This is a genomic window from Vogesella urethralis (assembly GCF_007644045.2).
Lineage (GTDB): Bacteria > Pseudomonadota > Gammaproteobacteria > Burkholderiales > Chromobacteriaceae > Vogesella > Vogesella urethralis.
Window position 1 is genome coordinate 56,799 of the sequence record NZ_VMDW02000075.1, and the last position, 56,809, is coordinate 113,607.

The window sequence follows — 56,809 nt, forward strand, 5'->3', positions numbered from 1 at the left end:
GCATGTGGTGCGGGTGACAGTGCCGACAGATCTGCCGGAAGCGTACGCTGAAGCCATCCGCCAGCGCTTTTATGCGGCCAGCTTTACCCCGGCGCGCAAGGCGGGGCAGCCGGTGGCGAGTGTGAAGCAGATAGCGCTGGATACCGAAGACTTGTGAAACGATCGTTTCATGGTAAATTGACGCCAGCCAGATGGATATGGCGGCTAACAACACATGAACTGATGTTGCGAAGCAACACCACAGAATCGAAAAGGAAAAACAATGTCCGATCTGAAAACCCTGTTCGAGCAAGCGCAGAAAGACGTGACCAGCCTGGCCGAGCGCCCGGACAACCAGACCTTGCTGCAACTTTATGCCCTGTATAAACAGGCAACTGACGGCGATGTGCAGGGCGAACGCCCTGGTATGATGGATTTCATCAACCGCGCCAAGTATGACGCCTGGGCCAAGTTGCAAGGCCAGTCTGCCGACGAGGCAATGCAAGGCTACGTTGATGTTGTCAAGCAGTTGATGGCCTGAAGCGAATTTAACAAATTCTTAGCAGGATGACGGCTGACTTTTTCGTTGTTACGCTTCATAATGCAAAAGGTTGATCTAGACAACCGATTGCATTTTATTTTTGGGAGCCCAAATGATGAAGAAAACCCTGATGACTGCCCTGATGCTGGCTGTTGTTTCTAGCGCCGCTCTGGCGCAAGGTGCTGGTGCTGGTGCTGGTACTGGTACTGGTGCTGGTACTGGTGCCGCTGGTGCTGGTGCTGGTGCTGGTGCTGGTGCTGGTGCCGCTGGTGCCGCTGGTGCCGCTGGTGCAGTTGGTGGCATTGCTGGTATTTCTGCTGCCGGCCTTGCTACTGCTGCTGCGGTTGCTGTCGGTATCGGTGCAACATCCTCCAGCAATGCCGCTGCAACACACCACGCTACCACCAATCATTAATCGGTACGCGTCGCAAAAGCTGCCTCGATTATCGAGGTAGCTTTTTTTGTGTCCTCCTCCCGGAAGTTCTATGCGCCTCAGTCCCATCGCGTTCGCCGTGTTTTGTGTGTTGCAACCCGCATTTGCCGCCTCGTCGATGACGGGGCAGGCCGGCATACTCAATATGCCCGATGGCAGGGTGGAAGAGGATGGTACCTTTGCCTTGGGTTATACTTTTGATCGGCCTTACAGTACGCTGTGGACTAATCTGACGGTATTACCGTTCTTGCAGATGAATGGTCGCTTTGTCGCCATTCGTGGCACCCCGGGCTTTGACAATGCCAAGCTGGCGGCGTCTTATGGTAGTTACAAAGACAAAGTCATCGACCTCAAGCTGCGCCTGCTGCAGGAAGGTCAGTACTTGCCCGAGGTATCATTCGGCAAGACGGATTTGTTGGGTACACAGTTGTTCGATGGACAGTACATTGCGGCCTCCAAACGTTTGGGGCCGGTGGACGCCACGCTGGGCTACGGTTCCGGCAAGATTCAAGGGCTCTTTGGCGGCATTAACTGGCGTTTGCCCTACGATGATGGTGCTTGGTCATTACTGGCCGAGTACGATGCCAATAATTACAAAAGCCACTTTCGCGCCGCCGAAACATTTGCGGGCCAGCGTGAGGCTGGCCCCGTAGTTGGCCTGTCGTACCGCTTTGGTTGGTTGACTACCACGTTGGCAAGAAGCAAGAGCCACAGCAGCATCAGCACCAATTTCTCTGCACCATTCCAGCAAAAAGAATTCATTCCCAAGTTTCTTGAGCCGGCCCCGTACAGCGCCTTGCGCGAACGACCTACTGCTCAAGCTTGGCGTGACAGTCCAACGCACCGCCAGGAACTGGTGGCTGCCTTGCACAAGCAGGATTACCGTGGCGTCAAGGTGGCTTACCACAATGGCGTTTTCACTCTGGCGCTCAGCAATACTCGCATTGCAGACCAGGGGCGTGCTGTTGGCCGTGCTGTTCGCACAGCAATGTATTTCGCCCCCTTGGAAACCCGCGTCATCAAAATCCGGCTCAATCGTGAAGATATTGCCATCGCTGATTACGAATTCTTCAATGTAGCCGTGCTGAATGACTATCTGAATGGAAAAGCCAGCCGCCAGCAATTGAGGGATGTGACGCTGGTGAGCCATGCAGCACCCACTATGGCAACCGATGATTTTGATGCCGTTTCGGCAGATCTGGAGCAGGGCATCGATGTGGCTGTGGTGTCGAATGAAGACGGCAATACCTACCAGCTAAAGGGCCGGGATGCCCAGTTCAACAGCTTCGGCATCGCACCTAAGCTTTCCATGTTTTTCAATGACCCGTCCGGGGCGTTTCGCTACGAAATTTTCGCCTTGGCCAGTGGCAGCTGGCGGCCGGCCAATGGCAATTACTTTGACGCTGGGTTCAAGCAGAAGCTGGTAGAGGATGTCAGCAAGGTAGAAAACCCGTCCAATAGCTTGCTACCTCATGTGCGGACCGATATCGCCGAATACAAGCGCGTCAATACCCCAAAGCTCAATCAGCTTTCCTATACCTATGTCATGCAGCCGGCGGAGCGCACTTATGCCAAGCTGTCAGTAGGTTTGTTTGAGGAAATGTACCGAGGCGTTGCCGGGCAATTGGTTTATTTTGCGCCAGGCTCGCGTTGGATCGGTGAACTGTCGACCGAGGCGGTTGAGCAGCGCGACTTCAAGGGCTGGTTCGGCAAGCGCGATTACAAGACAGTGACTGGCCTCGCTTCCTTGCATTACAAACTGCCAGAAGGCATCACGGCGACTGCGCGCGCCGGCCGCTTCCTGGCCAAGGATAGTGGCGTGCGCTTCGAGTTCAAGCGTCGTTTCAAGAGTGGTATTGAGGCTGGTGCCTGGTATACCATCACCGATGGCAAGGATACGACCTCGCCAGGTACCCCTTCCAGTCCTTACCATGATAAAGGGGTTTTTCTGAGTATCCCGCTCAATACCCTGACGCCGACCGATACCCAGTCGGTTGGTCACTACTCGCTGTCCCCCTGGACGCGGGATGTGGGGCAGCAGGTTGGCGTGCCACACGACTTGGTCAGAATGCTGGAAGAATCGGAGCGCCAGTTGTCGCTTGGCGACGGCTTGGGGGAATTTGGTGATCGTCGCGAAGCGGATTCACCAGATGTACTACCAGATCCCGTATGGTGGCCCAGCGCCTCGGGTGTCAAGCTCCGGGTAGGTGGTGCTGCGGCCAACTTGCCGGACATCGGTAGCGCGGCAGTTGCATCGAGCGTAGGTATTGCTGCAGTAGGGTTGGCCGCAACGAGAGACAAGAGCATCCAGCAGCAGTTTGGCAAGCGCCAAGGCAATGCGGTGGTCAAGGCCTGGGATAAGGTTGGTAAATGGGCGCCGCTGGCCGCGGTGGGCGCTGCCGGTGTGGGCATGACCCTTGCGGATGATCCAGTGCTGGTGAATACCAGCATCATCAGTTTACAATCGGCAGGGTTAGCCGCCGGTTTATCGATAGCGACCAAGAAGCTGGTTGACCGTGCGCGCCCCGAAGACAGTGGCGGTAAAACATGGGCTACTGCAAACAAACAGTCTGCCAGCTTCCCGTCGAATCACAGTGCCGTCACCATGGCTGTACTGACGCCTTATGCTGAGGAGTATCAGTTGCCTTGGCTTTATGTTGCGGGCGGGCTGGCGAATGCCGGTCGGGTGGCTGGTAACAAGCACTGGATGTCCGATGTAGTGGCCGGTAGTTTGCTCGGTTATGCAGTCGGGTATCAGTTATGGAAAGGGCAGCGGGATGCGGTCCTGATGCCGACAGCCAGCGCGGATGGAAAGTCCCTGGCGTTGACTTTGCACAAACAGTATTGACAATCTGACTATTCAGCCTTTGGTAGCGGTGATGAGTAAAAATAAAATCAAATTGATGGTTGCCGGCATGATGGTGCTGCCATTCGCGGCTAATGCGGCAGATACTGCAGCGCCTGAGGCCAGCGTTGCGGGTATGTCTAGCGCCCCTGTGATTGCCAGCGGCAAGCGCGATGGCATGACGGTGACTCAGGTGGTTTCCACTGCCCGTGTCGATACGCCGGCTCCGGCGTTTGCGCAGTATGTCGCCGATACACTGGGTGAAAGGCTGCCGCTTTACGGGTCTTCTTTCTTTAGCCAGTCGCCTGCTACCTTTGCCCCCATTCAGAATCAAAACGTACCAGACGACTACGCAATCGGACCTGGGGATGAGATCCAGATTCGTGGTTGGGGCATGGTCGATATCGACCTCGTCAGCAAAGTAGATCGCAGCGGTGCGATTTATATCCCGCGCGTCGGTAATGTTGGCGTGGCAGGGGTCAAGTTCAAGGACTTGCAAGCCCACCTGAAAAAGTCCATTGGCAAAATCTTTACCAATTTCGAACTCACCGCTTCGCTTTCCCAGACGCGTGCCATTCAGGTATACGTCACGGGCTTTGCCCGCCAGCCCGGCAGTTATCAGATCAGTGCCATGAGTACACTGGTGAACGCACTGTTTGCCGTTGGCGGCCCTTCTGCTGAGGGTTCTGTGCGTCGTGTCGAGGTAAAGCGCAATGGCAAGACCATCGCTACGTTTGACTTGTACGCCTTCCTGAATGAAGGTAGCAAGCCGTCCGATGTCCAGTTGCAAGACGGTGATGTCATCCATATCCCCGCTATGGGCAATTTGGTCGCCTTGACCGGTCTGGTCAAACAGCCAGCCATTTACGAAGCCCTGCCGAAAGAGTCGCTTGCGGCATTGTTGAAGAGAACCGGCGGTGTGCAAGCGGTTGCCGAGCAAGTAGAGTTGCAGCTTGAAGTTGTCGATAAAGGCTGGCTCCGTCAAGAACAGAGCGGCAAGAAGCACGCCGGCTACGATGACCTGCTGCGTGCAGTGGCGGCAACTTCGCCGCGTCAGGGCGGGATTTACCGTATCAGCAGCCCGGACGCCGTGGCACTGCGGGCTAATGCATCGCAGTATTACGTTAAGGTGGATGGCGAAGTTGTGAACCCTGGGGTGTACAAGCTGCAGCGGGGCGAGACCTTGCGCGACTTGATGGCCAGGATTGGTGGTGTTGGTGAGGATGCCTATTTGTTCGGGTTGGTACTTAGCCGCTCTTCCATTCGTGAGCAGCAACAGAAGGCATTGAATGAGGCGGTAGATCGTTTCGAGAAAGAAGCCGAAGCGGCGGCGTCGAACAAGCTTGCTACGACCAGTGTGTCGGATAATATGCAAGCGATTCAGGCAGAGCTGGAGCGTAACCGCAAGCGTGCGCAGAATATGCGCAAGGTACAGGCGGTTGGGCGTGTGGCTCTCGAGTTTTCCGATTACAAGGTGAAGCTGAAAGATCTTCCTGATCTGCCTTTGGAGAATGGAGACGCCATTTATGTGCCACGTCAGCCGGGCACTATCAATGTCTTTGGTTCTGTCAATAACGCCACCGCCTTCATGTTCAAACCGAATCGTCGGGTAACCGATTACCTGCAGCTGGCTGGTGGGTTGACTCGGTTGGCTGACGAGAAGGAGTTGTACGTATTGCGAGCGGACGGTACGGCGATCAGTCGCGCCAGTGCGGGCTGGTTCACGTCGGTCAATAGCTACCGCCTGTTTCCTGGTGATAGTGTGATCGTGCCAGAGGCTATTGAACGTGATATTTCCACCACTCAGAGCCTGAAAGAATGGACCACCATCCTGTACCAGTTTGGACTGGGTGCGGCGGGCCTGAAAGTGCTGAAGGACTGATTGATACAAGCCGATGCAAGATAAAAACATGAATGACAAAACTCCGTCGGATTCCATGATGCGTGACGAGATTGACTTGGGCCAACTGATCAATGAACTGTGGCGGGGTAGGCGCACAGTATTGTTATCAACAGCGGTGTGCGGTGCTGCGGCGCTGGCCATCGCCTTGTTGATGCCCCCCGTTTTTACTGCGCGCAGCAGCGTGATGCCGCCGCAGCAGCAGTCTTCTGGCTTAGCAGCAGCATTGGGCTCTCTGGGTGCGCTGGCTGGTGTTGGTGGTAGCAGCGCCCTGAAGAATCCTAACGACTTGTATGTCGGCATTCTGAAAAGCCAGAATGTGTCCGATAGTCTGATCAAACGGTTCGACCTCAAGGCGCGTTATGAAGTAGAGACCATCATTGAGGCGCGAATGGCACTGGAAAAAGTTGCCAATATCCAGTCCGCAAAGTCTGGGTTGATCGAGATTGCTGTCGAGGACAAAGACCCCGTATTTGCTGCAAAGCTTGCTAATGCCTATGTTGACGAGATGAAACGGGTCAATCAGAGTTTGGCGGTGACAGATGCGGCCAAGCGGCGTTTCTTTTTCCAGCGGCAGCTGAAGGATGTGCGGGCAGATCTTGTTTCGGCTGAGAGCCGATTGGAGCAATTGCAAAAAAACACAGGCTTGATTCTGCCTGAAGGCCAAGTGTCTGGTGTAATCAAGGCCACGGCCGACCTTAAGGCCCGTATTGCGGCGAAAGAAGTGCAGCTTGCCACCATGCGCAGCTTTGCCACCGACAAGAACCCGGATTTCATCCGTACCCAAGAAGAGTTGACTGCACTCAAGGCGCAGCTACAGCAGTTCTCGTCAGCTGGCCACGATGAGGCCGGTTTGTTGCCTGGTGCTGCCAGATTACCCGAGAAAGGGCTAGCCTATATCCGTGCCTTGCGTGAGGTAAAGTATCAGGAGGCCTTGCTTGAAGTGATGGCCAAACAGTACGAATTGGCCAGAATGGAAGAGGCCCGTGATAGTTCACTTATTCAGGTGCTAGATGTGGCCACGCCGCCGGATCGCAAGAGTGGTCCCAAGAGAGCCATGATTACCATGCTCGGTGCTCTGCTGGGTGCAATGGTTGGTGCGGCATACCTTTTATTTAAAACGTGGCGTCGCGGCGCTCTGAACTGATGTGGTCGCATCGTTTTCTGGTTTTTCAAGTGTCAGGTCCGGGAAGTAACCTTTAGATGTCTTTGTATATCCTGTTGACGGCTTTGTTCGTCTCACTTTTGACTGCGGCGCTGATTATTCGCTTTCAGCATCTGCACGCCCATCTGTCCATGGATCATGATCTGGATGGGGTGCAGAAATTCCATGCTACGCCAACGCCTCGTGTGGGGGGGGTGCCGATTCTGGCGGGTTTGCTTGCTGCTTTTGCAGTCTGGCAGTGGGTAGGCACTGATGGATTGGAAGTGTGGCTACTACTGCTGGCGGGGGTGCCGGTTTTTCTGGCAGGTCTGATCGAAGACCTGACCAAAAAAGTGTCGCCTTTGGTGCGCCTGCTGGCTGCTTTTGTGTCTGCGGCAGTGGCTGCCTGGTTGCTGCATGCTTTGCTTGACCGTTTGGGCCTGCCGCTACTGGATGACTGGTTGCGTCAGATTTTACTATTACAGTTGCTGGTAACCGTTTTTGCTGTTGGTGGTGTGTGTCACTCGGTCAATATCATCGATGGCTATAATGGCCTGATGGCCGGAGTCGGCGTGCTGGCTTGTGCGGCATTTGCCTATGTGTCCTATCAGTTGAACGACCAGTTCCTGTTCGTGGTGTCGGTCTCGCTGGCGGGTGCCTTGTTGGGCTTTATGTTCTGGAATTTCCCGCGTGGTCTGATTTTCGCAGGTGATGCGGGAGCCTATCTTGTCGGCTTCTTGTTGGCTGAGCTGGCTGTACTGCTGGTAGCACGCCATCATGGTGTAGTGTCGCCTTGGTTCCCGTTGCTGGTGCTGATTTACCCGATTTTCGAGACGGTATTCACCATTCTGCGCCGCAAGCAACGAAAAGAAGCAGCTGGTCTTCCAGATAGCATGCACTTCCACCAGCTGGTTTACAAGCGGGTGGTGCGCTGGGTGGCGGGAGAAGATACACAAGCCTACTTGCTTAAGCGCAATAGCATGACTTCGCCATACTTGTGGTTGATCGCAATGATGACCGTCATTCCGGCGGTCATTTTCTGGCAGCAGCAGTGGGTGTTGCAGGTGTGCAGCCTGCTGTTCATCTCCACTTACTTGTGGTTATACAAGCGTATCGTCCGTTTTCGTGCGCCGAAGTGGTTTCACATTTACCCGCACCATCGTCGTTGATAGTTCTTGGTTGGTATGCGCTGGATGTAAAAAGCCCCCACTCAGGTGGGGGCTTTTGTTCGTGCACAGTTGGTAGCGGTCGCCAGCTCGTTCAGGCTTTGATGACGTTGGCCGCACCTTGCTGATACTTGCCGCGGCTGTCTACCAGTAGCTGGGCATGCTGTAGCAGCATGGCGTAGTCGAATTTGTCGTGGTCGGTAGCCAGCAGCACGCAGTCGTAGCTGGCGACCGATTCGGCGCTCAGGGCGACGCTGGTCAGATCGAAATGGTGCTCGCGCATTTTCGGGAACACCGGTACGTGCGGGTCGCTATAGCTCACTTCAGCGCCCAGGTCGCGCAGTTTTTCCATCAGGAACACCGACGGGCTTTCACGCATGTCGTCAACATTCTTTTTGTAAGCAATCCCCAGTACCAGGATCTTGCTGCCATTGATGGCTTTCTTGCGCTCGTTCAGTGCGGCCGCCACTTTGCTGACCACGTAGTCCGGCATGGCGGAGTTGACTTCGCCTGCCAGTTCGATAAAGCGGGTGTGAACGCCGTACTCGCGCGCCTTCCAGGTCAGGTAGAACGGGTCGATCGGGATGCAATGGCCGCCCAGGCCCGGGCCTGGGTAGTAGGGTACGAAACCGAACGGTTTGGTGGCGGCGGCGCGGATCACCTCATGAATATCGATGCCCATCTTGTCGGCGACGATTTTCATCTCGTTGACCAGGCCGATGTTGACCGCGCGGTGGATGTTTTCCAGCAATTTGGTCATCTCTGCCGCACGCGTGCTCGACACCGGTACCACTTGATCGATGACGGCGCTGTACAGCGCGACGCCCACTTCCTGGCAAGCTGCAGTCACGCCACCGCATACTTTGGGGATGGTGCGGGTGGTGAAGTTGGGGTTGCCCGGGTCTTCGCGTTCCGGCGAGAACACCAGGAAGGCGTTTTCGCCAACCTTCAGGCCGCGCGATTCGATGCGCGGCAGCAGCTCTTCATCGGTGGTGCCGGGGTAGGTAGTGGATTCCAGCGACACCAGGTGGCCTTCGCGCAGGTGCGGTACCAGGCTGTCGATGGTGTTGATGACGAAGGACAGGTCCGGCTCGCGGTATTTGTTGAGCGGCGTCGGGACGCACAGGATCAGCGCGTCGGCTTCCGGTGCACGGCTGAAGTCGGTGGTGGCTTCGAAGCCGGCGGCGCGGGCGCTGGCAATGCTGTCGGCGCTGATGTGCTCGATGTAGCTCTTGCCGGCGTGCAGGGCATCAACCTTGCTTTGGTCGATATCGAAGCCTAGTACCTTGTAGCCGACTTCGGCAAAGCGCAGCATCAGCGGCAGGCCGACGTAGCCCAGGCCGACAATGCCGATCACCGCCGATTTGTCGGCGATGCGGTTCAGGAATGCGGTTTTCACGAATGGTCTTTCCGGATGCAAAAATGAAGGTGGCACGCAATGCTGCTGCCACGGATGGCCAGTATTTTACGCTAAATCATGCTGGCTGCGCGGGGTGGCCTTGTCACATCTTGTTGTAAAGCAAAAGCCCTGCGGCCGGGGCGCGCAGGGCTTGATGGCAGGACTGGCGGCGGCTTACAGGCCAGGCATGCTGTAGCCCTTGATGTCTGCAGCCTGTACCAGGCCACTCAGGTACTCGTGCATGGCTTGGCGGCCGGCCATTTCGTTCAGGTATTGCTGCAGGCGCGGGAACACGTCGGCAAAGGCCAGTTGGCCGCCTTCCTGGCGCTCTTTGACCTGGATGATGTGGTAGCCGAACTGGGTTTCTACCAGGTGCGGGGTGATCTGGCCGGCGTCAGTGCTGAATACCGCTTGTTCGAACTCCGGCACCATCTGGCCGCGGCCGAACTGGCCCAGGTCGCCGCCCTGTTTGCCGGACGGGCAGGTGGAGTGCTCTGCCGCCAGGCTGGCAAAGGCTGCCGGGTTGGCTTGCACTTGTTCCAGCACGCCCTGAGCCTTGGCCTTGGCCAGCGAGGCAGCCAGTTCGTCACCCTGGCCCAGCGGGAACAGAATGTGGCTGGCTACGGCGCTTTCGCCTTGCTTGAAGTATTGCGGGTTAGCGTCGTAGTAAGCTTGGCAGGCGGCTTCGTCAGCGGGGGTGAAGTTCAGTTCCTTGTCGAGCAGGGCGCCGATGGCCTGACCTTCGTTGCTGGTGTCGTGGCCTTGTTCGCGGGCCTTCTGCAGCAGCAGCTGGTGCAGCACCAGTTGTTGAACGGCAGAATCGCGCGGGCTGGCGGTGTCTTCGTGGTTGGCTTGTTCGGCCTGCACCATGGCTTCGGTGATTTCTACGCCGTTAACGGTAATGGACATGGAAGTTTCCTGTATTGAGTTGGTTGCTACAGTCGGTATGTGTCAGCCGTGCAATGCTGCATTATCTTGGGGCGGCTTTGATTCTATCAATAGCGGTGCAGGCTTTTTTTGCTGTGGGCTGTGTGCATTGCAGACGGCGCCAGCCGGGTAGGGTACAGTGCCGCTTGTATAGCGTTAACGGTTTTCTGCTGCCCTTGCCATGTCACCCATCCTGACGCCACGTCTTTGTCTGCGTGAATTTACACTGGCTGATGCCCCCTTTGTGTTGCAGCTGCTGAACGATCCCGACTTCATTCGCTTCATTGCCGACAAAGGGGTGCGTTCCATTGCTGATGCCGAGGCTTATCTGCAGGCTGGGCCGTTGGCCAGCTATGCCGCCAACGGCTTCGGCCTGTGGGCGGTGGCGCACCGGCAAACGGGTGAGTTGCTGGGCATGTGCGGCCTGATTCGCCGCCCCGACGTACCGCATGTGGATGTCGGCTACGCCTTCATGCCGCAAGCCAGGGGGCAGGGTTATGCGGTCGAGGCGGCGGCAGCCGCCCGGGCTTACGGGCTGGAGGTGTTGGCCTTGCCGCAGGTGGTGGGGTTCATCGATCCTGCCAATCGCGCTTCGGCCAGGGTACTGCAAGCCATCGGTTTGCAGTCACAGGGCATGGTGAGCCTGCCTGGCGTAGATGGAGATACCGAATTATTTGCGTGACGCGGCAGGGTTGGCCGCAAACGGGCTTGGCTGGCTGAGAGCAAATGCTCTATTTCGTTGGATTTTATCGTGCTGCTTGGGCGATAATGCCGGCCATCTAAATGGAGAGATGTGTAATGCGTTGTCTGGATGATTTCCGTCTGCGTCTGGCGGGCAAGGAACTGGTGCCCATCATGCAGGGCGGTATGGGGGTGGACATTTCCACCGCGTCACTGGCGCTGGAAGTGGCTCGCCTGGGTGGTATCGGGCATATTTCCGACGCCATGCTGCCTACCGTAGCGGATCGTCGCTATAACACCAAGTACGTCAAGAACAAGCTGAAGCAGTACAAGTTCAACGTCGAGAATACCGACAAGTCGGTGGTGAAGTTCGATCTGGACGAGGTGGCAGAGTCTACCCGCCTGCACGTCGAAGCCACCATGAAAGCCAAGCAGGGTGATGGCCTGATCTTCATCAACTGTATGGAAAAACTCACCATGAACGCGCCCAAGGACACCTTGCGCGTGCGCATGCGCGCAGCGATGGATGCCGGTATCGATGGCATCACGCTGGCGGCAGGCTTGCACCTCGGTTCGTTTGCACTGATCGAAGACCACCCGCGCTTCCGCGAGGTGCAGCTGGGCATCATCGTGTCGTCGGTACGGGCCTTGCAACTGTTCCTGAAGAAAACCGCGCGTACCCAGCGCCTGCCCGACTACGTGGTGATCGAAGGCCCGCTGGCCGGTGGCCACCTGGGTTTCGGCATGGATTGGGAAAACTACCGCCTGGAAGATATCCTGGTGGAAGTGCGCGACTGGCTGCAAGCTGAAGGCCTGGATATTCCGATCATCGCTGCCGGTGGCGTGTTTACCGGCGCCGACGCCGTGCGCATGCTGGAACTGGGCGCCAAGGGCGTGCAAGTGGCTACCCGCTTTACCGTGACCCGCGAGTGCGGCCTGCCGGACAAGATCAAGCAGGAGTACTTCCGCGCTGACGAAGATGACATCGAAGTCAACCAGCTATCGCCAACTGGTTACCCGATGCGCATGATCAAGCAGTGCCCCGCCATCGGCGACGGCATTCGCCCCAACTGCGAAGCCTACGGCTACCTGCTGGATGCCAGCGGCAGCTGCCAGTATATCGAGGCGTACAACCGTGAAGTAGCGGCCCATCCGGGCGAGCGCCGTGTCAAGGTGATGGACAAAACCTGCCTGTGCACCCACATGCGCAACTTCGACTGCTGGACCTGCGGCCACTATACCTATCGCCTGAAAGACACCACCCACCGCCTGGCCGATGGCAGCTACCAGCTGCTGACCGCCGAACACGTGTTCCGTGACTACCAGTTCACTACCGAAGGCGTAGCCTTGCCGGCGCTGGAAGAAGTGTGCCTTGCCTGAGCGAGGTAGCGCGTTGCGGCCAACCTTGGCCGTAGCGCCCGCAAAACAACCCCCCCCTGCACTAACAGTGCAGGGGGGTTTGCTGTTGCATGCCGTATGGTCAGGCCAGTGCCTTGTACAGGTTCCATGCCGACAGGCAGGTAATCAGTACGCCGACGATGGTCATCAGCGCACGTGCCGGCAGGTAACGCGTGGTCCAGGCAGCCAGCGGTGCAGCGATCATGCCACCGATAACCAGGCCGGCGATTAGCTCCAGCTGCTCGAATACCCCGATAAACACCGCAAACGAGGCGGCGCCGGCGACAGACAGGAAGAACTCTGCTGCGTTGACCGAACCAATGACGTGGCGCGGCGCGCCACCACGGCCGATCAGCGAGGTAGTCACCACCGGGCCCCAGCCGCCACCACCGATGGAATCCAGCGCGCCGCCCAGAAACGCCAGCGGGCCCAGCCGTTTCGGCGGTTGGCGCTCGGCCAGTTGCTGGCGGGCTTTCAGCAGGATGTAGAGGCCCATCAGTAGCAGATAGGCCGATACCACCGGCTTGATGATGCCCACGTCCACATAAGCCAACACCGCAGCGCCGACAATGCCGCCCAGAACGCCAGGAATGACCAGCCGCTTGAATAGGCTGCGGTCCACATTGCCGAACTTCAGGTGCGCGAGGCCGGAGGCGCCGGTAGTGAAAATTTCGGCCAGGTGGATGCCGGCGCTGGCGGCAGCTGGTGGTACCCCGGCCGACATTAGGGCGGTATTGGCGGTTACACCGTAGGCCATGCCCAAGGCGCCGTCGATGATCTGGGCGCCAAAGCCGATGGCGATAAAGGTCCAGAACATCGGGTCGCTGGTCCAGCCGGCGGTGGCCTGCAGTGCACTCGCGGCGGCGTCGCCCAGGTGCAGGGCCCCGGCCAGGTGCAGCAGGCCGGCACAAAGCAAAACGGCCAGTAAGGAGTAGTGGGTCCAGTGACGGCGAAGGCGTTGCAGCATGTTGGGGCTCCTAGGGTGACGCTCGCAGTCTAGTGGCCCTCTTTATTGCGCCAAAGCTTGATTTCTGATTTTGTTAGCAATTTTATTCATAAGCAGCGCGGTGGACGCCGGCGTAAATCGCCATCGGTGCCGGGCGGCTGGTAAAGCCGGGGCAGGATGCTAGAATCCGTGCATTCTCCAATCCCACTGGGTATTCCGCCTCCATGACCCCGATGATGTCGCTGTTCGTCAGCAAGTTCCTGTTTGTGGCCGCCGCTTTGCTGCCCATCATCAACCCGCCCGGCCTGGTGCCGTTTTTCATTTCGCTCACCGCGCACAATACCCAGCCGCAGCGCGCCTTTCTGGCGCGCCGCATCGCCATTTACTGCTTCCTGCTGTTGCTGGGCAGCATGTATATCGGTGGCTTCGTGCTCAGTTTCTTTGGTGTGTCGCTGCCGGTAGTGCAGCTGTCGGGTGGTTTGCTGATCACGTTTGCCGCCTGGCGCATGCTGAACGATGCGCCGGCCGAAGCGTCGCCGGGTGTCGAGAAGATCGAAAACCGCGAGGTGCTGAAGCAGCGCGCCTTCTACCCGCTAACCTTTCCGCTGACAGTGGGGCCGGGCTCGATCTCGGTGGCCATTACGGTGGGGGCATCGCTCAGTAGTGCTGGCCGCGGCCTGGAAAAATTTGCCGTAGCACCGTTGGCCGCCGTGGCGGCGGTGGCGGCCATTAGTGTGCTGACCTGGTGGTGCCTGACGCATGCCGACAAGCTGATGCGTTACCTGGGCCGTACCGGTTCGGTGGTGTTTCTGCGCCTGACGGCCTTCATCTTGCTGTGCCTGGGGGTGCAGATCATCTGGGAAGGTTTTTCCGGTCTGGTGGAGCCGCTGCTCAAGAGCATCGGCAAGTAAAAAAACGTGTAGCAAGCAAGGGGGCATGGCCCCCTTTTTTCATGCTTGCTGCTCGCGGCGTAGCTCGCGCCATTTCATCACCAGGATGATGGACGCCAGCAGCAGGGTAATGCCATTGGCCAGCATGATGGGCAAGGCGCCCAATAGCCAGCCGTAGGCCAGCCAGGCAGCGACACCGATCACCAGCATCAGGTACATGGTGAACGAGATGCTGCGCGTGTCGCCGGTACGCAGGGTGCGGATGACTTGCGGCAGGAAGCTGGTGGTGGTGAGGAAGGCGGCAATATAGCCGAGCAGGTCGGTGGTCATGATCGTTGTGGGGTGGCGTGATGATATAGGCAGATTGTGCCTGTACTCTCTGCGTTTGGGGCAAGGTGTGCACGCAGTGTTTTGCCGATAAAACCTCAATCCCCCGACAGCGGCGGGATATACCGCTACAATGTTGCCTCGCTAAAAACGGGGTGTGTATGTTTACGCTGGCTTTTCTGTGCGTGTTTGCGTTTCTGGCGGGTTTGATCGACGCCGCTGTCGGTGGTGGCGGCCTGATCCAGATTCCGGCCTTGTTCAATGCCCTGCCGCAGGCGTCGGTGGCGACGCTGTTCGGTACCAACAAGATGTCGTCTGCCGTGGGTACCGTGTTTGCGGCGCGCTCCTACCTCAAACGTGTGAAGATACCGTGGCGGCTGGTGCTGCCGGCTGCGGGCGCGGCTTTCGTGATGTCGTTTGCCGGTGCGGCGGCAGTCAGCTACATCCCGCCCAGCGTGATGCGCCCGCTGGTGCTGGTGCTGCTGATCGTGATGGCGATCTACACCTTCCGCAAGAAGCAGCTGGGCGCGGTGCACGAGCCGGTAGCCATCGGTCGGCGCGAAATGCTGGTTGGTCTGGCCATTGGCGGCGGTATCGGCTTTTATGATGGCCTGTTCGGGCCGGGCACTGGCAGCTTTTTGATGTTCCTGTTCGTGCGCTTTTTTGCCTTCGACTTTTTGCATGCGTCGGCCTCGGCCAAGGTGGTGAACCTGGCCACCAACATCGCCGCGCTGTGTTTCTTCATCCCCAGCGGCAACGTGCTGTTTGCCTATGCCATCCCGATGGCAGTGTGCAATGTGGCAGGGGCGTTGGTGGGTTCGTGGTTGGCCATGCGCAAGGGGGCAGGTTTTGTGCGCCTGCTGTTCCTGGTGCTGGTGACAGTGTTGATCTGCAAGCTGGCGTGGGACATGCTGCATGCCTGACAGCTAAATGAAAGTTTTGCCCGCCATAATGGCGGTTGCTCGTACAAGTTTTGATCGGAGGAGAACAATATGCTGGAAATGATGGGTGAAAGCACCTTCTGGATTTCGGTGCTGCAGATCATCGCCATCGACATCCTGCTGGGTGGGGACAATGCCGTGGTGATTGCGCTGGCGTGCCGCAGTTTGCCGGAGGATCTGCGCAAGAAGGGCATTTTCTGGGGCGTAGTGGGCGCCATCGGCCTGCGCGTGGTACTGATTGCCTTTGCGCTGCAGATCCTGGATATCCCGTTCCTGAAACTGGTCGGCGGCTTGCTGTTGCTGTGGATCGGCATGAAGCTGCTGGTGGGCGAGGATGACGACGGCCACGACGTGGATGGCAGTGCCCACCTGTGGGGTGCGGTAAAAACCATCATCGTCGCCGACGCGGTGATGAGTATCGATAACGTGATTGCCGTTGCCGGTGCATCCGGTGGTCATATGCCGCTGGTGGTGTTCGGTATCGTGATCAGCATCCCGATCATCGTCTGGGGCAGCCAGCTGGTAATGAAACTGATGGACCGCTTCCCGATCGTGATCACCCTGGGTGGCGGCCTGTTGGGCTGGATCGGTGGCTCCATGCTGGTCAGCGACAAGGGGCTGACCAATTTCATCGGTACGCTGCCGGCCTGGTCGCATCAGGTCAGCGGCGCCATTGGTGCGGCACTGGTCGTGATTACCGGTACCGTGCTGGCCAAGCGCAAAGCGGCTGCCGTCAGCCCCGAATAAGCATCGTCACCTTGTGCAATGCCAGGGCCGCCCTTCGGGGCGGCCTTTTGCATGGGGCGGTCGCGCAAACGCTTGCGGCCAACCAGGCAAGGTTGGCCGCAAGCGTCCGGCCCGTGCCGGCGTGGTCTTTGTCCCGGGTGCTCTGGCGCCCTTAGTTTTGTGTGCACCTGTCGCCTGAGGCCCCGGTCGGGCGGTTGGCGTGCAGTACAGCCCGTGGCGTGAGTGGCCGGCGGTGGGCAGTGCCGCGATGGCGGCGCTGTCTGTGTGGCAGTACGGATACTGTATCGCGCCAGGGCGCGAAGGTGCTTTCTATCGTTCAGCACTTTTGCGCGGATTGCGGTAGATTGTTCCTTGTTAGTAAAAATTGTCGGAATGATCTTCATGAATAATGATCAGACAGACCAGGCTGTCGCCCTTAGCGCGCAGGATCGGAAGATCCTGCGCGAGCTGCAACGCAACGCGCGCTTGTCCAACGCCGAGCTGGCCGAGCGGGTAGGGATGTCGCCCACCGCGTGTTGGAACCATACCCGGCAACTGGAAAAAGACGGTTACATCCAGGGTTACGTGGCGTTGATCGACCAGAAGCGCATGGGCTTGCGCGATACCGTGCTGATCGAAGTGACGCTGAACGCGCACGAGGAAGACACGCTGGCGCGCTTTGGCGAAGCGCTGGCAGCGCTGCCCGAGGTGCTGGAGGCGCACTTGGTGTCCGGCGAATACGACTACCTGATCAAGGTGGCCGTCGATGGCACCGCCGGTTACGAGCGCTTTCTGCGCGAGAAGCTGTACAAGATTTCCGGCATCCGCCACAGCCGTTCGCACTTCACGCTGCGCTGCATGAAGTCGGTGCCGTCGGTGCAGGTGTAGGCCGGACGTGACTGCGGCCAACCTGGCGCGTGGCAAGGTTGGCCGCAAGATGGGTGGCATGGTTGGCGGGCGTGGCTTAGGGTCTGTTAACACCACCACCTGACAAGCGCCGCCGCATCAAAAATAGCGTTAACAGGCCCTAGTTCTCCCGGTATTCCAGGCTGTGCCAGGCGCCGTCATCCAGCGCCAGTGCCTTGCTCAGCCACGGCAAGGTTTCTTGCAGCGTGGCGTGTAGCGTCCACGGCGGATTGACGATGAACATGCCGCTGCCGTGCATGCCGAAGCCGTCCTTGGACGGCGTGCGTACCGTCAGCGTGGCGTCCAGCCAGCTGTGGCAGGGCAGCTTTTTCAGGTCTTGCACCATTTCTTTGACTTCTGCGCGCTGCAACAACGGGTACCAGATGGCGTAGGTGCCGGTGGCAAAGCGCTTCAGTGCTTCTTTCATCGCCTTCACCACGTGCTGGTAATCGGCTTTGTCTTCGTACGGCGGGTCTATCAGCGTCAGCGCGCGCCGCGGCGGCGGCGGCAGCAGCGACTTGATGGCTTCAAAGCCGTTGGCGCGTTCGATGCGCACGCGGCGGCCGGCATCGGCAAAGCAATCCTGCAGCAGCTGGTGGTCGCTGGGGTGCAGCTCGAACAGGCGCAGTTTTTCGCTGCCGGCCATGGTTTCGGCGGCAAACCACGGCGAGCCGGGGTAGTAGCGCAGCGCGCCGTCGGCGTCGCTATTGATGGCGGCGACTACTTCCAGGTAGCGCTGCACCGCGGCGGGGGCGTCATCGCGCTGCCACAGGCGGGCTACGCCTTCCACGTACTCGGCGGTTTTGGTGGCGTAGCCTTCGGTCAGGCTGTAGGCGCCGGCACCGGCGTGGGTGTCGATGTACCAGAACGGTTTGGCCTTCTGGCCGAGGTAGTCGATGATCTGCACCTGGATCAGGTGCTTGAGCACGTCGGCGTGGTTGCCGGCGTGAAAGGCGTGGCGGTAGCTGAGCATGAAAAAAGCCGTAAGACAGGGTTGGCCGCCATTGTAGCGCATCCCTGTCGCCGGCCGCGACCGGCCCGGCGCCGCTGGGGGCTGCCGGGCCGGCGTGGCTTACGATTTCTTGCTGCGCTTCAGCGTGGCCGGGGTGCAATTCTGCACGGCGGTGGCGTAGCTGGTGTTCTTGATCGAGGTGTAGTACAGGCGGCAGGCTTGTACTTCGTTTTGCCAGGTCTGCTGGCAGCTGCTCATGGTGGCTTTGCCGTCGGCGGCCGGGTTCTTGCCCATGGCGGCTTGCCAGCACGACACGGTCAGGTCCTGACGCATGATGCTGATGCCCTGGCTGTCGCTGCCGGCATTCCAGATCAAGCTGGGGTGGTTGCCTACCGCCACCGGTACCTTCTGGTTATTGCCCAGGTCCAGCGTGAACTGGTCGCCCACTTTCAGCGTGCCCAGCTTGAACTGCTTGGCCAGCCACTGGCGCGCCGGGCTGCCCAGCACCACCATCGGCCGCGGCTGGGTAGTGCCGGCTTTGGGGGCGGTCCAGCGTTGCATCAGCGCCAGCGTGTACGGTGTAAACGTGTCGTAGACGCCGTCCAGCTTGCTGCCGGCGTTGGCCGGAGCGGCGATCGGGGCGATGTCGTCGATGGTCTGGTACAGCGCGTTCTGGCGCACGTCCACACCGTTGAAGCCAAGCAGGTTGCCCCAGCGGATGGTGGTGGCGGCGCTCAGGTAATCCTGGGTGTCGTTCAGCACGGTATCGGGCGGGAAGTGCAGCAGTTGCACGGTGGCATGGTTGCGCATGGCCATGCCCAGCGTCAGGAAGAAACGCCAGTCGGTTTGCCACAGCGGCGTCTGCTTCAGCTCTTCCGCTTTGGCGTAGCCGATGTCGGCTACGTCCAGATAGCCTTGCACCACTTCACGGTAGTCGTCCGGCGCCGGGTACTTGTTGGCGTCAGGGTGGGCCGGGTCTGTATCGCGTACCAGTTCGGCAATCAGGCGGTCGTCACGGCGGAAGACGCGTACCGGCGAGGTGTAACCGTCGCGACTGACGCTCTGGCCCAGCCAGTGTTCCACCGTTTGTTCCAGCGAGTTGGCCGGCGCAGGGCAGTTGTAGCTGCAGTTGGGGTAGGAGAACAGCTTGCCTACGCGGTCGGCGCTGCCAAGGTCGATTTCCAGGTTGGCCGCAAAGGCGGCTTGGCCCAGTAGCAGGCTGGTGGCGATGAGGAGGCGGCTTGTCATGGCTTTTGTCTCACAGAGAGTTGTCGCGGTGGGTAAAACGGTGCGCCAGCTGCTGCTGGATGGTGTCGATCTCGCTGGCCAGCGCCTCCACCAGTTCGGCCGGCGCCTGGCCCGCTTTGGCGGCAGCGTCCAGCGACTTGGCCAGTTGCTGCATCTGCTGGGCCTGGATGTAGTGGCCGACAGATTTCAGGTTGTGCGCGATCAGCTGAATGGTTTCCAGATCGCCGTCACGGTTGGCCTTGCGTAGCGAGCTGGCGTCTTCCGCGTGGTATTGCTGGAATTTCTGCAGCAAGCTGTCCAGCTGCTTGTCGGCTGGCGCTGTGGTGTTGCCGTGGCTGGTTGTGCTTTCGGTGGCCGGTGTCGGGGCGGGCATGAAACGGCAGAGCAGCTGGTAAAGCTGGTCTGGCGTGTAGGGCTTGCTCAGGTGTTCGTCCATGCCGGCTTCCAGCGCTTCCTGGCGGGCGGCATCAAAGGCGTGGGCGGTGACAGCGATGATGGGCAGCGTGGTCAGACCGTGGGCGCGGATCTGGCGCGACGCTTCCAGGCCATCCATCACCGGCATGTGTACGTCCATCAGGATGGCGTCGAACAGGCCGTGCAGCGCCATTTCCACCGCCTGCTGGCCGTTCTCGGCACAGATGACGGTGGCACCGGCTTCTTCCAGCAGCTCGCTGGCAATCTGGCGGTTGATCACATTGTCTTCTGCCAGCAGGATCTGGCGACCGCGCAGGCAGGCATTGCGTGACGGGTGGCTGTCAGTGCTGGCAGAGGGAGGCGGCTCGTTTCGTAGTGCCAGGCGCAGTTGCGCCGCGGACAGTGGTTTGCTCAGTAGCGTTACCTCGGTGCCGCTTTCCGCCGCAGTACTGCTGTAGTGTGGTTCAACCAGCAGGATGTCCGGTGCGCGGCCCGGTACCAGCCGGCGCAGCGTCGTCAGTTGCTGGCTGACGCTGGTGTTGTCCGGCAGCTCGGCAATCAGCAGCGATGGCGTCACGTCGCCGTGCTGGTACAGCATGGCGCGCGCGGTGCCGATACCGCTGGCGCTGATCACTTGCAGCCCCAGTGCCTGCAAGGTGCTGACGGCGCTGTCGCGCAGGCCTTCGTGGCGATGGATCAGCATGACGGTTTGCAGCGGGAATTCCGCCGCCAGCTCGGTGCCGGCTTCGAACGGCAGGCTGATGGCAAAGCGGAAGCAGCTGCCTTCGCCTGGCGTGCTGCTGGCCTGGATGCTGCCGCCCATGGCGCCGACCAGTTGCTGGCAGATGGCCAGGCCCAGCCCGGTGCCGCCGTAGCGACGGGTGATCGATTCATCCGCCTGCGTAAAGGGCTGGAACAGGCGTGACAGATGGGCTTCGTCAATGCCGATGCCGGTGTCGATGATGTCAAACTGTAGCGTTACCAGGCTGCTATCGCCTTCGTCGGCGGGCATCCGGCTGATGCGCAGGCAAACTTCACCGCGCTCGGTGAACTTCACGGCATTGTTGAGCAGGTTCAGCAAGACCTGGCCCAGACGCACGGTGTCGCCGCTGAGTACGCGCGGTACGTTCGGGGCAATGTCCACCACCAGCTCCAGTTGTTTGCTGTCCAGCTGCGTCCGTAGTTGGTCGCATAGCGTGTCGATGAAGCCATCCAGCTTGAAGGCGCGCTGTTCCAGCTGCAGGGTGCCGATTTCGGAGCGGGAGAAGTCCAGGATGTCATTGATGATCACCAGCAAGGAGTTGCCTGCCTGGTGGATTTTTTGCAGATAGTCGCGCTCGCGCGGGTTGTGGCTGTGTTGAAGCGCCAGGTTGGATAGCCCGATGATGGCGTTCATCGGGGTGCGGATCTCGTGGCTCATGCGTGCCAGAAAGCCCGACTTGGCGCGGTTGGCTTCTTCGGCGTGGCGAACGGCCTGCTGCAGTTCGTCTACCCAGGTACGCACAAAGCGGTAGCCCAGCGAAGCCATCGCCAGGAACATGATGGACAGCACCATGTATACCGACGATGACGAGGCGGTAATCAGTTCGGTAGCGCGCTGCCAGCCGGCGACGGTGTTCAGGCCGGTATTGGCGTTGACGGCCTGGTGGCTGAGCCAGAACGACAGTGCGATGTACATGTACACGCCCACCACCACCATGCTCGCCGCCAGCAGCATCCAGCGCAGGCTGGTGTGGGGGTTGTCAGCCAGCTGGAACAGCGAGCGGTTGCGCCAGTTGCCCACCGGGTCGGCCACAATCGCCAGGATGGGGGCAGTAATGAACAGCATCTGCAGCAGATTGCCCAGCCACCAGCCCTGCCACAGCGCAAACGCGTCGCCGGAGGCAATGTGGTTGGTATGGATCCAGATGAAGGCGCCGCTGGCGCTGAACACGCTGCTGAAGAAGGCCAGCAGGCCGAAGAACAGCAGCGAGTCCATGCTGCGCAGGTTCAGCGGTATCGACAGCGCACGGTAGGCGATGGTGAACACCGACAGGCCCAGCGGGTTGGCCAGGGCAAACAAGGCGGCCCAGCCGGCCGGCATGCCCGCGTACACCGACAGCACAAAGGTGGACAGATAAGCCGGTATGGCCCCCCAGGCCAGGCCGAACATCAGGGTCCACAGCAGGCAGATGGTCAGTGGCGGGTAGGCGGAAACATAGAAGGAAACGCCACCGAAATCCATCGGCATGCCCGACCACTGGAAGATGACGGCGCCCAGCCCCAGCGCCACGCAGGCGATGGTGGATAGCAGCCAGCTGGTCAGTAGTACGTTGCGGGGCGTGGTGGCGCTGAAGCGCAGTCTGCGCCAGGAAACCGGCCGGTAGCTGCCTGCTTCCATCGTTCGGTTGCTGTGTATATCCACGCTGCGATCCTGTCGGCTGGGTGACTCTGTATCAACGCTAGGATTCTGGCATAGATGGATAGGATTTGTGTGTAGGATATCAGCCAATTTTAATAAAAAAGCGACGCAAATTATGCGTCGCTCTTGTCGGCAGAGGGGTGTCTGCCTTTATTGCCAAGCAGGGCTTTCAGCTGAATGAAGCCTGTGCTTTTGATTGGCTCAGCCGGCCTTGGCCACCAGACGCCAGGCGTGCAGCAGCGGCTCGGTGTAACCGGACGGCTGGGCGCAACCCTTGAATACCAGGTCGCACGCGGCCTTGAACGCTACCGAGCTGTCGAAACGGCCGGCCATGTTCTGGTAAGCCGCGTCGCCGGCGTTCTGCTGGTCTACCACTGCGGCCATGCGTTGCAGCGTTTCGGTAACCTGGGCTTCGGTCACAATGCCGTGGCGCAGCCAGTTGGCGATGTGCTGGCTGGAGATGCGCAGCGTGGCGCGGTCTTCCATCAGGCCCACGTTGTGGATGTCCGGCACCTTGGAGCAGCCCACGCCCTGGTCGATCCAGCGCACCACGTAACCCAGAATGCCCTGCGCGTTGTTGTCCAGTTCCTGCTGGATGTCGGCGGCGCTCCAGTTGGGGTTGGCCGCCACCGGGATGGTCAGCAGTGCGTCCTGCAGGTCTTCGGCCGGTTGCGCCTCCATGCCTTTCTGCACGTCTTGCACATTCACCTGGTGGTAGTGCAGCGCGTGCAGCACGGCGGCGGTAGGGGACGGCACCCAGGCGGTGTTGGCGCCGGCTTTCGGGTGGCCGATCTTCTGCTTCAGCATTTCGGCCATCAGGTCCGGCATCGCCCACATGCCCTTGCCGATCTGGGCGCGGCCACGCAGGCCGCTGGCCAGACCTACCTGCACGTTGTTGCGCTCGTAAGCCTGGATCCAGCTGCTGGTTTTCATGTCACCCTTGCGGATCATCGGGCCGGCTTCCATCGAGGTGTGCATCTCGTCGCCGGTACGGTCCAGGAAGCCGGTATTGATGAAGGCCACGCGGTGGCGGGCGGCGGCAATGCAGGCGGCCAGGTTGACGCTGGTGCGGCGCTCTTCGTCCATGATGCCCAGCTTCACCGTGTACTGCGGCAGGCCGAGCAGGTTTTCCACCGCGCCGAACAGCGTATTGGCGAATGCCACCTCGTCCGGGCCGTGCATTTTCGGCTTCACGATGTAGATGGAGCCGGTACGCGAGTTGCCACGGCGTTGCTGGTCGTGCAGTGAGATCAGTGTGGTGACCACGGCGTCCATGATGCCTTCCGGAATCTCGCGACCTTCGCCGTCCAGAATGGCCGGGTTGCTCATCAGGTGGCCCACGTTACGGATGAACAGCAGGCTGCGACCGTGCAGGGTCAGGCTGCCACCGGCGGCGGCGGTGTACTGGCGGTCGGCGTTCATGCGGCGGGTAAAGGTCTTGCCGCCCTTGGCCACTTCTTCGGTAAGCGTGCCCAGCATCAGGCCCAGCCAGTTGCGGTACACCACCACCTTGTCGTCGGCGTCCACGGCTGCAACCGAGTCTTCGCAGTCCATGATGGTGCTGATGGCGGCTTCCATCACGATGTCTTTCACGCCGGCGCCGTCCTGGGCGCCGATGGCGCTTTGCTTGTCGATCTGGATCTCGAAGTGCAGGCCGTTGTTTTTCAGCAGTACCGCGGTGGGGGCGGCGGCATCGCCGGTGTAGCCGATAAACTGCGCCGGCTGCTTCAGGCCGCTGCTGCTACCGTTTTGCAGCACCACTTCCAGCTGGCCGTTTGCCACGCGGTAGGCGGCAGCGTCGCTGTGCGAGCCGCTTTCCAGCGCGGCAGCCTGGTCCAGGAAGGCGCGGCCAAAGGCGATGACCTTGGCGCCGCGTACCGGGTTGTAGCCGCCGGCGCGGGTGGCGCCGTCGTCTTCGCTGATGGCGTCGGTGCCGTACAGCGCGTCGTACAGGCTGCCCCAGCGCGCGTTGGCCGCGTTCAGCGCGTAGCGGGCGTTCATCACCGGCACCACCAGTTGCGGGCCGGCTTGTTCGGCCAGCTCGGTATCGATACGGCTGGTATCGATGCGGCTATCGGCCGGCAGCGGTTTCAGGTAGCCGATGCCGGACAGGAAGGCCTTGTAGGCGGCCATGTCGGCAATCGGGCCCGGGTGCTGGCGGTGCCAGGCGTCGATCTCGCTTTGCAGGCGGTCGCGCTCGGCCAGCAGGGCGCGGTTTTGCGGGGCCAGTTCGTGTACCAGTGCGTCAAAGCCTTGCCAGAATGCATCGCTGGCAATGCCGGTACCGGGCAGGGCTTCCTGCTCGATGAAGTCGTGAAGGTTGGCCGCAACGGCGAGGCGATGCTTCTGGATGCGTGCAGTCATGGAAGGCTCTCTTTGTCGTGTTGCGCGGCTGCGCATGGGTTTGGAATAAGTATCGATGGGCTCAGTGTAGCCATGTTGCTGCGCTGCGCAAAGCGCTAAAATGCCATAACATTTTTTACTTTTGGTGCCGTAATGGACGTGTTCAAGCAGCTGGAAACCTTTGTTTCAGTGGTGAATCTGGGCAGTCTGTCGGCGGCAGCGCGGCAGGAAGACGTGGTGCCGGCCATCATCGGCCGCCGGCTGGACGCGCTGGAGCACCGTTTGGGCGTCAAACTGCTGGTGCGCACCACGCGCAGCATTTCGCTGACGCAGGAAGGCAATGCTTTTTATGAGGACTGCCAGCGCATCCTGGGCGAGCTGTCGGAGGCCGAGTCGGCCGTAGCCAGCGGCAGTGCCCGCGCCCGCGGCCATTTGCGCTTGTCGGCACCGGCCGGCTTTGGCCGCCGCCATGTGGCGCCGCACGTGGCCAGCTTTTTGCGGCTGCACCCCGATATCCGCATCACGCTGGACCTGTCCGATCGGCTGACCGACCTGGTGCGCGACCGTATCGACTGTGCGATCCGTATTTCCGATTTGTCTGATTCCACGCTGATCGCGGTGCGACTGGCCGAAAACCGCCGCGTGGTGGTGGCGGCGCCGGCGTACCTGGCGCGGCGCGGTACGCCGAAGACGCTGGCCGACCTGGAGCAGCACGATTGCCTGTCGCTGGGTGAAAGCCAGAGCCGCGGCTGGACGTTCAAGGTAGGCGGCGAGCTGGTGAACCTGAAAGTGCGCGGTGCGCTGGAGTGTAACGACGGCGCCGTGCTGCACGATTGGGCCTTGCAGGGGCTGGGGCTGACCTGGCGCTCGATGTGGGAAGTGAAAGACGACATCACCGATGGCCGCCTGGTGACGGTGCTGGACCGTTTTTCGTCGCCGGATTACCCGGTTTATGCGGTGGTGGCGCAAAGAAAATACCTGCCGGGGCGGGTGCGCTTGTTCATCGAGCACCTGAAAACCGTGTACGCCACGCCGGGGTATTGGGATTGATGGTGCCGTTTGTGGCGTGCAAGTTTTTGAAAAATAGCGTTTTTTTGAAAATGAATTAGAAAATTGCATTAATTCTACAAAAAACGCTTGACGCCAAGGGCGGTCAGGAGCATACTTCGTTTCCTGATGTGGCGGGATTCCCGAGCGGTCAAAGGGAGCAGATTGTAAATCTGCCGGCTCTGCCTTCGAAGGTTCGAATCCTTCTCCCGCCACCACAGATTCAGAAAAGCCCGTGTCGAAAGACGCGGGCTTTTCGCATTGTGCGATTGCTTTGCCTGGCAAGTTGGCCGCAGATGCGGTGCAGCCATGCCCGGGCAGGGCGCAGCGTGGCCGCCCTGCCAAAGTGGCCGCTACAGCCAGCCCGACTTTTTGAAGCGCCACCACAGGATGGCATCCAGCACCAGCATGATCAGCAGCGTCACCGGGTAGCCGTCTACCGATTTCAGCTCCGGCATGTGCTCGAAGTTCATGCCGTAGATACCGGCGATCATGGTGGGCACGGCAAACAGCGCCGCCCAGGCGGCCAACTTCTTGCTGACGCTGGAGTCGTCCAGCGAGATCATCGCCAGGTTCACCTGAATGGCGGTGGACAGCATGTCGCGTTGCGACTCCAGGTTGCGGATGATGCGCGCCAGGTGGTCGTCCACGTCGCGGTAGTAATCCTGCAGCCCGCCGCACACGCGGGGCACACGGCCGCCGTGCAGGCGGGCAGTGGCTTCGTGCAGCGGCACCAGCGCGTGGCTCACCAGCACCAGCTTGCGCTTCAGCGCGTACAGGTCTTCGATGTTTTGCCGCGCCGAACCATTGCGCGAAAACAGCCGGTCTTCCAGTGCCTCCAGCTCGTCCTCCAGCTGGTGCATTACCGAAAAATAGCGGTCCACCACCGCGTCCATCAGCGCATAGAACACAAAACCGGCGCCGTGTTGCAGCAGGTGCGGTTCTTTCTCGCAGCGGTCGCGCACGTTCTGGAAGCCCTTGCGCGTGCCGTTGCGGATCGACAGCACGTAATTGGCGCCCACGAACACGTCCACCTCGCCTTCGCTGAGCGTGCCTTCGTCGTCCAGTTGCAGGGTTTTCATCACGCAGAACAGCATGTCGCCGTACTCGTCCAGCTTGGGGCGCTGGTGGCCGTGCTGCGCGTCTTCTATGGCCAGCTCGTGCAAGCCGAACTGCTCACCCAGTGCCGTAATTTCGCTGGGTAGCGGGTCTTTCAGTGCTACCCAGACAAAACAGTCCGGGCGCAGCAGCGTGTCGTGGATGTCGGCGACGGCGATGTCGCCCAGTTTCTGGCCGTTCTGGTAGGCCACGCAGTTGATCAGCATGCCGGGTACCTTATGCGTTTGTGCGGCCAACCTGGCTGTCGGCGCTTATGGGTCGGGGCAGGGTATGTCTGCATTGTTGTCTTTGTGCCCGGGCTTTGCCAGCCTGGGCAGGCAAGGGAGGGCGGCCCGCCCCGTCGCGCCGGCACCGTCACATCGTACTGGCTGGCATTTATTGCCAGCGATGCGCGGCCCGGCAGCAGGCTTGCGGTGCCGCCGGCTTGAAAACGGCGACATTGCGGCCATCTGCCTGTTTTGCCCTAGAGAGCGGAGCCTGTGGTGAGTACGCCGACACTGTTGCAGAAATTCCTGCCGCTGGGGGGCTTGCTGCCTTTCCTGCGGCCTTATCGCGGCCGTATGTGGCTGGCCGGCCTGGCGCTGTTGCTGGCGGCGGGGGCCACCTTGCTGCTGCCGGTGGCGTTCCGTTACCTGATCGATCACGCCTTTGTGCAGCAGGCGGCGGTGGATCGCTACTTCCTGTTGTTGTTCGGCCTGGCCGCCGCGCTGGCGCTGTTTACCGCGCTGCGCTTTTATCTGGTGTCGTGGCTGGGCGAGCGCGTTACCGCCGACCTGCGCAACGCGGTGTACCGCCACGTCATCGCCATGAGCCCGCAGTATTTCGAGACGCTGCAAACCGGCGAGGTGCTGTCGCGGCTGACCACCGATACCACGCTGGTGCAGACGGTGGTGGGCACCAGCCTGTCGATGGGCCTGCGCAACCTGTTGCTGATGCTGGGCGGTCTGGTGATGTTGACGGTGACCAGCCCCAGCCTCACCGGCTACATCCTGCTGACGCTATTGCTGGTGATCGTGCCGATCCTGGTTTACGGCCGCCGCGTGCGGGCGCTGTCGCGTGCCAGCCAGGACCGCATTGCCGATTCCAGCGCGCTGGCCGGTGAAAAGCTGAACGCGGCGCAGACGGTGCAGGCGTTTGCCCAGGAAGGCGCCGAGGTGGCGCGCTTCGAGGCCTCGGTGGCGCACAGTTTCGACACCGCGCTGGCACGCATCGGCGCCCGCAGCCAGCTTACCGCCTTGGTGATCCTGCTGGTGTTTGCCGCCATCGTGTTCGTGCTGTGGCTGGGCGCGCACGCGGTGCTGGCCGGGCAGATGAGCAGCGGCCAGCTGGCGCAGTTCATCCTGTACGCGGTGGTGACCGCCGGTGCCATCGGCGCCGTGGCCGAGGTGTGGGGCGACCTGCAACGCGCGGCCGGCGCCACCGAGCGGCTGCTGGCCTTGCTGGCGCAACGCTCGCCGGTGCAGCCGCCGGCGCAGCCCTTGCCGCTGCCGGCCAGTGGTGACGGGCTGCGGCTGCAGGATGTCGGCTTTGCCTACCCGTCGCGCCCCGAGCAGCCGTCGCTGCAGGGGCTGAACCTGCACGTACGCCCGGGCGAGCACGTGGCGCTGGTGGGGCCGTCCGGTGCTGGCAAGACCACGCTGTTCCAGCTGCTGCTGCGTTTTTACGACCCGCAAGTTGGCCGCATCTTGCTGAACGGCGTGGCCATCGACCAGCTGGAGCCGGCCGCCCTGCGCCGCCATATCGGCATCGTGCTGCAAGACACGGTGATCTTTGCCAGCAGCGCGCTGGAAAACATCCGCTACGGCCGCCCGGAGGCCAGCGATGACGAGGTGATCGCCGCAGCCCGCGCTGCTGCCGCGCACGACTTTATCGAAAAGCTGCCTAACGGCTACCACAGCTTTCTGGGCGAGCGCGGCGTGCGCTTGTCCGGCGGCCAGCGCCAGCGCATTGCCATTGCCCGCGCCATCCTGAAGAACCCGCCCATCCTGCTGCTGGACGAAGCCACCAGCGCGCTGGACGCCGAGTCGGAGCAGCTGGTGCAGCAGGCGCTGGAGCAGGCCGCTGCCGGCCGCACCACGCTGGTGATCGCCCACCGCCTGGCTACTGTGCGCCAGGCCGACCGCATTATCGTGCTGGACGGCGGCCGCATGGTGGCCGAAGGCCGTCACGAACAGCTGCTGCAAAGCTCGCCGCTGTACGCCAGGTTGGCCGCATTGCAGTTTGGCCAGGCGTAGGGCCTGGCGGCCGGATGTGCGATAATCGCCACCCGTTTTTCAGCCCTTAACAGGAAGCATCATGCAGATAACCGAAGCCCGCGTAGAACGTCTGGTGGTACACCGTGTCGGCAACCCGGCCCGCAGCGAGCCCTTGCAGCTGTCCGGCAAGGCCACCCAGGTGGACGAGGGTGTGTCGGCGCTGATCCTGGACGGCTACCTGAAAGGCATTGTCTCCGACAAGAAAAAGTACCAGTTCTATCACGAGAGCGACCTCAACCTGAACGAGCTGTACCACTACAGCCGCCAGTTCTTCCGTGGCGAGGCCGACCTGCTGGAAGTATCGCAGCGCATCGCCAAACACCTGTACGCCCGCTCGCAGCACCCCAACATCATGGCCGGCGACCTGCTGGTGATCCTGTTCTCCGGCCTGAGCGACGGCGACCGCGAGGTGCGTGCGCTGGGCCTCTTTAAGGCTGAAATCCAGGAAGACTTCCTCACCATCGTGGAAAGCGGCGAGGTGTTCGACATCAGCCACGCCAGCGGCATCAACCCGCGCCTGATCGACAAGGGCGCGCTGTTGCTGGAGCACGGCCCGCTGCTGTACGCGGTGGACCGCCAGGGTAACGAGGCCAAGTTCTGGCTGGACGATTTCCTGCAGGCCATGCGCGTGCCCGATACCAGCACCAGCAGCAAGGTGGTGGCCGAGGTGCTGGAGCAGATCTCGGAAGAAATTGAAGACCCGCAAGAGCAGGTGCGCTTCAAGGACGAAGTGATGAACCTGTGCAAGACCGAGCCGGAGCTGTCGCCACGCCAGATGGGCAGCATGGCCGAACGCTACGTGGGCTCGGAAGAGGTGGGCCGCCTGTTCGATAACGCCGCCGAAAGCTACGGCTTTTCGCTGGAAAGCGACGCGCCTCTGCCGGCGCAGTCGGTGGCCAAGCGGCTGGAAAAGAGCTGGAGCAAGGTCGGCATCGGCCACGGCGTCAGCCTGCTGCTGCCGTCCGACCTCAGCCTGCAGAACGTACGCAGCATGAAGGGCGAGAACGGCGAGCTGACGCTGACGCTGTTTTTGCAGCAGAAAGAAGACTGATCGTTGCCTGATGCTGACTAGAGCGTCAGCATCAACGCCATAACAGCGCGGCCACGGTCATGACCGTGGCCGCGCTGTCTTTTAGGGGTCGTGTTACGGCTGTCCGATCAGCCGGCGCTGGCTACGCAAGGCTCGGATGTCGGCCACGATGGTGGCAGCACGGTTTTCCCAGCGATGGTGCTTGCGGACGTGAGCGGTAGCCTGCTGTCCGATATCGCGCAAGGTGTCGTGCCGGTTTTTCCATAGTGCCAGCGTCTCGCGCAGGGTTTCAGGCTGGTAAGCGATATAGTGCTCGCCATCATTGAAATAGGCCTGGACGTCATGTGCCGGGTCATAGTCGGTATGGTTGATCAGGATGGTGCCACCCGCAGCCATGCACTCCAGCACCCGCTGATGCATGCCGAATGCCCCGTTATGCAGGTTGAACTGGCTGCGACGATAGACGTTTGCCAGCTCGCTGCCCCAGCTCAGGTTTCGCTGGTAGTAAGGGGCCAGCCGTTCCCAGCCCAGCCACTGGTTGGGGCCGTACAGCGCCAGCTGCAGCCCCTCGTCCAGGGCGGCGCAGGCATTGCTTAATCTATCCGGAATGCGTGGCAGCTCGGTGTCCAGCAGTAACAGGGTCCAGTGCGAGCCAAACAGGGCCAGCATCTCGTCTACGCTGATGGCAATGCCCAGCCGGCGGTTGATCTCGTCGGTCATCAGCTGGTGGATGTCACCGGTGGAGTGGCGGCTGATGGACACCTTGTACTGGTAGCTCAGGCTGAAAATGAGGTCGCCTACCGATACTTGGCGCCCTTGATGCCGTGCGATGACTTGCTCATGCATGTCGGGCGTAGGTTTGATCGGTTTGGGGATATAGCCACAGATGGACGCCAGGCCAGGCTCTGGCCGACTGTCTGGCAGATTGGGGTACAGCTCGGTATCGGCACCCGGTTGCAGGATTCTCCATTCCTGTTTGGTGGCCTGGGCCTGCAGGCCGAAATAGTCGGCTTTCAATAGGCCGTACAGCAGGTCGCTGCCGCCAAAACGTGGGTCGGCACGGTGTAGCAGTTTATTGCCGCTAACCGGGTCCTGATGCCAGGCATCTTGAATCCAGCAAAGGTGAAGACAGGACGCCGGCAAGGACAGTGGCGACTGGCCTCGTGTGCGGTTGATCTCGAACACGGCATCCGGGCACAGCTTGTCCAGCTCGTTGCTCAGTGCCTCGGCGGGCTTGTCTGCATCCAACAGCTGGCAGTCCACGCCAATACGGTGAAACCCCTTCATCAGGGCAAAGCACATGTTCAACAGATAGGTGTTGCTGGTGCTGCACAGTATGGCCAGTCGCAGAGAGGTCATCATCAGTTTACGAATACCGGCATGTCATCGCGTTTGAAGTAACGCACGTAGTCATCAATGATCAGGCGCAGTTCTTCTTCTTCCTCTTCGGAGCGGATTTCCGGAATGATGAAATCCGGCACCGGGTTCTTGCAGAACTCGGTCCAGAAGTCTTTCTTGAATTTGCCGGTGCGCAGCAGCTCTTCGTAGTAGGGGGTTTCCGCTAGTGGCGACAATAAGTTGAAGTAAGGCAGCTTGATGCCCAGGTCGCGGATGCGCTGTGGCAGGGTGCGGCGATACTCGCTGGTTTCACCGGGCGCGCCGATGATGAAGTAGCCGAGGATGTCGATGCCGTACTGCTGACATAACGTGGAAAACTGCTCGATGTGCTTGTAGCGGGAGGACTTTTTGAAGCCTGCCAGGATGGTATCGTCCAGGCTCTCGATGCCGACATGCAGGCGCTTGCAGCCGGCCTCGGCCAGATCGGCGATAACCGATTCCCGCACTTCCACCGTGCCCCTGGCGCTCCAGTCTACCTTGATGTTTTCGCGCACCAGCGCTTTGGACATTTCGCTGACACGGTTGCGGTTGACGTTGAACGCATCGTCCAGAATATGGATCGAGGTGGCGCCCAGGTCGATCAGCGCTTTGAACTCCTCGACGCAGCGCTCCGCAGACTTGAAATTGAAGGTTTTCTGCTGTACGTCGCAGTAGGTACAGGCGTAGGGGCAGCCTTTTGAGCTGAACATCGGCAAACGCAAGGCACCCACGTCAAACAACAGGTCTTCGTTTTTTTCGATCCGGTAATCGTCAATATTGAGCAGATGGCGCGCCGGCAGCGGGATGGTGTTCAGGTTGACTTGGCCACCCCAAAACACGCCTTCCGGGCAGCCAGCTTGCAGCCATTGCGGGAAGGTGACTTCGGCATCGTCCACGAATACGGCGTGGGCACCCTGTTCCAGAATGTAGTTGTAGCTCTTGGTAGCGTGCGGGCCGCCGACAATCTTGATGGGCGCGCTGGTGCGTTGCAGGATTTGCACCATGGCCCAGGCACGGTAGGTAACCACCGACAGGCCCAGTACATCCGGTGCCCAGGCTTCGATCTGGTCGATGGTTTCCTGCAGGTCCAGCCCCAGGCTGGCAGCATCCAGCACCTTCACTTCGTATTCCGGCGGGACGCAAGCCGCAAGGCTCAAGACACCCAGCGGCATGTATTTGACGGCTTTGTTCTTGTAGAACTTGGCGGTGACGCGATCACGAACCTCACCTTCGTAAGGCATGACGACAAACAGGATTTTTTTGGGTTTCACGATTTGTTTCCGTCTATTTGTCAGCGAGTGTGTGCTAAAGCGGGCCAGTACAATGCCATTTTTTGCATTTGGCATTGGATGGTGGCGTATCCTGATTTAACGACACACGGTGCACAAACTTTAGCCGTTACTAAAGAAACACCATTTAACGAATTAGCTTTACGTATCGATATCTCGCCTCGGCTGGGTGGCTCCGGCGTGCCTGTGTTGTGTGGAGGGCCGCCCGCTTAGCCTTCCTTCAGCTCTTTCAGGTACTTGTACACAGTGGCGCGCCCCAGCCCCAGTACGTTGGCGATGTAGTGGGTAGCGCTTTTGCCCTGGAACGCCCCCTCGGCGAACAGCGCAGTCACCAGCTCGCGGCGCTGGTCGCGCGTCAGGCCGTTCAGCGCCAGCTGGCGCTGCTGCAGCCAGCCGTGCATGAAGGTGTTGATGCGTTCCTGCCAGTCGTCGCGGAACAACTCGGCTGGCTGTTCTACCAGCCCGGCGCCTTTGAGTAGCATGCCCAGCATGCCGTGCATGTCTTCGAACACCGCGATGTTGAAATTGATGCACATCACGCCCAGTGCTTGCCCGCCATCGTCGAACAGCACGCTGCTGACGCAGCGCATGCGGCGGCCGTCCCAGTTCAGCTTTTCGTAGGGGCCGACAAAGCGGTCGGCAATGGTGCGTTCGATGTCTTCCAGCCCGGATGCGTCGCCGATTTCACGCCGCGACAGGTTGTTGGCCAGGTAGCGCACGCGCTGCTCGGCCAGGTCGTGGATGACGACTTCGGCATACGGGAAAAACAGCTTGGCGATGCTGTCGGCGAGGTGGGCGTAGCGGGACAGCAGCAGGTCGGTAGCGTGGGCGGCTTGGCTCATGGGGGCGGGTTCCGGGCAGAGACGGCATAGTGCCGCAGCGCGGGGTTGGCCACAAGCGCGGCCAACCTTTTGCTGCCGGCTTAGCCGGCCTGCTGTACGCGTTGCAGCAGGGCGTGGGCGATGGCGATGTCTTGCAGGCCCATGCCGATGGAGCGGAAGAACACGTGGCGCTGGTAGTCGGGGCGCGGGCAGCGATCGCTTACCAGTTCGGCCAGGTCGCCGCGGATGGCGTCGGCCTGCCACTGGTGGTCGAGCGCGGCCAACACCATTTCGCCGGCACGGCTGGGGGTGCTGGCGCGGTGGTCGCAGTACACGTCCAGCTGCGGCAGCTGGGCCGGGGCGATCTCGTGCGCCTGGGCCACGTTGGTGCTGATCGAGGTAATCAGCGCCGGGCGGCGCAGCGCCGCCACATCCAGTACCGGGCTGCCGGACGACGTGCACAGCATCACCACGTCGGCGTCGGCGGCGGCGTCTTCGGCCGAGGTGGCCAGCTCGATGCGGTTGTCGATGGCCAGCAGGGTGTCCAGCAAGGTGCGGTCGGCGGCAAGGCCCGGCGCAAACACGCGGATGCGCGTCCACGGCCGCAACGCCAGCACATGGCGCAGGTGGGCTTGGCCGACGGCGCCGCAGCCGATCAGCGCCAGCTGCTGGCTGTCCGGGCGCGCCAGCAGCTCTACCGCCAGCGCGGTGGTGCCGGCGGTGCGCTCCACGGTGAGCAGGCTGGCGTCACAGAACAGCAGCGGCTGGCCGGTCTGCATCGAAAACAGGCTGGTCCAGGCAGTGACCAGTGGTTTGCCGCCGGTCACGATGTAGGGCGACAGCTTGGCGCCGAACAGTTGCTGGCTGGCCAGCACGCCCTGGTAGGTGATGACGTCGCCGGCGTCGCCCGGAAACAGGGTAAGCGTTTGCGCCGGCTGCACTGCCAGGCCCTGGCCCAGTGCGGCAAACAGCTGCAGCAGTACCTGGCGTACCGGCAGCAGCGGCAGGTGCGGGCGGATGGCATCGGCGTTGAGGATGAGCGGGGCGGCGTGATGGTCGATGGCTTGCATGGTGTCTCTGTGTGTCGGGTCACGATGGCCACAGCTTAGCGATGAAGAAAAAAATTGTCCACGATGGAAATTTTATCTATTCTTGCCGGCAAGCGGTCATCACGAGCCGCCACCCGCAGTCGACACGCTGTCGATGCGTCATCACCGGACCAGGCCAGGAGAAACCATCATGAGCAAAACCCGCACTGCCAGCCGTTACCTGCTTCCCCTTCTTGCCGTGCTCGCGGCCCCGGCGCTGGCCGGCGGCCAGGCCATCCGCATGGGGCTGGAGCCGTTTTACGCCCCGTTTGAAAGCAAGCAGGCCGACGGCAAGCTGGTTGGCTTCGATATCGACATCGGCAACGCCATCTGCGAACGCATGGCCGCCAAGTGCAGCTACGTGGAAACCTCGTTCGAGGGGCTGATCCCGGGGCTGAAAGCGCGCAAGTTCGAGGTGATCAACTCGGCGATGAACATTACCGCCAAGCGCCGCGAATCCATCGACTTCACCGTGCCAATCTACATCGTGCCCATCCAGATGGTGGCGCGCCGCGACAGCAAACTGCTGCCCACCGTGGCTGCGCTGAAGGGCAAGACCGTCGGCGTGCTGCAGGGCGCCACCCAGGAAGACTTCGTGCGCAAACACTGGGAGCGTGAAGGCGTGAAGGTGGTGGCCTACCGTGACCAGAGCCAGATCTACCTGGACCTGGCTGCCGGCCGCCTGGATGCCTCGGTACAGGAAGGGCAGAATGCGCAGGAAGGCTTCCTCGACAAGCCGCAGGGCAAGGCCTTCGAGTTCAAGGGCAAGGTGCTGAGCGACTTTGCCACGCTGGGCGAGGGCACCGGTTTCGGCGTACGCAAGGGCGACCCGCTGAAGGCCGAACTGGACAAAGCCATTGCCGCGCTGAAGCAGGATGGCACCCTCAGCCGCCTGTCGCAGAAGTATTTCAAGCGCGACATCATCGCCAAATAAGTTATCCGGACCCGCCCGGCCATCGGCTGGGCAGCGGTGCGCCAGGGTTGGCCGCCGCCAGGTCATGACCGCCGCGGCCAACCCTGGTGCGGCAGCAGGAAGGCAATACGCAGCATGGATGCAGATGTAATCGTACTGGGCGCCGGCATGGTAGGCGTATCGGCCGCTTTGGCCTTGCAGCAACGTGGCCGTCAGGTGTGGCTGCTGGACCGCCGCGCGCCTGGCGAGGAAACCAGCCACGGCAACGCCGGCTTGCTGGAGCGGGCCGCGGTCATTCCGTACGGTTTTCCGCGCCAGCTGTCGTCGGTATTGCGGCTGGCGGCCAACCGCTCGCCCGACGTGCGCTACCACCCGGCCACGCTGCCGTCCTACGCCGGCTGGCTGTGGCAGTACTGGCGCGAGTCGGCGCCTGCCCGCTTGGCCGCCACCGGCCGCGCCATGCTGCCGTTGCTGGAAGCTTGCCTGCCGGAGCACGACGCCTGGATTCGCGCCGCCGGTGTCACCGAACTGCGCCGCAGCGAAGGCTTGCTGGAGGCGTGGCGCAGCGAAGCCGGTTTCGTCGCCGAAGCGGCCAACGCGCAGCGCATCGCGCACGATTACGGCCTGGGCTTGACGGTGCTGGACGCGGTGGCGCTACGCCAGGCCGAACCGGGGCTGGGGCAGGGCTTCAGCGGTGCCATCCACTGGCACGACCCGCACAGCATCCGCGACCCCGGCGCGCTGGTGCGCGGCTATGCCAGTTACTTTCAGACGCTGGGCGGGGTATTCCGGCAATGCGCGGTGCAGGCGCTACGCCAGCATGGCAAAGGCTGGCAGGTGATCACCGACGCTTGCGTGCTGCAGGCGCGCGAGGTGGTGCTGGCGCTGGGGCCGTGGTCGGACGACGTGTTCACGCCGCTGGGTTACCGCATTCCGTTGCAGGTGAAACGTGGCTACCACATGCACTATCGTGCCAGCGGCCCTGGTTTGCAGCGGACGGTGGTGGACATGGAAAACAGTTTTCTGGTGGCGCCGATGGCGCGTGGCCTGCGGCTGGCAACCGGCGTGGAGCTGGCGCGCCGCGACGCACCGCCCACGCCCAATCAGCTGGCGCAAGCCGAAGCGCTGGCACAGGGGGTGTTCCCGCTGGGTGAACGCGTGGATGCCGAACCGTGGGTAGGCTGCCGGCCGTGCCTGCCGGACATGCGCCCGGTGATCGGCGCCGCGCCACGTCACCCCGGCTTGTGGTTCTGCTTTGGCCACAGCCATCTGGGGCTGACGCTGGGGCCGGTGTCGGGGCGCCTGTTGGCCGAGATGATGCTGGGCGAGCAGCCGTTTACCGACCCGGCACCGTACTCGCCGGCGCGCTTTGCCTGAAGTGAATGTGCAGTTCGAGAGGCTGGGCGGTACTGCTTGGCAACATGTGGGTGAAGCGCCAATAGCCCGTTGGCGCGAGCCGAACAAAAGTGCAGCCCCCAGGTTTTAAGACGCCGATTTGTTTGAGCCGCGTGACGTTAGCACGCGGCGAGTTCGGCGGCGCCTGGGGGCTGTGCTTTTGAGCGGGGTTTCGAGCAGCCCCGGGTCGCCTTTTCTTTGGGTACTTTCTTTTGGCGAAGCAAAAGAAAGTACCCCGTCCGCCGGGCGGAACCGGCAATGCCAAGCATCATCCGCGTAGCGGATCCTGCCGTGGTCACGCCACGTTCTCGGCCGGTGCTGGCCGATCAGCACTCCACAATATTCACCGGCACCTCGATCACATTGATCGCCAGGCCGCCGCGGGCGGTTTCCTTGTACTTGGTGCTCATGTCGCGGCCGGTATCGCGCATGGTCTTGATCACGCGGTCCAGCGACACAAAGTGCTGGCCGTCGCCGCGCAGCGCCATGCGCGCGGCGTTGATGGCCTTGATCGACGCCATCGCGTTGCGCTCGATGCACGGCACCTGCACCAGGCCGCCCACCGGGTCGCAGGTGAGGCCCAGGTTGTGTTCCATGCCGATTTCGGCGGCGTTTTCCACTTGCTCCGGCGTGCCGCCCAGCACTTCGGCCAGGCCGCCGGCTGCCATCGAACAGGCGGAACCCACTTCGCCTTGGCAGCCCACTTCGGCGCCCGAGATCGACGCGTTCAGCTTGAACAGGATGCCGATGGCACCGGCGGTCAGCAGGAAGCGCACGATCCCGTCGTCGTTGGCACCCGGAATGAAGCGGGCGTAGTAGTGCATCACCGCCGGGATGATGCCGGCCGCGCCGTTGGTGGGCGCGGTCACCACACGGCCACCGGCGGCGTTTTCTTCGTTTACCGCCAGCGCGTACAGGTTGACCCAGTCCATCACGGTGAGCGGGTCGCGCAGCGCGGCTTCCGGCGAGGCCAGCAGCTTCTGGTACATGTCGGCGGCGCGGCGTTTTACCTTCATGCCGCCAGGCAGAATGCCCTCGCGCTCGCAGCCGCGCTTCACGCAGCCTTGCATCACGCGCCAGATGTTGAGCAGGCCGGCGCGCACTTCGTCCTCGCTGCGCCAGGCCAGCTCGTTTTCCAGCATGATCTGGCTGATGGATTTGCCGTGGCGCTGGCACAGCGCCAGCAGCTCGGCGCCGGTCTTGAACGGGTGCTTCAACTCGGTCACGCCGGGCGGGGTGAAGCCGGCGTCGATGGCCGCTTCGTCCACCACGAAGCCGCCGCCCACCGAGTAGTAGGCGCGCTTGGACAGGCTGTCGCCGTTGGCCGCAAACGCTTCGAAGATCATGCCGTTGGGGTGGTAGGGCAGCGCCTTGCGCTTGTGCAGGATCAGGTGTTCGCCTTCGACAAAGGGCACCACGTGGCTGCCCAGCAGGCGGATGGCTTTGTCGGCACGGATGGCGGCCAGCATGCCGTCTACCGCGTCGGTGTCGACCAGGTCGGGGTGTTCGCCCTGCAGGCCCAGCAGCACGGCGGTGTCGGTACCGTGGCCTTTGCCGGTGGCGCCCAGCGAGCCGAACATCTCGGCCTTCACGCTGGCGGTGGCGGCCAGCAGGCCGTCTTTTTCCAGCCGCGCCACAAACTGGCGGGCGGCACGCATCGGGCCGACGGTGTGGGAGCTGGACGGGCCGATGCCGATCTTGAACAGGTCGAATACGCTGATAGCCATGCTGCTTCTCTTTTTATGGTGCGGGCGCGGGTGGCGCCACGGGTGTTGTCTGTCCGGCCGGGTGGGCCATGGTGGGTGGGTGCTGCCCGGGCAGCGGCGGCATTGTACTGAGCAATGCCGCCGCTGTGTGCACTACCGATGCTGCAGTGCGTTTTAACGATACACAGGGAAGGCCGCGCACAGTTCGGCTACCTGGCGCCGTACGCGGGCGGCGACGTCGGCGTTATCGATATCGTCCAGGATGTCGCATACCCAGTGCGCTACCTGGCCGGCTTCGGCGCTGCCGAAACCACGGCTGGTAATGGCCGGGGTGCCGATGCGGATGCCGCTGGTCACAAACGGGCTTTGCGGGTCGTTCGGCACCGCGTTCTTGTTGACGGTAATGCAGGCCGCGCCCAGCGCCGCGTCGGCGGCCTTGCCGGTGAGGCCCTTGTCGATCAGGCTCAGCAGGAACAGGTGGTTGTCGGTTTTGCCGGATACCACGGTATAGCCGCGCTGGCGGAACACCGCCACCATGGCGCGGGCGTTGTCCAGCACCTGTTGCTGGTAGGCCTTGAACTCGGGTTGCAGCGCCTCCAGGAAGGCCACCGCCTTGGCAGCGATCACGTGCATCAGCGGGCCGCCCTGGATGCCGGGGAAAACCAGCGATTGCAGCTTTTTCACCAGCGCCTCGTCCGGGTTGGCCGCCAGGATCAGGCCGCCGCGCGGGCCGCGCAGGGTCTTGTGGGTGGTGGTGGTCACCACGTGGGCGTGCGGCAGCGGGCTGGGGTAGAGCCCGGCCGCCACCAGGCCGGCCACGTGCGCCATGTCCACGAATAGCCAGGCGCCGACGCTGTCGGCAATCTGGCGCATGCGCGCCCAGTCCACCACCAGCGAATAGGCCGAGAAACCGGCCACTAGCATCTTGGGCTGGTGTTCGGTGGCCAGCCGTTGCACCTCGTCGTAATCGATGGCGCCGCTTTCCGTGTTGATGCCGTACTGCACCGCCTTGTAGATCTTGCCGGAAAAATTGACGCTGGCGCCGTGGGTAAGGTGGCCGCCGTGGGCCAGGCTCATGCCGAGGATGGTGTCGCCCGGTTGCAGCAGCGCCATGTACACGGCGGCGTTGGCCTGGCTGCCGGAGTGCGGCTGCACGTTGGCGTAGCGGGCGCCAAACAGCTGGCAGGCGCGGTCGATGGCCAGCTGCTCCACCACGTCCACGTGCTCGCAGCCGCCGTAGTAGCGCTTGCCGGGGTAGCCTTCGGCGTATTTGTTGGTGAGCTGGGTGCCTTGCGCCTGCATCACGCGCGGGCTGGTGTAGTTTTCCGAGGCAATCAGTTCGATGTGGTCTTGCTGGCGCTGGTTTTCGGCCTGGATGGCGGCCCACAGTGCGTCGTCGAAGCCGGCAATCTGCATGTCTTGCGTGAACATATCTGTCTCCATGTCGTGTCTGGCTGCTGGCAGCAGCCGTGTGCATGGCTCTTTGGCGGGGTGCCCAGGGTGCCGCGTGACGGCAGGGGCGGGCGGGGCATGGCTGGCACAAAGGCGACGGCACCCGACCGGCCATGCCGGACGATGCCCCCTCTGTCCCTTGTGCCTGAGATATTGCGGCGCGCGAACGCGCACCGGGTGTCCTTCGGCGAGGCGGCCTGGCGGCCAACCTTCTCTCCAGAGTGCCTCGCGTCCACAGTTCTTTTGCCTGAGAGTTTCCGGGGCGATTCCCCTTCGGCGCTGCCGCCGGGGCAGTCTCTCCTGTGGTCGCGGCCGGGGCGGGTGTGGCACCTGCCAGCCGGCGTGGCTTGCAGAATCTAGAAGACCGCGCTTGCCGCTGTCAATGCGTGCGGCAGATTTATCGATGTGCGAACGCAGCAAAACGCCCCCGCAGGCAACAGCCGGGCGGGGGCGGGGTGGTGCGGGCAAGGGTCGTTCAGAACATGCCGTTGCCGTTGGCGTCTTTGGCCGGCACCGGCTGGATCACGTCCCAGTGCTCGGCAATCTTGCCGTCCTGCACGCGGAAGATGTCCACCACCGCCACGCCCAGATCGCCGGGCTTGTCCTGGCTGTGCACGTGCAGCATCACCAGGTCGCCGTCGGCCAGCACGCGCTTGATGCTGGCGCGGCTTTGCGGCGTGTTGGCGCGGATCCAGCGTACGTAGTCCTGCAGCGGCGCGACGCCGTTGGCCACCTCCGGGTTGTGCTGGATGTAGCCGGGCGCCAGGTAGCTGGCTGCCTGTTCTGCATCCAGCCGGGAGAAGGCGGCATCGTAAAAGGCCAGCACCAGTGCCTTGTTGGCGTCTTCCCGCGGGCCGGCCAGCGCTGGTAGCGCGCTAGTGGCCAGGCTTGCGGCCAACAATGCCGCGCTCAGTAGGTGCTTCATTGGGCGGCAGCCACGGTAAAGCGTTGGCGATGGTGACGCGCCTGTTCGGCTTCGTCGACGATGGCTACCGCTAGGTCGGCCACGCTGATGCCGGCCGGCGCGTCGCCGTCCATCAGCAGTTCGTTGGCGCCCAGACGGTACTGGCCGCTGCGCTCGCCCGGGGCCAGCATGGCTGGCGGCGATACGAATACCCAGTCCAGCACGGTTTCGTCTTGCAGCTTGTTCAGCGCCTGGCGTGCGCCCTCGGCGCCTTCCTTGTATTCGGCCGGGAAGTGCGGGGTATCGATCAGCTGCAGGCCCGGTGCCACGTACAGGCTGCCTGCGCCGCCTACTTCGATGAAGCGCGCCACGCCGGCGGCTTTGGTGCCGGCCACGATGGCGTCGTGGCCTTGCAGGAACAGCGTGCGGATGTCGGCTTTGTCCCAACCCGGGTTGAAGGCGCTGATCACCACGTCGTGGCCGGCCACGTCACGGGCGATGGCGTCGGCGTCGTAAGCGTTGCTGGCCTTGACGGTGAGGTTGGCCGCAGCGGCAACGCGTTCCGGGCGGCTGACCAGGGCGGTAACGTGATGGCCGCGGGCCAGCAGTTCCTGTTGCAGGGCTTGGCCGACAAAACCGCTGGCGCCGATGAGTGCGATGTTCATGCTGTGTCCTTTCGGGTGGGGTAGGGGAATGACTGCATGGTAGATCACCCGCTTGTAGCTGATAATCCGCTGTAAAATTCAATCATTGTTAAGCTGAGGTTGATAATGGAAGCGCTACGCAGCATGGCGGTGTTTGCCGCCGTAATCGAACAGGGCTCGATGAACGCGGCCGGGCGTGCGCTGGGCATGACCGCGTCGGCGGTCAGCCAGCATGTGCGGCTGCTGGAGCAGCAACACCAGGTGGCGCTGCTGCACCGGACCACTCGTAAGCTGACGCTCACCGAGGCCGGTAGCGTGTTTTACCGCAGTTGCGCTGCCATGTTGGCCGCAGCGCGTGAAGCCAGCGTACAGATGGCGGCATTGCGCGACGAACCGGTGGGCGAGCTGCGCATTGCCGCACCCAGCGGTTTTGCCGGCGGGGTGCTGGGGCAGGCACTGGCACCGTTGCTGGCGGCCAACCCCGGCCTCAGCCTGCGCCTGTTTTTCCAGGACGAGATGATCGACCTGGTGCAACACCGCATCGACCTGGCATTGCGTGCCGGTAATCAGCCGGATTCCACGCTGGTGGCGCGCCATCTGGCCGACTGGCCGTTCGTGCTGGTGGCGGCGCCGTCGTATCTGGCGGCGCGTGGCGAGCCGCAGCAGCCGGGCCAGCTGTACCAGCACGACTGGATAGGCCTGGAGCAGGACCATGACCTGACGCCGCTGCGCTTGCAGCGAGAGGGCGACGTGGAAGTGCTGCGCTTGCAGTGCCGCATTGCCAGCAACAGCATGCTGTCGGCACGGGCGTTTGCGCTGGATGGCATGGGTATTTCGATGCAGCCGGCACCGGAAGTGGCGGGCGAGCTGGCCGCCGGGCGCTTGCAGCGCGTGCTGCCCGACTGGCAGGCACCGGCGCTGCCGGTGTACGCCGTCACGCCGCGGCGCGACGTGCTGCCGGCCAAGGTGCGGCACGCTATGGCATTCTTGCAACAGAAGTTTGCGCAGAGCTGATTAAATTATGTGCAACGATTGACATCGTCATCATTATTGCACGCAAAAAAACTTGTATGTACTCCGTTGATTGCCTAACAAACATATAGAGTCATAGTTAGTTCAATGCATGGCTTGTTTACAGCTATCAATTTGGCGGTAAATTTAATAAAAATACTTACAGGCAGGATGAAATGATGGCTTTTTAACCGCAGGCTGGCATTTCTGCGTACTGTTTTTACAGTATTTTGTATGCAAATTGTTTTGTGCTGTACGGGGAATCTGGCTTGCGAGCTTGGTAGTACCATCGCGCAGTCCGAAAAACACATCTAAATGACAACAGGGGAAGCTCCGATCATGACACTACGCACGCGCTTGATGGTTTTTGTGCTGCTGGTACTCACCGCTTTGTCGGTGGTGTTCTGTACCGTGGCGTACTGGAAAATGAGCTCCGCGCTGGAGCAGGAAATCCAGAACGAGATCAAGATGTCTGCCGACAACAAGGTGAGCTTTGTCAGCGAATGGGTGGATAGCCGCCAGAAAATCGTGGGTTCGGTGCTGCCGCGTTTTGGCACCGGCGACCTGAAGCCAATGCTGGACCAGGCCCGTGACGCCGGTGGCTTCGACGACATGTACGTCGGCCAGCCGGACAAGACCATGACCCAGTTTACCGGTGCTGCTCCGGTACCGCCGGGCTACGATCCGACCGGACGTCCGTGGTACCTGGCTGCCAAAGATGCGGCCGGCCCGATCGCCTCGCCGCCGTATATCGATGCTGCCACCAAACGCCCGATCATCACCTTTGCCCAGGCGCGCAAGGATGGTGGCAACCTGGTTGCTGTCGCCGGCGGTGACGTTACCCTGGCGCGTGTGGTGCAAGAAGTGACTGCCGCCAAACTGCCGGGTGAAGGCTATGCCTTCCTGATTACCGGCGAAGGCGACGTGATTGCCCACCCGCAGAAGGATTCCGGCCTGAAGAAAGTCACCGAAGTGGTACCGGGTCTGGACTTGGGCGCGCTGAGCAAGGACGGCCAGATCCAGAAAATCAGCCTGGATGGCGCAACCAGCCTGGTGGCACTGTACCCGGTTCCGAAAACCAGCTGGCTGTTTGGCGTGGTAGTGCCGGAAGCCGCGGCACTGGCACCGGTGAAACAGCTGCTGCTGGTGATGATCGGCCTGGCTGTTGTCGGCCTGTTGCTGGCGGGCATTCTGGCCTACGCCGGTGTAGCCAAGATGCTGGCGCCGCTCAATGTGCTGCACAAAGCCATGGCCGAAGTGGCCAGCGGCCAGGGTGACCTCACCAAAACCCTGCCGGTGGGCAACCGCGATGAGGTAGGGCAGATCGCCGAAGCGTTTAACCAGTTTGTGGCCAAGCTGCGCGACATGTTCCTGACCGTACGCGACGAAGCCACCGCACTGGCTACCGACGCGGCCGACCTGAACCGGGTGGCCGAGCAGATCGCCCAGGATTCGCGCGTACAGTCCAGCGAGCTGTCGGCCACTGCGGCGACCATCGAGGAAATCACCGTCAGCATCAACCATATTGCCGACCACGTGGGCGAGACCGAGGCACTGGTATCGCGTTCGCGCAGCAACTCGGTGGAAAGCTACCGTGCCATGACCGAAGTGGAGCGTGAGGTGCAGTCCATCCTGCACGCGGTATCGTCGCTGCACGGCGTGATGGGCAGCCTGTCCGGCCAGTCCGAGCAGATCAAGGGTATTGTTGGCGTGATCCGCGATATTGCCGACCAGACCAACCTGCTGGCGCTGAACGCGGCCATTGAAGCGGCCCGTGCCGGCGAAAGCGGCCGCGGCTTTGCCGTGGTAGCCGACGAGGTACGCAAGCTGGCCGAGCGCACCGCTACCGCCACCGTGCAGATTGCCGAGATGATCGACACCGTGATCCGTCGCACCGGCGAGGCCATCAGCCACGCCGACGTGACCAATGAGAAAGTGAGCTCCGGCGTCACCCTGTCGCGTGAAGCGGCCAGCAAGGTAGAGGCCATCAAGCAGAATGCCGAGGAAATCTCCTCGCGCATGAGCGAGATCACCTCGTCCACCGCCGAGCAGGGCGTGGCCACCAACGAGATGGCCCGCAGCGCCGAGCGCGTGAACGTGATGGCACAGCAGACCGATACCAGCCTGCAGGAAGCGCTGGCCACCATCAATACGCTGGCGTCCCGTGGCGACGAGCTGAAGGCGCTGGTAGCCAAGTTCCGCCTGTAAACCGTGATTCAACCCGCACAAGCCCGGCATGCCGGGCTTGTGGCTTATGTAGAGGCAGCTATGCAAGACCCGTTGGCCCAGGTGGCTATTGATGATGTGATCATTCTGGATGGCGCGATGGCGTCCGAGCTGGAGCGTCGCGGCTGCGACCTCAACGACGCGTTGTGGTCGGCCCGCGTGCTGCTGGAAGCGCCGGAGCTGATCCGCCAGGTGCACTACGACTACTACGTTGCCGGTGCCGACGTGGCCACCACGGCCAGCTATCAGGCCAGCTTCGAGGGCTTTGCCAAGCGTGGCATCGGCCACGAGCAGGCGGTGGCGCTGATGCAGCAGTCGGTACGGCTGGCGCAGGAAGCACGTGACGCCTTTTGCGCCGATGCGGCCAACCTGGCCGGTCGCAAACGGCCGCTGGTGGCGGCGTCGGTCGGCCCCTACGGTGCCATGCTGGCTGATGGTTCCGAATACCGTGGCGGCTACGGCCTGAGCGTGCAACAGCTGATGGACTTCCATCGCCCGCGTCTGGCGGCGCTGCTGGCGGCCGGCCCCGACTTGCTGGCCGGCGAAACCTTCCCCTGCGCCGAAGAGGCGCTGGCGCTGGCCACCTTGCTGCGCGACGAGTTTCCCGATGCCCGTGCCTGGGTAAGTTTTTCTTGCCGCGATGGCGCTAGCCTCAGCGACGGTACACCGCTGGCCGACGCAGTAGCGGCGCTGGCTGATTTCCCGCAGATCGTGGCCGTCGGCGTCAACTGCACTGCGCCGCGCCACATTGCACCATTGTTGGGCGAGGCAGCACGGGTTTCGGGCAAACGCCTGCTGACTTACCCTAACTCGGGCGAGAGCTACGACGCCACCACCAAGACCTGGCACGGCAGCAGCGACCCTGGCGCCTTTGCCGACGCCGCACGCCAGTGGCGTGCCGCTGGTGCCGCCTGCATTGGCGGCTGCTGCCGCACCACGCCGGAAGACATCCGCTCTCTCAGCGCCTGGCTGCGTCCGCAGCACTAAGCCTGTGGCTGGCACCCGCCGCGCTGGCTAGCCGAATCGACCCTGTCTGCCATGCAGAAAGGGTTTTGTTTTTGCAGGATATTTTCGGGAGTGGGAGTTTGCCGGTATCGGGTCGGTGTGGTGCGGGCAAGAGTGGGTAAGTCGTCACAAGGGCTGGGGCAAGCCCATGGCACATGTCGGCTTGCATCATGCCGCGCACTGGCGGGTGTTGCGGCCAACCTTGCCGCTCTGCCGGGCGCGGCCATCTGCCCTGGTTTCCGCTTATAGCCATCGCTGCCAGCCGGTACCGCAGTTGGCAAGCTTGTTGCTTGCTGCAGTGCAGCGTCAGCCTGCTTACCCGGCGGGCAGGGCGCGGACCTGATAACTGCAAGCGGTACAACCATGACAAGCGAAAGCAAGTGCCTGGAAGGCGGACACAATCCGCTGGCACACACCTGGGCGGAAGACCTGCTGGCCTTCCTGATCGGCACCTCCTTCATCGGCCTCGGCATGGCCATGTTCGCGCAGGCCGGCCTGCTTACCGGCGGCACCGCCGGTATCGCCTTCCTGCTGCACTACTACAGCGGCGCCTCCTTCGGCTGGCTGTTCTTCATCATCAACCTGCCGTTTTACTGGCTGGCGCTGCGCCAGATGGGGCGTGCTTTCACGCTGCGCACCTTTAGTGGCCGTGGGCCTGGTGTCGTTGTTTTCCAGCCTGCACCGCACGCTGTTTCCGTTTGCGGGCAATCTCAACCCTTACTACACCGGCTTGCTGGGCGGCCTGCTGATCGGCATGGGCCTGATTGCCTTGTTCCGCCACAAGGCCAGCGTGGGCGGGGTCAATATCCTGGCGCTGTACGTGCAACAGCGCTACGGCATGCGTGCCGGTAAGTTGCAGTTCGGTTTCGATTTGCTGGTGATGGCGGGCGCGCTGTTGGTGGCGGGTTGGCCGCAATTGCTGGGCTCGCTGATCGGTGCTGCCGCCATGAGCCTGGTGATCGGTTTTTACCACCGGCCGGATCGTTACATAGCCCAGTCCTGACGCGGCAGGGTCAAAAATTGCGGTACTGCCTGCTTGTCATGGGGTAGGGGTGTGCCATGGGTCGTTTGCTTGGCTTTGTGGGTTGTAAATTGCTTTTTATTGTGGATATGCAACTACTTGATGCTTGTTAATTGTGAATGTTGGCAGTATTGGTAAAATGATGAAATTGTTGCATCGCAATAGAGATTCCGATATGACCGCTACTGCTTCTGCTTTGCCGCCACCGGCGGCTGACGACGCGCTGGGCCATAGCTGGCTGGAAGACGCGCTGGCCATTCTGGTAGGCACGCTGCTGATTTCCTTCGGCGTGGCCATGTTCAAGAGTGCCGGCCTGCTCACCGGCAGCACGGCGGGGCTGGCCTTCCTGGTGCATTACCAGACCGGCGTGCCTTTCGGCGTGGCCTTTTCGCTGATCAACCTGCCGTTTTACTGGCTGGCGGTGAAGCGCATGGGCTGGGTGTTTACCTTAAAGACTTTTGCTGCGGTAACGCTGCTGTCGCTGTTTACCGGGCTGCACGCGCAGTTTGCCCATTTTGATGGCTTGAACCCGTTCTACAGCGGCCTGATCGGCGGCCTGATGATGGGCATGGGCTTCATCGCGCTGTTCCGGCACAAGGCCAGCCTGGGCGGTGTCAACATCCTGGCGCTGTTTGTGCAGGACCGCTACGGCATTCGCGCTGGCAAGCTGCAGCTGGGGCTGGACTTGGTCATCCTGCTGGCGTCGCTGTTCCTGGTGAGCGTGCCGGCCTTGCTGGGTTCCATCCTGGGCGCTGCCGCGCTGAACATGATCATCGCCATGAACCACCGGCCGGATCGCTACATCGGTACTTGATGCCCCGGCAGGGCGTGAAAAAGCCAGACAGTGCACACTGTCTGGCTTTTTTCATGCGGCCCGAACGTTGCGGGCGGCTTATGCCACAAACCGCATCTTGTAGCTCTTGGCCTTGATCTTGCCCACGCTCAGGCGGTCGAAGGCCTGTTGCGCGATGTGGCGGTCCAGTGCCACGAAGGTGTTGAACTCGAACACGGTGATCTTGCCCACTTGCGTGCCCTGGATACCGCCTTCGCCGGTGAGGGCGCCCAGGATGTCGCCCGGGCGCAGCTTGTCGCGTTTGCCGCCGGCAATCTCCAGCATCACCATCGGCGGCAGCAGCGGGCCGCCTGGCGCCGGTTTCAGGTCGGCCAGGTCTTCCCAGGCCAGTTCGGCTTTCTGGTATTCCTCGATGCTGGCGGCGCGGCGGGCGTCGCTGGGGCTCACCAGCGTCAGCGCCAGGCCGTGCTTGTCGCCACGGCCGGTACGGCCGATACGGTGAATGTGCACTTCCGGGTCGTGCGCCACGTCCACGTTGATCACCAGGTCCAGGTCCTTGATGTCCAGGCCGCGGGCGGCCACGTCGGTGGCGACCAGCACAGTGATGGTCTTGCCGGCAAAGCGGGCCAGGATCTGGTCGCGGTCGCGCTGTTCCAGCTCGCCGTACAGCGCTTCGGCGCTAAAGCCGGCCTGCTGCAGTTCGGCTACTAGCTCCTTGCAGCGCTGCTTGGTGTTGCAGAACGCCAGGACAGAGGTTGGCCGCACGCTGTGCAGCACGCGGGCGACCACGTCCAGGCGGTCGTCCGGGTCGATCTCGTACCACCATTGTTCGATCTGGCCGGCGTCGTGCAGCGCTTCCACTTTCACCATGTGCGGCTGCTTCATGAACTGCTCGGCCAGCTTGCGGATGTTGTCCGGGTAGGTGGCGCTGAACATCAGCGTCTGGCGGTTGCGCGGGCAGGCGCGCACGATGCCGACGATCTCTTCGATGAAGCCCATGTCCACCATGCGGTCGGCTTCGTCGAGCACCAGCGTTTTCACGCCGGCCAGCTCCAGCGTGCCACGCGACAGGTGGTCTTGGAGGCGGCCCGGGGTACCCACCACGATGTGGGCGCCGTGTTCCAGCGACGCGCGTTGCGGCGCCATCGGCGTGCCGCCGCACAGGGTGATGACCTTGATGTTGTCGATACAGCGCGCCAGACGGCGGATTTCCTGCGCCACCTGGTCGGCCAGCTCGCGGGTGGGGCACAGCACCAGTGCCTGGATGGCAAACCAGCGCGGGTTGATGTTGGTCAGCAGGCCCAGACCGAAGGCGGCGGTCTTGCCGCTGCCGGTCTTGGCCTGGGCGATCACGTCGCGGCCGTCCAGGATGGCGGGCAGGCTTTCCGCCTGGATGGCGGTCATGCTGGTGTAGCCCAGGCTATCGAGGTTGGACAGGACTTCCGGCGGCAGTTGCAGGGTGCTGAATTTGGCTTTGTTCACAATGACTTGGCGTTAGGTTGCGTTGGCAAGGCGCGGAGTGTAGCAGCTAGCGGCCTTGCGGCCAACCTTGCCGGTGCGATGTCAGCGTGCTGAGTGGCTTGCCAGCCGTAACAGCTGGCCGTTGCGGTCGTCGGCAAACCACAGCGCACCGTCGGCAGCCTGGGCAATTTCCACCGGCCCGGCCGGCCCGCCCTTGCCGCGCCACGGCCCCAGTAGCGTGTGTGGCCGGCCCTGGGGCAGACCTTTGCCATCGGTGGCGTAGGCCACCAGGCGCTGCCCGTGCTGGCGGTAGCCGTGCAGGCCTACCACCAGTTGGCCGCGCCAGGGCGCCGGCGCCTGCGGCCCTAGCCACCACGTCATGCCCAGTGGCGCGCTGTGCGCCGGCAGCAGCATGGCGGGGGCGCGGGTAGTGCGGCAGGCGTAACGCGGAAACTCCGGTGCGTTGCGCTGCGCGTCGTAGCAATACGGCCAGCCGTAGTGGCCGCCGGCTTGCAGCAGGTTCAGCTCGTCGTGCGGCAGGTTATTGTCGTTGGGCAGGCCGGCGGCCAGATGCTGCGCGTCGCGGCTGTTTTCGGCCTGCAGCACGCTGCCGCCGGGGTGGACGGCGATGGCCATGCTGTTGCGCAGGCCACGCGCCAGTACGCCCAGGTTTTGCAGGCGGCCGTCGGCCAGCACACGGTAGCGGCGAACGCTGCCGGCCGGGTTGCCGCCTTCTGCTTCGCTGCACAGCGTCTGGCCGCGCTGCGCTTCGCAGTTGTCCGAGCTGCTGCCGATGTTCACGTACAAGGTGTCGCCCGCCAGCGTAAAGCTGGTGAGCGGGTGGCGCTGGCGCAAGGGCAGGCTGGCGACCGTTTGGCGCTGCGCCGGCCTGGAAGCATCCAGCAGGCTGATGCGGCCAACCTCGCCTAGCAGGATGCGGCCATCCGGCAGCACCGCCACGCTGTGCGGGCGGTCCAGCTGGCGCGCCAGTACCGTCTTCTGCCATGTTTTGCCGCTGCGGGTGAAGCGCAGCAGGCGGCCAGCCGGGGCGTCCCAGCGCACCATCTCGGTCAGCAACACGCTGCCGTCCGGCAGCAGGGCGATGCCGCGCGGCAGCGTCAGCCCGCTGGCCACCACGCCGGCGCACAGGCCGGCGGCGGCGGGGGCAGCCAGCGCCGGCAGGCCGTCACAGTTGGCCGCCAGCGTGGTTTGCGCGGCCAGCCAGGTGGCGGCCAGCAGGCAGAGGCTTGTTTTTGTCATAAATCGTTTGATTTAATATAACACCTTCTTTTGGAGGCTTTGTTTAACGATAGCGTCAAAGTCTTGTCACGGTTGCGTCACGACGGCTGCCTACACTGCGCGCATTCTTTCAAGCCGCAGGACAGATCATGCAGCGCGACAACTTTACCCTGTCTGCCGTTACCCAGGTTGCCGGCCACCTGCTGGACAACCCGCCGGTGGTGCTGCCGGACAGTACCAACTACCAGGTGCTGGAAGTGTTTACCAGCCACGAAGGGCTGGCCAACCTGCCGGTGGTGCGCGATGGCCAGCCGCTGGGCATCATCAACCGCAACCATTTCATGAGCATGCTGGCGCGGCCGTTCCACCGCGAGATTTTCGGCCGCAAGCCGTGCACCGCGTTCATGGACACCAACCCGCTGGTGGTGGACTACCACCTGCCGCTGACCGAGCTGTCGTTCATGGCGCTGCAGCGCGGCGACAAGGTGCTGTCGGACGGCTTTCTGATCACGGTAGACGGTGCCTACGCCGGCGTGGGCCAGGGCGTGTCGCTGATGCAGGCGCTGGCCGACCAGCAGGCCGAAAAGCACCGCCAGATGATGGACAGCATCCATTATGCCTCGGTAATCCAGCAGTCCTTCCTACAGAGCTCGCGCCGCGACATGGCGGCCTGCCTGCAAGACTACTTCATGGTGTGGGAGCCGCGCGACGTGGTGGGCGGCGACTACTACTACTTCGTGAAGCGCGACGACGGCTTTTTCGTGGCCGTCATCGACTGCACCGGCCACGGCGTGCCGGGCGCGTTCATGACGCTGATCATGGCTTCGGCACTGAAGCAGGTGCTGGGCAGCCACGACCTGCACGACCCGGCGGCGCTGCTGGGGGCGATCAACCGCCAGGTGAAGGAATCGCTGGGCCAGCTGGCCGACCACGAGCGCCACCCCGAGCTGCATGTGGAAGTGCGCAGCGACGACGGCATGGACTGCGCCTTCTGCTGGTACGACTACGCCAGCCACACGCTGACCTTTGCCGGCGCCAAAACCCCCATTTTCGTGCTGCCGCCCAAGGGCGACGAGGTGGACGTGGTGGACGGCAACAAGAAAGGCGTCGGCTATGTCAGCACGCCGCTGGACTACCAGTGGGACAACCGCACGCTGAAGCTGAAGCCCGGCAGCCGCCTGTACATCAGCACCGACGGCATCATCGACCAGATCGGCGGTGCCAAGCGCATCTGCTTTGGCAAAAAGCGCTTCAAGGAACAGATTCTCAAACACGCCCACCTGCCGATGGCACAGCAGCAGCAGGCGCTGCTGGACGCGTTCCACCACTGGCAGGGCGAAAACAGCCGCCGCGACGATGTCAGCCTGTTCGGCGTACACCTGAAGGAAACCCGTCCATGAGCCTGGACCACTTCTACCGCTTCCAGGACCTGGCGCGCCAGCAGCGCGTGGTCTTCTACTACACCGGCTACTTCTCGCAAGCCATCGTCAGCGCCATGGGCGACGCCTTGCGCCAGCGCCTGAACCAGACCGACGCCAGCAATGTGCAGCGTCGCCGCCTGTTCTCGGTGTTCATCGAGATGGCGCAGAACGTGGTGCATTACTCGGCCGACCACGTCACCGCCGGCGACAGCAGCGACCAGGAAATCCGCCGTGGCGCGCTGTGGGTGGGCGAGCAGGATGGGCACTACTACGTGGTCTGTGCCAACCCGGTAGCGCGCGAGCAGGTTGGCCGCATCCGCGACAAGCTGATGCCGCTGCTGGGCATGAGCAACGACGACATCAAGCAGCTGTACAAGCAGAAGCTGCGCAGCGACAACGACGCCGAAAGCAAGGGCGCCGGCCTGGGTTTCCTTACCGTGGCGCGCGACGCTACCGAGCCGGTGGAGTTCGACTTCATCGACGAAGACGGCCCGCTCAGCCCCATCACCATGTTCTATCTGAAAGCCTCGATCTGATATGCAAAACCTCCATATCCCCGCCACCAGCTACAGCCCGCAAGTGGACTTCGACTTCGCCCGCCACCAGCTGAGCCTGCGTGGCGAGAGCTACCCGGAAAACGCCAGTGTGTTTTTCGCCCCCATCATGGCCGCGCTGGACGCCTACCTGGCGCCGCTGGACCACGTGCGCATTACCGTGGACGTCCAGCTGGCCTACTTCAACAGCGCCAGCACTAAGGCCATCCTGGCCGTGTTCGAGCGCCTGAACGACGCGGCAGTGGCCGGCAACTACGTCACCGTTAACTGGCACAGCGACCCGGACGACGACACCATCATGGAGTTTGGCCAGGAAATCGCCGAAGACAACCCGGCGCTGGACGTGCACCTGCTGGAACTGGCCTGAGGGCGCAGCTGCTGTGCCCGCAGTTACTGTTCTGCTGCACAGCAAAAAGGCGTTAGCGGCACAGGGCTGCTAGCGCCTTTTTTACACATGCCTGACCGCCGGGTCAGGGTGTCGTGTCTGCGTGTTGCTGGTGCTGCGGCAGCCAGCGCCGCAGCCACTGCTGCACGTCGTCCACCACCGTATACACCACCGGCACCACCAGCAGGCTGAGCAGGGTAGAGGTCAGCAGGCCGCCGATCACCGCAATCGCCATCGGCGCACGGAAGCTGGGGTCGGCGCTCAGGCCCAGCGCAATCGGCAGCATGCCGGCGCCCATCGCCACCGTGGTCATCAGGATGGGCTGGGCGCGCTTGTGGCAGGCGTCCAGCATGGCGGCCAACCTTGTCAGCCCCTGTTCGCGCCACGCCTTCACCGCGTACTCCACCAGCAGGATGGCGTTTTTGGTGACCACGCCCATCAGCATCAGCAAGCCGATGATGGACGGCATGGAAAAGCTGTTGCCGGTGAGCAGCAGCGCCAGAAACGCCCCGCCCACGCTCAGCGGCAGCGCCATCAGGATGGTCAGCGGCTGCAGGAAGTCGTGGAACAGCAGCACCAGCACCACGTAGATGCACAGCACGCCTACCGCCATCGCCATGCCGAAGTTGCCGAACAGCTCGCCCATGCGCTCGGCGTCGCCGGACGGTTGCAGGCTGACACCGGCCGGCAGCTGGCGCAGCGTCGGCAGCGCGTTGGCTTGCTGCTGCACTTCGCCCATGCTGCGTTGGCCCAGCTCGACATCCAGCGTGACCTGGCGCTGGCGGTCGCGGCGGTTGATCTGGCTGGGGCCGCTGCCCACGTTCAGCGCAGCCACGCTTTGCAGCGGCACGCTGCCGCTGGTGGCCGGCACCCGCAGCTGGCCCAGCGCAGCCAGGTTGCCGCGCACGCTATCGTCCAGCCGCACGCGGATGTCCAGCTGCCGTTGTGGCAGCGACAGCTTGGCCAGGCTGGTGGAGAAGTCGCCGTAGGTGGCCAGCCGCACGGTGTCGGCCAGCGCGCTGCTGGTGACGCCCAGCTCGGCGGCGCGGGCGGCGTCCGGGGTGATCTGCAGCTCTTGCTGCTGCAGGCTGGCGTCCGACTTCACGTTGCCGATGCCGGGCAGGCTGCGCAGTTCGCGCTCCAGCTGGCGGGTGGTGGCTAGCAGCGTGTTGCTGTCTTCGCCGGTCAGCGTCAGCTGCAGCTTTTCGCCGGTGTTCTGGCCACCCACGGCCAGCCGCGCACCGGGCACGTCGCGCACGGCGTCGCGCAGCGCGTCTTCGATGACGGCCTGGCTGACGCTGCGTTCGCTGCGCGGCGCCAGCGTGATGGTGAGCGTGGCGCTGTTGTTGCTGTTGCTACTGCTGGCGCTGGGGCCGCCGCCGGTACTGGCGGTACCCACCGAGCTGAACACGTGGCGCACGTGGGCTACCTTCTGCACGCGCTGCTCGGTGGCGGCTACCACGCGGCGGGTGTCGTCCAGCGTGCTGCCGGCCGGCAGCTCCACGCTGATGCTGGTGCGGCCAACGTCGGCCGCCGGTACAAAGCCGGTGGGCAACAACGGCACCAGCGCCAGCGAGGCCACAAAGAACAGCCCGGCGGCGGCCAGCGTGGTCTTGCGGTGCGCCATGCACCAGCCGGCCCAGACCAGGTAGCGTTGCATCAGCTTGCTGTCTTGCTGCTGTACCGGGTGCGCCTTCAGCATGCTGGCCGCCATCATCGGCGTCAGCAGCCGGGCCACCAGCAGCGAGGCCAGTACCGCCGCAGCGGCGGTGAGGCCGAACTGGCGGAAGAAGCGGCCGGTAATGCCGCTCATGAAGGCGGTAGGCAGGAACACCGCCACCAGCGTAAAGGTGGTGGCGATCACCGCCAGGCCGATTTCGTCGGCCGCTTCCAGCGCCGCCTGGCGTGGCGACTTGCCCATGCGCAGGTGGCGCACGATGTTTTCCACTTCCACGATGGCGTCGTCCACCAGGATGCCGATCACCAGCGCCAGCGCCAGCAGGGTGAGGGTGTTGAGGCTGAACGACCAGTAATACATCAGCGCGAAGGTGGGCAGGATCGATAGCGGCAGCGCGGTGGCCGACACGAAGGTGGCGCGGCCGTCGCGCAGGAACCACCACACCACCAGCACGGCCAGGATGGCGCCTTCCAGCAGCAGGTGCATCGAGCCTTGGTAGTTGTCCTCGATCGAGGCCACGGTGTTGGAGGCCTCGGTGATGCGGATCTGCGGGTGGGCAGCCTGCAGCTGGGCCACGGTCTGGCGGGTGCGTTCCACCACCGCCACTTCCGATTCGCCCTTGTTGCGGGTGACCTGGAAGCCGATCACCGGCTTGCCGTCCATGCGGGCATAGGTGCTGCGCTCGGCCTGGGTGTCGCTGACGGTGGCCATCTGGTCCAGCCGCACGTGGCGACCGTCGCCCAGCGGAATCGGCAATGCCGCCAGCGTGGCCACATCGCCGGCGGCGCCCAGCGTGCGCAGCGTTTGCTGGCCGCCGGATACGCGGCCCTGGCCGCCGGCGCTATCTTGCTGCACATTGCCCAGCTGGCTGGCCACGGTGGCCACGCTGACGCCCAGCGCGTTCAACCGCAGCGGGTCCAGCGCCACCAGGATCTCGCGGTCCACACCGCCGACACGGGCCACCTTGCCCACGCCACGGGTGGCCAGCAGCGCCTTGTTGACGTCGTTGTCGATAAACCAGCTCAGCTCGGCTTCGCTAAGGTTGGCCGCCTGCACGCTGTAGGTAATCAGCGCCTGGCCGCTGGTGTTTACCTTGCTGACGGTGGGCGTCTGCATGGCGGCCGGCAGCTTGGCCTTCACGCTGTCTACTGCGTTGCGCACCTGGTTCAGCGCTTCTTCGCTGTTTTTTTCCAGCGGGAACTCCACGCTCACGCTGACAGCGCCGTCGGTGATGGTGGTGGTGATGTGCTGTACGTCGCCCAGGGTGGCGATCTGGTTTTCCAGCGGGCGGGCGACTTCGGTTTCCAGCTGGCTGGGCGCCGCGCCTTCCAGGCTGGCGCTGACCGTGACGGTGGGGAAGTCCATGTCGGGGAAGTTCTGGATGCCCAGCGCGCGCAGGCCCCACAGGCCTGCCAGACTCAGCAGCACGAACAGCAGGATGGCCGGTACCGGGTTGCGGATCGACCAGGCAGAAAAATTCATCGCGCCGCTCCGCCCTGGCTGACACGCACGCTGTCGCCGTCATTCAGGAAGCCGCCGCCGCTTTTTACCAGCGCCACGTTGCGGTCGGTTTTGCCCAGTAGCTCCACCTCGTTGCCTTGCCTGCGGCCAACCTTTACCTCGCGCTGGCGCACCAGGTTGCCGGCTTGCAGTTCGAATACATACTGGCGCCCGTCGCGCACGGTGACGGCACTGGCCGGTACGGTGTAGGCCAGTTGCTGGCCCAGGTTCAGCTGGCCGCTGGCGTACATGCCGGCGCGGGCGCTGCTGTTACCGGCCAGGTCGATATAGGCCAGCGCCAGACGGTTGCTGCTGTCCAGCGCCGGTGCCAACTGACGCACGCGGCCGCTGGCGGTTTTGCCATCGGGCAGCTGCAGCGTGGCCTGCATGCCCGGCTTGATGCTGGACAGCTGGCTGGCGTCCACTTCGGCGCGCCATTCCAGCCGTTGCTGCCGCTGCAATGTAAACAGCTCGGTACCGCTGGCCACCACCTGGCCCAGCTGCGCGCTGCGCTTGGTGATGACGCCATCGTCGCTGGCAGTAATGCGGGTGTGGCCCAGCGTGATGCGGCTGGCGGCCAGCTTGGCCTTGGCGGCGGCAACGTCGGCCTCGGCGGTTTGCAGTGCCTGCGCGTACTGTTCGATCTTCTGCGCCGACAGCGCGCCGCTATCGGCCACCGCGCGGGCGCGGTCAAGGTCGCTGCGGGCGGCGCCCAGCGCCACGCGGGCCTGCTTCAGCCCGGCTTCGTTCTGGCGGATGTCGGTCTGGATGCTGTCGGCAAACAGCTCGGCCAGCACCTGGCCTTTCCGTACCACGGTACCGACGTCGGCGTGCAGCGCGGTAATGCGCAGGCCGCCGGTTTCGGCGCTGATGCTGGCTTCCTGCCAGGCATGGATGCCGCCGCTGAGGGCCAGCGTCTGCGGCCAGATGCGCGGCTGGATGCGGATGGTTTCTACCGCCAGCGCGCT

At 62.5% G+C, this 56,809-nt stretch carries 47 protein-coding genes, 1 tRNA gene, 1 pseudogene and 2 riboswitches (2 of these 51 only partly in view); of the genes and pseudogenes, 28 read left to right on the plus strand and 21 right to left on the minus strand.

Annotated elements, in window-relative coordinates:
* From FLQ03_RS07370 to FLQ03_RS07400, 7 genes are all read left to right on the plus strand, one after another.
* Positions 1-157: the end of an energy transducer TonB gene (locus FLQ03_RS07370; protein ID WP_144371343.1), read on the plus strand. Its footprint begins 428 nt before the window's first position; the window shows 157 of its 585 coding nt (coding positions 429-585); its start codon lies beyond the left edge, outside the window; the stop codon is at positions 155-157.
* A gap of 105 nt (positions 158-262) precedes the next feature.
* On the plus strand, positions 263-520 hold the full coding sequence (locus FLQ03_RS07375) for an acyl-CoA-binding protein (protein WP_144371344.1): 258 nt from the start codon (positions 263-265) through the stop codon (positions 518-520).
* A 152-nt stretch (positions 521-672) separates the two neighbouring features.
* A complete protein-coding gene (locus FLQ03_RS07380; protein WP_170252342.1) occupies positions 673-975 on the plus strand; it encodes a hypothetical protein in 303 nt (100 codons plus the stop codon).
* Between the two features lie 30 nt (positions 976-1,005).
* The gene (locus FLQ03_RS07385) at positions 1,006-3,801 is read left to right on the plus strand and encodes a YjbH domain-containing protein (RefSeq protein WP_144371345.1); all 2,796 of its coding nucleotides are present in this window, start codon (positions 1,006-1,008) and stop codon (positions 3,799-3,801) included.
* A gap of 31 nt (positions 3,802-3,832) precedes the next feature.
* Positions 3,833-5,680, plus strand: coding sequence for an SLBB domain-containing protein (locus tag FLQ03_RS07390; RefSeq protein ID WP_144371346.1), 1,848 nt, complete (start codon positions 3,833-3,835; stop codon positions 5,678-5,680).
* A gap of 28 nt (positions 5,681-5,708) precedes the next feature.
* Positions 5,709-6,845 carry a GumC family protein gene (locus FLQ03_RS07395; RefSeq protein WP_144371347.1) on the plus strand — a complete coding sequence of 379 codons (1,137 nt, stop codon included), beginning with the start codon at positions 5,709-5,711 and terminating at the stop codon, positions 6,843-6,845.
* A 56-nt stretch (positions 6,846-6,901) separates the two neighbouring features.
* Positions 6,902-8,011, plus strand: a complete 1,110-nt coding sequence (locus FLQ03_RS07400; protein WP_144371348.1) for an MraY family glycosyltransferase — start codon at positions 6,902-6,904, stop codon at positions 8,009-8,011.
* Positions 8,012-8,102: 91 nt separating this feature from the next.
* Here FLQ03_RS07400 and FLQ03_RS07405 read toward each other — a convergent pair whose 3' ends face one another.
* Both FLQ03_RS07405 and FLQ03_RS07410 read right to left on the minus strand, forming a co-directional pair.
* A complete protein-coding gene (locus FLQ03_RS07405; RefSeq protein WP_144371349.1) occupies positions 8,103-9,407 on the minus strand; it encodes a nucleotide sugar dehydrogenase in 1,305 nt (434 codons plus the stop codon).
* Between the two features lie 174 nt (positions 9,408-9,581).
* Positions 9,582-10,316, minus strand: a complete 735-nt coding sequence (locus tag FLQ03_RS07410) for a peptidylprolyl isomerase (protein WP_144371350.1) — start codon at positions 10,314-10,316, stop codon at positions 9,582-9,584.
* A 199-nt stretch (positions 10,317-10,515) separates the two neighbouring features.
* Between FLQ03_RS07410 and FLQ03_RS07415 the strand changes: the two genes are divergently transcribed.
* Together FLQ03_RS07415 and FLQ03_RS07420 are read left to right on the plus strand one after the other, a co-directional pair.
* Positions 10,516-11,016, plus strand: a complete 501-nt coding sequence (locus FLQ03_RS07415; protein ID WP_144371351.1) for a GNAT family N-acetyltransferase — start codon at positions 10,516-10,518, stop codon at positions 11,014-11,016.
* A gap of 116 nt (positions 11,017-11,132) precedes the next feature.
* Positions 11,133-12,395, plus strand: coding sequence for a nitronate monooxygenase (locus FLQ03_RS07420; protein ID WP_144371352.1), 1,263 nt, complete (start codon positions 11,133-11,135; stop codon positions 12,393-12,395).
* 100 nt (positions 12,396-12,495) lie between these two features.
* Here FLQ03_RS07420 and FLQ03_RS07425 read toward each other — a convergent pair whose 3' ends face one another.
* Positions 12,496-13,380 (minus strand): sulfite exporter TauE/SafE family protein, encoded by an 885-nt coding sequence (locus FLQ03_RS07425; RefSeq protein ID WP_206210887.1) that lies wholly within the window; start codon positions 13,378-13,380, stop codon positions 12,496-12,498.
* A 203-nt stretch (positions 13,381-13,583) separates the two neighbouring features.
* Here FLQ03_RS07425 and FLQ03_RS07430 point away from each other — a divergent pair, with 203 nt between their 5' ends.
* Positions 13,584-14,270 carry a MarC family protein gene (locus FLQ03_RS07430; RefSeq protein ID WP_240802220.1) on the plus strand — a complete coding sequence of 229 codons (687 nt, stop codon included), beginning with the start codon at positions 13,584-13,586 and terminating at the stop codon, positions 14,268-14,270.
* A 39-nt stretch (positions 14,271-14,309) separates the two neighbouring features.
* Here the strand turns inward: FLQ03_RS07430 and FLQ03_RS07435 are convergent, their stop codons facing one another.
* Positions 14,310-14,579 (minus strand): SemiSWEET transporter, encoded by a 270-nt coding sequence (locus tag FLQ03_RS07435; protein ID WP_144371353.1) that lies wholly within the window; start codon positions 14,577-14,579, stop codon positions 14,310-14,312.
* Positions 14,580-14,737: 158 nt separating this feature from the next.
* On the opposite strand from FLQ03_RS07435, the gene FLQ03_RS07440 reads away from it, so the two are divergent.
* From FLQ03_RS07440 to FLQ03_RS07450, 3 genes are all read left to right on the plus strand, one after another.
* Entirely contained in the window at positions 14,738-15,499 is a 762-nt protein-coding gene (locus tag FLQ03_RS07440; RefSeq protein ID WP_144371354.1) for a sulfite exporter TauE/SafE family protein, read from the plus strand.
* Positions 15,500-15,568: 69 nt separating this feature from the next.
* The gene (locus FLQ03_RS07445; RefSeq protein WP_144371355.1) at positions 15,569-16,264 is read left to right on the plus strand and encodes a TerC family protein; all 696 of its coding nucleotides are present in this window, start codon (positions 15,569-15,571) and stop codon (positions 16,262-16,264) included.
* 264 nt (positions 16,265-16,528) lie between these two features.
* Positions 16,529-17,131, plus strand: coding sequence for an Lrp/AsnC family transcriptional regulator (locus tag FLQ03_RS07450; RefSeq protein WP_476756202.1), 603 nt, complete (start codon positions 16,529-16,531; stop codon positions 17,129-17,131).
* Positions 17,132-17,270: 139 nt separating this feature from the next.
* Here FLQ03_RS07450 and FLQ03_RS07455 read toward each other — a convergent pair whose 3' ends face one another.
* The 4 genes from FLQ03_RS07455 to FLQ03_RS07470 all read right to left on the minus strand — a co-directional run bounded on the left by FLQ03_RS07455 (position 17,271) and on the right by FLQ03_RS07470 (position 24,528).
* Positions 17,271-18,122 carry a 23S rRNA (adenine(2030)-N(6))-methyltransferase RlmJ gene (locus tag FLQ03_RS07455; protein ID WP_144371357.1) on the minus strand — a complete coding sequence of 284 codons (852 nt, stop codon included), beginning with the start codon at positions 18,120-18,122 and terminating at the stop codon, positions 17,271-17,273.
* A 99-nt stretch (positions 18,123-18,221) separates the two neighbouring features.
* Positions 18,222-19,349: a hypothetical protein gene (locus FLQ03_RS07460; protein ID WP_144371358.1), complete on the minus strand. Its 1,128-nt coding sequence runs from the start codon at positions 19,347-19,349 to the stop codon at positions 18,222-18,224.
* A 10-nt stretch (positions 19,350-19,359) separates the two neighbouring features.
* Positions 19,360-22,167, minus strand: a complete 2,808-nt coding sequence (locus FLQ03_RS07465) for a hybrid sensor histidine kinase/response regulator (protein WP_144371359.1) — start codon at positions 22,165-22,167, stop codon at positions 19,360-19,362.
* A gap of 198 nt (positions 22,168-22,365) precedes the next feature.
* Entirely contained in the window at positions 22,366-24,528 is a 2,163-nt protein-coding gene (locus FLQ03_RS07470) for a malate synthase G (RefSeq protein WP_144371360.1), read from the minus strand.
* Positions 24,529-24,660: 132 nt separating this feature from the next.
* Between FLQ03_RS07470 and FLQ03_RS07475 the strand changes: the two genes are divergently transcribed.
* A complete protein-coding gene (locus FLQ03_RS07475; RefSeq protein WP_144371361.1) occupies positions 24,661-25,557 on the plus strand; it encodes a LysR family transcriptional regulator in 897 nt (298 codons plus the stop codon).
* A 130-nt stretch (positions 25,558-25,687) separates the two neighbouring features.
* Positions 25,688-25,772, plus strand: a tRNA-Tyr gene (locus tag FLQ03_RS07480).
* A 135-nt stretch (positions 25,773-25,907) separates the two neighbouring features.
* On the opposite strand, the gene corA is transcribed toward FLQ03_RS07480, so the two are convergent.
* On the minus strand, positions 25,908-26,879 hold the full coding sequence (corA, locus tag FLQ03_RS07485; protein ID WP_144371362.1) for a magnesium/cobalt transporter CorA: 972 nt from the start codon (positions 26,877-26,879) through the stop codon (positions 25,908-25,910).
* A gap of 276 nt (positions 26,880-27,155) precedes the next feature.
* On the opposite strand from corA, the gene FLQ03_RS07490 reads away from it, so the two are divergent.
* Both FLQ03_RS07490 and FLQ03_RS07495 read left to right on the plus strand, forming a co-directional pair.
* A complete protein-coding gene (locus FLQ03_RS07490; RefSeq protein ID WP_240802221.1) occupies positions 27,156-28,907 on the plus strand; it encodes an ABC transporter transmembrane domain-containing protein in 1,752 nt (583 codons plus the stop codon).
* A 61-nt stretch (positions 28,908-28,968) separates the two neighbouring features.
* On the plus strand, positions 28,969-29,979 hold the full coding sequence (locus tag FLQ03_RS07495; RefSeq protein ID WP_144371364.1) for a nucleoid-associated protein: 1,011 nt from the start codon (positions 28,969-28,971) through the stop codon (positions 29,977-29,979).
* A gap of 93 nt (positions 29,980-30,072) precedes the next feature.
* Here FLQ03_RS07495 and FLQ03_RS07500 read toward each other — a convergent pair whose 3' ends face one another.
* The 4 genes from FLQ03_RS07500 to FLQ03_RS07515 form a co-directional block, all read right to left on the minus strand.
* The gene (locus FLQ03_RS07500) at positions 30,073-31,320 is read right to left on the minus strand and encodes a glycosyltransferase family protein (protein ID WP_144371365.1); all 1,248 of its coding nucleotides are present in this window, start codon (positions 31,318-31,320) and stop codon (positions 30,073-30,075) included.
* Entirely contained in the window at positions 31,320-32,606 is a 1,287-nt protein-coding gene (locus tag FLQ03_RS07505) for a B12-binding domain-containing radical SAM protein (protein WP_170252343.1), read from the minus strand. Before FLQ03_RS07505 ends, FLQ03_RS07500 begins: the two co-directional genes overlap by 1 nt.
* Positions 32,607-32,833: 227 nt before the next feature.
* On the minus strand, positions 32,834-33,466 hold the full coding sequence (locus FLQ03_RS07510; protein WP_144371367.1) for a helix-turn-helix transcriptional regulator: 633 nt from the start codon (positions 33,464-33,466) through the stop codon (positions 32,834-32,836).
* Positions 33,467-33,546: 80 nt separating this feature from the next.
* Positions 33,547-34,515, minus strand: coding sequence for an ornithine cyclodeaminase family protein (locus tag FLQ03_RS07515; protein ID WP_144371368.1), 969 nt, complete (start codon positions 34,513-34,515; stop codon positions 33,547-33,549).
* Positions 34,516-34,684: 169 nt separating this feature from the next.
* On the opposite strand from FLQ03_RS07515, the gene FLQ03_RS07520 reads away from it, so the two are divergent.
* Both FLQ03_RS07520 and FLQ03_RS07525 read left to right on the plus strand, forming a co-directional pair.
* A complete protein-coding gene (locus FLQ03_RS07520; RefSeq protein ID WP_144371369.1) occupies positions 34,685-35,467 on the plus strand; it encodes a transporter substrate-binding domain-containing protein in 783 nt (260 codons plus the stop codon).
* A 114-nt stretch (positions 35,468-35,581) separates the two neighbouring features.
* Positions 35,582-36,823 carry an NAD(P)/FAD-dependent oxidoreductase gene (locus FLQ03_RS07525; protein WP_144371370.1) on the plus strand — a complete coding sequence of 414 codons (1,242 nt, stop codon included), beginning with the start codon at positions 35,582-35,584 and terminating at the stop codon, positions 36,821-36,823.
* Between the two features lie 344 nt (positions 36,824-37,167).
* Here the strand turns inward: FLQ03_RS07525 and FLQ03_RS07530 are convergent, their stop codons facing one another.
* The 4 genes from FLQ03_RS07530 to FLQ03_RS07545 all read right to left on the minus strand — a co-directional run bounded on the left by FLQ03_RS07530 (position 37,168) and on the right by FLQ03_RS07545 (position 41,568).
* Complete coding sequence (locus tag FLQ03_RS07530) at positions 37,168-38,568, minus strand: L-serine ammonia-lyase (RefSeq protein ID WP_144371371.1); 1,401 nt, start codon at positions 38,566-38,568, stop codon at positions 37,168-37,170.
* Between the two features lie 153 nt (positions 38,569-38,721).
* Complete coding sequence (glyA, locus tag FLQ03_RS07535; protein WP_144371372.1) at positions 38,722-39,978, minus strand: serine hydroxymethyltransferase; 1,257 nt, start codon at positions 39,976-39,978, stop codon at positions 38,722-38,724.
* Positions 39,979-40,127: 149 nt separating this feature from the next.
* Positions 40,128-40,223, minus strand: a riboswitch (glycine riboswitch).
* A 1-nt stretch (position 40,224) separates the two neighbouring features.
* Positions 40,225-40,312, minus strand: a riboswitch (glycine riboswitch).
* Between the two features lie 162 nt (positions 40,313-40,474).
* Positions 40,475-40,924, minus strand: a complete 450-nt coding sequence (locus FLQ03_RS07540) for a nuclear transport factor 2 family protein (RefSeq protein ID WP_144371373.1) — start codon at positions 40,922-40,924, stop codon at positions 40,475-40,477.
* On the minus strand, positions 40,921-41,568 hold the full coding sequence (locus FLQ03_RS07545; RefSeq protein WP_144371374.1) for an NAD(P)-dependent oxidoreductase: 648 nt from the start codon (positions 41,566-41,568) through the stop codon (positions 40,921-40,923). Before FLQ03_RS07545 ends, FLQ03_RS07540 begins: the two co-directional genes overlap by 4 nt.
* Positions 41,569-41,673: 105 nt before the next feature.
* On the opposite strand from FLQ03_RS07545, the gene FLQ03_RS07550 reads away from it, so the two are divergent.
* The 6 genes and pseudogenes from FLQ03_RS07550 to FLQ03_RS07570 all read left to right on the plus strand — a co-directional run bounded on the left by FLQ03_RS07550 (position 41,674) and on the right by FLQ03_RS07570 (position 47,624).
* Positions 41,674-42,561 carry a LysR family transcriptional regulator gene (locus FLQ03_RS07550; protein WP_170252344.1) on the plus strand — a complete coding sequence of 296 codons (888 nt, stop codon included), beginning with the start codon at positions 41,674-41,676 and terminating at the stop codon, positions 42,559-42,561.
* Between the two features lie 336 nt (positions 42,562-42,897).
* Complete coding sequence (locus tag FLQ03_RS07555; protein WP_240802222.1) at positions 42,898-44,766, plus strand: methyl-accepting chemotaxis protein; 1,869 nt, start codon at positions 42,898-42,900, stop codon at positions 44,764-44,766.
* Positions 44,767-44,826: 60 nt separating this feature from the next.
* On the plus strand, positions 44,827-45,771 hold the full coding sequence (gene mmuM, locus FLQ03_RS07560) for a homocysteine S-methyltransferase (RefSeq protein ID WP_144371375.1): 945 nt from the start codon (positions 44,827-44,829) through the stop codon (positions 45,769-45,771).
* 495 nt (positions 45,772-46,266) lie between these two features.
* Positions 46,267-46,371: pseudogene (locus FLQ03_RS19545) on the plus strand (YitT family protein); the annotation flags it as partial.
* A gap of 76 nt (positions 46,372-46,447) precedes the next feature.
* Positions 46,448-46,792 carry a YitT family protein gene (locus FLQ03_RS07565; RefSeq protein WP_276607761.1) on the plus strand — a complete coding sequence of 115 codons (345 nt, stop codon included), beginning with the start codon at positions 46,448-46,450 and terminating at the stop codon, positions 46,790-46,792.
* 193 nt (positions 46,793-46,985) lie between these two features.
* Positions 46,986-47,624, plus strand: coding sequence for a YitT family protein (locus FLQ03_RS07570; protein WP_144371376.1), 639 nt, complete (start codon positions 46,986-46,988; stop codon positions 47,622-47,624).
* Positions 47,625-47,702: 78 nt separating this feature from the next.
* Here the strand turns inward: FLQ03_RS07570 and dbpA are convergent, their stop codons facing one another.
* A complete protein-coding gene (gene dbpA / locus FLQ03_RS07575) occupies positions 47,703-49,085 on the minus strand; it encodes an ATP-dependent RNA helicase DbpA (protein ID WP_144371377.1) in 1,383 nt (460 codons plus the stop codon).
* A gap of 81 nt (positions 49,086-49,166) precedes the next feature.
* Entirely contained in the window at positions 49,167-50,324 is a 1,158-nt protein-coding gene (locus tag FLQ03_RS07580) for a PQQ-dependent sugar dehydrogenase (RefSeq protein WP_144371378.1), read from the minus strand.
* A 128-nt stretch (positions 50,325-50,452) separates the two neighbouring features.
* Between FLQ03_RS07580 and FLQ03_RS07585 the strand changes: the two genes are divergently transcribed.
* From FLQ03_RS07585 to FLQ03_RS07595, 3 genes are read left to right on the plus strand one after another with little or no spacing between them, the layout of a single operon-like run.
* Positions 50,453-51,703: a SpoIIE family protein phosphatase gene (locus FLQ03_RS07585; protein WP_144371379.1), complete on the plus strand. Its 1,251-nt coding sequence runs from the start codon at positions 50,453-50,455 to the stop codon at positions 51,701-51,703.
* Positions 51,700-52,260, plus strand: a complete 561-nt coding sequence (locus tag FLQ03_RS07590) for a SiaB family protein kinase (protein ID WP_144371380.1) — start codon at positions 51,700-51,702, stop codon at positions 52,258-52,260. Before FLQ03_RS07585 ends, FLQ03_RS07590 begins: the two co-directional genes overlap by 4 nt.
* Before the next feature lies 1 nt (position 52,261).
* Complete coding sequence (locus FLQ03_RS07595; protein WP_144371381.1) at positions 52,262-52,645, plus strand: DUF1987 domain-containing protein; 384 nt, start codon at positions 52,262-52,264, stop codon at positions 52,643-52,645.
* A gap of 103 nt (positions 52,646-52,748) precedes the next feature.
* Here the strand turns inward: FLQ03_RS07595 and FLQ03_RS07600 are convergent, their stop codons facing one another.
* Both FLQ03_RS07600 and FLQ03_RS07605 read right to left on the minus strand, forming a co-directional pair.
* Positions 52,749-55,823 (minus strand): efflux RND transporter permease subunit, encoded by a 3,075-nt coding sequence (locus tag FLQ03_RS07600; RefSeq protein ID WP_144371382.1) that lies wholly within the window; start codon positions 55,821-55,823, stop codon positions 52,749-52,751.
* Positions 55,820-56,809 carry the 3' portion of an efflux RND transporter periplasmic adaptor subunit gene (locus FLQ03_RS07605; RefSeq protein ID WP_144371383.1) on the minus strand. 111 nt of this gene lie beyond the right edge of the window, so the window shows 990 of its 1,101 coding nt (coding positions 112-1,101); its start codon lies beyond the right edge, outside the window — the gene reads right to left on this strand; the stop codon is at positions 55,820-55,822. Before FLQ03_RS07605 ends, FLQ03_RS07600 begins: the two co-directional genes overlap by 4 nt.

Coding starts and splice junctions, on each gene's coding strand:
- FLQ03_RS07400 (WP_144371348.1), top strand. CDS start 6,902: ATGTCTTTGTATATCCTGTTGACGGCTTTGTTCGTCTCACTTTTGACT.
- FLQ03_RS07410 (WP_144371350.1), bottom strand. CDS start 10,316: ATGTCCATTACCGTTAACGGCGTAGAAATCACCGAAGCCATGGTGCAG.
- FLQ03_RS07445 (WP_144371355.1), top strand. CDS start 15,569: ATGCTGGAAATGATGGGTGAAAGCACCTTCTGGATTTCGGTGCTGCAG.
- FLQ03_RS07390 (WP_144371346.1), top strand. CDS start 3,833: ATGAGTAAAAATAAAATCAAATTGATGGTTGCCGGCATGATGGTGCTG.
- FLQ03_RS07580 (WP_144371378.1), bottom strand. CDS start 50,324: ATGACAAAAACAAGCCTCTGCCTGCTGGCCGCCACCTGGCTGGCCGCG.
- FLQ03_RS07425 (WP_206210887.1), bottom strand. CDS start 13,380: ATGCTGCAACGCCTTCGCCGTCACTGGACCCACTACTCCTTACTGGCC.
- FLQ03_RS07585 (WP_144371379.1), top strand. CDS start 50,453: ATGCAGCGCGACAACTTTACCCTGTCTGCCGTTACCCAGGTTGCCGGC.
- FLQ03_RS07470 (WP_144371360.1), bottom strand. CDS start 24,528: ATGACTGCACGCATCCAGAAGCATCGCCTCGCCGTTGCGGCCAACCTT.
- FLQ03_RS07435 (WP_144371353.1), bottom strand. CDS start 14,579: ATGACCACCGACCTGCTCGGCTATATTGCCGCCTTCCTCACCACCACC.
- mmuM (WP_144371375.1), top strand. CDS start 44,827: ATGCAAGACCCGTTGGCCCAGGTGGCTATTGATGATGTGATCATTCTG.
- FLQ03_RS07420 (WP_144371352.1), top strand. CDS start 11,133: ATGCGTTGTCTGGATGATTTCCGTCTGCGTCTGGCGGGCAAGGAACTG.
- FLQ03_RS07540 (WP_144371373.1), bottom strand. CDS start 40,924: ATGAAGCACCTACTGAGCGCGGCATTGTTGGCCGCAAGCCTGGCCACT.
- FLQ03_RS07545 (WP_144371374.1), bottom strand. CDS start 41,568: ATGAACATCGCACTCATCGGCGCCAGCGGTTTTGTCGGCCAAGCCCTG.
- FLQ03_RS07595 (WP_144371381.1), top strand. CDS start 52,262: ATGCAAAACCTCCATATCCCCGCCACCAGCTACAGCCCGCAAGTGGAC.
- FLQ03_RS07460 (WP_144371358.1), bottom strand. CDS start 19,349: ATGACAAGCCGCCTCCTCATCGCCACCAGCCTGCTACTGGGCCAAGCC.
- corA (WP_144371362.1), bottom strand. CDS start 26,879: ATGCTGATCAACTGCGTGGCCTACCAGAACGGCCAGAAACTGGGCGAC.
- FLQ03_RS07525 (WP_144371370.1), top strand. CDS start 35,582: ATGGATGCAGATGTAATCGTACTGGGCGCCGGCATGGTAGGCGTATCG.
- FLQ03_RS07495 (WP_144371364.1), top strand. CDS start 28,969: ATGCAGATAACCGAAGCCCGCGTAGAACGTCTGGTGGTACACCGTGTC.
- FLQ03_RS07455 (WP_144371357.1), bottom strand. CDS start 18,122: ATGCTCAGCTACCGCCACGCCTTTCACGCCGGCAACCACGCCGACGTG.
- FLQ03_RS07375 (WP_144371344.1), top strand. CDS start 263: ATGTCCGATCTGAAAACCCTGTTCGAGCAAGCGCAGAAAGACGTGACC.
- FLQ03_RS07395 (WP_144371347.1), top strand. CDS start 5,709: ATGAATGACAAAACTCCGTCGGATTCCATGATGCGTGACGAGATTGAC.
- FLQ03_RS07415 (WP_144371351.1), top strand. CDS start 10,516: ATGTCACCCATCCTGACGCCACGTCTTTGTCTGCGTGAATTTACACTG.
- FLQ03_RS07530 (WP_144371371.1), bottom strand. CDS start 38,568: ATGGCTATCAGCGTATTCGACCTGTTCAAGATCGGCATCGGCCCGTCC.
- FLQ03_RS07475 (WP_144371361.1), top strand. CDS start 24,661: ATGGACGTGTTCAAGCAGCTGGAAACCTTTGTTTCAGTGGTGAATCTG.
- FLQ03_RS07590 (WP_144371380.1), top strand. CDS start 51,700: ATGAGCCTGGACCACTTCTACCGCTTCCAGGACCTGGCGCGCCAGCAG.
- FLQ03_RS07385 (WP_144371345.1), top strand. CDS start 1,006: ATGCGCCTCAGTCCCATCGCGTTCGCCGTGTTTTGTGTGTTGCAACCC.
- FLQ03_RS07510 (WP_144371367.1), bottom strand. CDS start 33,466: ATGAGCCAAGCCGCCCACGCTACCGACCTGCTGCTGTCCCGCTACGCC.
- FLQ03_RS07520 (WP_144371369.1), top strand. CDS start 34,685: ATGAGCAAAACCCGCACTGCCAGCCGTTACCTGCTTCCCCTTCTTGCC.
- FLQ03_RS07440 (WP_144371354.1), top strand. CDS start 14,738: ATGTTTACGCTGGCTTTTCTGTGCGTGTTTGCGTTTCTGGCGGGTTTG.
- FLQ03_RS07555 (WP_240802222.1), top strand. CDS start 42,898: ATGACACTACGCACGCGCTTGATGGTTTTTGTGCTGCTGGTACTCACC.
- FLQ03_RS07500 (WP_144371365.1), bottom strand. CDS start 31,320: ATGATGACCTCTCTGCGACTGGCCATACTGTGCAGCACCAGCAACACC.
- FLQ03_RS07600 (WP_144371382.1), bottom strand. CDS start 55,823: ATGAATTTTTCTGCCTGGTCGATCCGCAACCCGGTACCGGCCATCCTG.
- FLQ03_RS07430 (WP_240802220.1), top strand. CDS start 13,584: ATGACCCCGATGATGTCGCTGTTCGTCAGCAAGTTCCTGTTTGTGGCC.
- FLQ03_RS07515 (WP_144371368.1), bottom strand. CDS start 34,515: ATGCAAGCCATCGACCATCACGCCGCCCCGCTCATCCTCAACGCCGAT.
- FLQ03_RS07550 (WP_170252344.1), top strand. CDS start 41,674: ATGGAAGCGCTACGCAGCATGGCGGTGTTTGCCGCCGTAATCGAACAG.
- glyA (WP_144371372.1), bottom strand. CDS start 39,978: ATGTTCACGCAAGACATGCAGATTGCCGGCTTCGACGACGCACTGTGG.
- FLQ03_RS07570 (WP_144371376.1), top strand. CDS start 46,986: ATGACCGCTACTGCTTCTGCTTTGCCGCCACCGGCGGCTGACGACGCG.